This is a genomic window from Tabrizicola sp. T46, from assembly GCF_057219895.1.
This window is the reverse complement of record NZ_JBXVVV010000003.1, coordinates 1-56,733: the sequence shown is the minus strand read 5'-3', so window position 1 is coordinate 56,733 and position 56,733 is coordinate 1. Positions and strand designations below refer to the sequence as shown.

Genomic DNA, 56,733 nt, shown 5'->3' with positions numbered 1-56,733 from the left:
GAGGATGACGTTGCGGCCCTCAAACCCCGGGATCTGAAGATACAGGAGCGCGGGGACGTGGCTGACGCAGTACACACAGATCATGAGCGCCCACTGGGTCTCGGCGACGCGGACAAGGAAGTCCTTCGGACTGCCACGCAAGGCAGACAGGACGGGCAGGAGCAGGAACACATAGACCGGCACGAAAACGGAATACATGCCGTACCAGTCGATCAGGACGAACCAGTACTGCAGTGGCAGCACCAGGAAAAAGCAGGCGATGAGCGACCAGTGGTCGGCACGGCTGTGCGTCGTCAGGGTCAGGAATTCCCGAAGCGCTGCGAACGAGGCCATCGCGAAGAGCAGGACCACACCAGTCTTGCCGGCGATGAAGGCAATAGACAGCAGGACCACCATCACCCACCAGGCGGCGATCCGGGCATTCAGGTTTTCGATCACCGGATTCTCACCGGAAGGCGAAAGCCGAAGGCGCAGGACTTCACCGATGATCGAGGCAAGAACCAGGAGACCGCCAACGCCCGCGAGCAACCAGAGCAGATGGGGCGTGCTCATGCCTGAGCCTGCGAAGCAATGGACAGAAGGGCAAGAGATGCCCTGGCGAGAAAGTCATCCTTTGTCTCGCCGACCTCGACATGCAGTGGCGAACCGAAGGTCACGGTGCAGATCAGGGGGACAGGGATAACTTCGCCTTTTGGCATGACCTTGTTCAGGTTGGCAATCCAGACCGGCACGAGGTCAACTTCCGGTCGCGCCTTGGCCAGGTGGTAAAGGCCTGATTTGAAGGGGAGGAGCGGCTCGTCCGCGCTGTTCCTCTTTCCCTCCGGGAAGAGAATCAGCGACGCGCCCTGGTCCAGAGCAGCCACCATCTGCTCGACCGGATCTTCGGTCCGCTTCTCGGGACGGCGATCGATCAGGACGGCATTGAAGACCTCGCGTCCAATGAAGGCGCGAAGCGGCGAGGACAGCCAATAGTCGAGAGCCGCGACGGGTCGGGTCTGGCGACGAAGCAGAGGGGGAAGGACAGTCCAGATCAGGACGAAATCGCCGTTCGAACTGTGATTGGCGAAGTAGACGCGCTGGCGCGGGACCGGCTCAATCCCGTGCCAGATGGCACGGGGAGCCGTCATGAAGCGGGCGAAAACCGAGATCGCCTGCCCGGTGAACTGAGCTGCCAAGGACCGCAAGGCAGGGATCATGCCAGCGCGGTCAGTCAGCCTTCAGGATCTGGTCCATGCTCAGGGCCGGCTGGGCGCAACCGGCCTTGCCAACGACCCGAGCGGGGACGCCCGCAACTGTGGAGTTCGGCGGCACATCTTCAAGCACCACCGAGCCCGCCGCGATACGCGAGCAATGGCCGACATGGATGTTGCCCAGAACCTTGGCCCCTGCCCCGATCAGGACACCGTCGCCGATCTTCGGGTGCCGGTCACCGTCTTCCTTGCCGGTTCCGCCAAGAGTGACTGAATGCAGCATTGAGACATTGTCGCCGACAACGGCAGTTTCACCGATTACGATGGAATGGGCGTGATCGATCATGATCCCCTTGCCGATCCGGGCTGCAGGGTGAATGTCGACTCCGAAAACCTCGGAAACCCGCATCTGTACGAAGTAGGCAAGGTCAATCCGGCCGGCCCGCCAGAGCCAATGCCCTACGCGATAAGCCTGCACCGCCTGATAGCCCTTGAAGAAAAGAAGCGGCTGCATGAAGCGGTGGCAGGCAGGATCTCGCTCGAAGACTGCCATGAGGTCGGAACGGGCGGCCGCACCAAGCTCGGAGTCGGCATCAAAGGCTCGATCTGCGATTTCCCGAAGGATCTGTTCGCTCATTTCGCCGGAGGCCAGCTTGAGCGAGAACCGGTAGGCCAGCGCCTTCTCCATCGTAGCATGGTGCAGGAGGCCCGAATGAATAAGGCTGCCAAGCAGAGGCTCGTTGCGGATCGCTTCGACTGCTTCCTCACATACGCGACGCCACACGGGATCGATTGCGGAAACCTTTGGCTTTGCTTCGAACATGATGACGTCTCCAAGTGCTGGCGCCTGTTTAGCACAGTCGGAACCGCTTGCGACATGCAATTCTGCTGCACATCTCATCACTGATCGGAATGAAGAAGCACCGCGTTTGCCGCCAGGGCCAGACACGTCAAGAAATCCCGGTCGTCGGCAAGAGGTTCCGGAGGCGGAAAGAGCCGGCTGCACCGCGCCATTAGACTGCCGTCACCAAAGGTGGGATGAGCTCGGCCAGTCTCGCGGCGATGAAGGTCGGCGCTGTCCGTTTCAGCAAGGATCGAAGCAACCGAGGCAAGCCGTTTGCCTGGAGATTGCCGGGAGAGAACCCGCGCTAGAAGCACGATTTCTGCAACGGTTGCCACCCGCATTTCAGGCAAGAACCTCGATCGATCGATAGGGACCCGGTCCAAACTGGGACGAGACCTGTGCAACTTCGATCCGATAAGGTCCAGGCTGCAGGTCAAACTGGCGCATGGCCGAGGTGTATTGAAACTGCGGTTGGCTCACCGAATACTCCGCCCGCAAACTATCGCCTTGCAGAATCCGCACCAGGTAACGCTCGGTTTCTTCGCCAAGGGGTACTTCCAGCGTCTGCCATGTGTCACCGTCGACGCGAGTCCGGCGTATCCAGGAAACCGCCAGATCATCTCCCGAGGCCGCCCTGACCCGCAAATGCGCGACGGGATACGGCCTTAGTTCGGCACCATCAACTGATCCATTAGGATGAACGGATAGAACATCACCTCTTTGCCCGAGGCGCGGATCGCCTGAATGGCCTGGATCACCGAAGCGTCGGCTGGCGTTCCACCATAGATCGAAGCGCCGCCAACTTTGGGAACTTCCCGCACGGCACTTCAGCCCCTTCCCCCAGCTCGCCAGGGCATGCCCCGACCGTCGTATCGCTTCTGTTCGACTTTCGGCTCGATATCGCAGTGCGCGCAGCCGCGCGCGTGTCAGGGGCGGCAGCATCTGCTCCTTCCCCAGCATGATCCGCAGTTCGACAGGCGTCAGCCGCCAGAAGACCGCCGGCTCGAGGCCCAGCCCGTGCAGGCCCGCCTGCATCAGCCCGCGCCAGTCGAGCGCCGTCATGGCTCGCCCGTCAGCGCGAAGGCCCGCGCCAGAAGTTCGGCGGCGGCCCGTGCGGCCCCGGCCGGCCCGCCTCCAATTTCCACCTGCAAGAGGTCGGCCGCAGTGCCATGCGATCCGCCGCCCCGAAGGCCGGCCACCACCAGCGCCAGCACGTCGCGGCTAGTGAACTTCCGCGCCTCGAACCGCTCGACCAGGTCAATCAGCGACCCCGCCCCAAGCGCGTCCTCCAGCTCGGCCAGAGCACCTAGCGTCAGCTTCGCCACATGGCGCTGGCCGTCCAGCCAGATCTCCACCTCTCCCGCCCAGGGGTTCGCCATCAGAGCGCCGTGAAACTCAGGGCACCGGCCGAGGCCATCGCGATCTCGTAGGTCGCCTCGTCATTGTGGCTGCCCGCACATTCGATCGAGCTGATCTGAAACGGTCCGCCCCATGCCGCTCCATCGCCGCCAGCGCCGCCCGCGCCCAGCCCTCGGGCGAGGCACCGGTCACGCTTGCATCCTCCAGCACCACCGCGCGCCAGTCACGCGGATCGCCCCGCGTGTCCGCGCCGACCACCACGATCCCGCAGGCGTCGCTCTGCTTGCCCGAGGTCACCGGCGGATCGACCGCCACCACGATCCGGCTGAACTCGGGCAAGGTCCCGACACGCGCCCGCTCCAGCATCTCGGTCGTCCAGAGCGCGCCCTACTCGTCCTCGACCAGCACCCCGTCCAGCTCCTGCCGCCCCAGGCGCGAGCCGCCATAGCGTGCCCGGACCTCGGCCAGAAAGCTTTCGGCCAGATAGGCCCGGTTCGCCTCGGTCGGGGCATGAGTGATAACCGTGGACGGGTTCTTCAGGACCGCCTTCAGAGCACTCGTGTTGCGCGGGGTCGTCGTCACCACCTGCTGCGGGTTTTTCCCCAGCCGCAGGGCGAATTGAAGCTGGTCCCGGGCCTCTCCCGCCCGCTTCCACTTGCCCAGCTCATCCGCCCAGGCCGCATCGAACTGCGGGCCACGCATGGCCTCGCGTTCATGGGCCGAAAAGACCTCGGCCGTCGCCCCATTCGGCCACAGAAGCCGTTGCCGCGTCGCCTGCCACTCCGGCCGGCGGTCGGGGGGCGAACAGGCCAGGATGCCGCTGTCGCCGAAGATCATCTCCTCGCGCACCTGGTCCACCGTCTCGCCGACCAGCGCCACGCGCCGGGCCAGTCCCGGATCTTCCGGCCCCGAGCCCTCGACGCGCGACCGCACCCATTCCGCCCCGGCGCGTGTCTTGCCCGCACCGCGCCCGCCCATGATCACCCACGTCTTCCAGGCCCCGCGTGGCGGCAACTGGTGCGGCAAGGCCCAGAACTCGAAGACCCAGGGCAAGGCAAGCAGTGCGTTCTCGCCCAATGAACCCAGGAATTCATTGACCTCCTCCTCGTTCGCGGAGGCAAGCCAGACGGCGCCCGATTTCAGCTCGGGCTGCGTCAAAGTCGATCGCTCCACCGGGTCCGACCTGCCCGGCGCCATGTTTGCGGAGTTTGTCAATCTTGCTCCTTTCCTCCAGCACTTGCGAGGCGGTCGACCGCAGGTCGCGGATCACCGTCTGGGCCGATTTCACTTCGCCGAATGCACCCTCGCGGATCGCGCCGATGATGCGGCGAAGTTCCACCGCTGCTTCCCGGTACAGGGCTTCCGCCACTGCCAGGACATCCTCATCCGTCGGACCTGCGTTTACTTGTCCATCTGTCATCTGGCCCCGCCTGCTCCCATACCCCCCGGCACAAGCGAAATGAAAAAGCGGCCCCATGGGGTTGCCCCCGGGCCGCTTCCACACCTCTTTCATCATGTCACAATGTCCACATCGGACCGGACGCAAAGTCAAGCCGAAACGTGATTTGGATCAATGGCTTAGAGTACTCCGGCTTAACCTCCCGTTAAGCAGTTCACTCGCCCTGAACGCCGCCCTCGCCCTCGGCACCGCGCTCGGCCTCGATCGCACGCCAGCGGGCAACGTTCTCGTTATGCTCGTCCAGCGTCCGCGCAAAGGCATGGCCCCCGGTCCCGTCGGCCACGAAGAAGATGTAGTCCGTCACATCCGGGTTGACGGCCGCAAAGATCGCCTCGCGCCCCGGGTTCGCGATCGGCGTTGGGGGCATGCCGTCGATTACATAGGTATTCCAGGGGGTTTCGCGACGAAGCTCACTTTGCCGCAACCCCCGGCCCAGCACACCTTCGCCCCTGGTGATGCCGTAGATCACCGTCGGGTCGGTCTGGAGCCGCATGCCCTGCTGCAACCTGTTGATGAAGACGCTTGCCACCCGGCCCCGCTCCTCGGGGATCGAGGTTTCCTTCTCGATGATCGAGGCCATGATCAGCGCCTCTTCCGGCGTGTCATAGGGAAGGCCCTCCACCCGCGCCGCCCATGCCTCGGCCAGGATCGCCGACTGCCTTTCGGTCATCTCGGCGATCAGGGCCGACCTCTCACTGCCCCGCACCGGCTCGTAGCCTCCGGGGGCAAGCGTGCCTTCCGGCGGCACCGTTTCCAGCGACCCGGTCAGGAAATCGGCCAGCTTCAGCGATTCGACCACCTGCCAGCTCGTCACCCCCTCGGCCACCGTCACCCGGACGACCAGAGCGGGATCGTCGGAGACCTCCAGATACTCCGGCGGCAGGGTGGTGGCCCCGGCATCGAAGCGCACCACCTCGACGTATTCGTTCGTTGTCAGGTCCAGCTCGCTCAGCACGATGTCGGACTTCGTCACCCCGATCCGGAAGTTCAGGTCCCGCCCGCAGGTCGACCGTCCGCTCGAGGTGATCGCCTCCAGGACATCCGCCATGCTCGCCCCTGCAGGCACCATGTAGCTGCCGAATTTCAGGTTTTCGGCCATGTCCCCGTAGTCTGCGCCGATCCGGAAGATCCGGGCGTCGGTGATCGCGCCCCGTTCCTCAAGGTTCCGGCTCACGGCACTCAGGCTTGCGCCCCGTTCGATCTGCAGGCAGATCGGCTCGGTCAGGGGCCCGGGCTTCACGAACTCGTTCCGCCCCCAGCCGATCAGCCCGGCCAGCGCGACCAGGATCACGATGAACAGCGTCAGCGCGTTCGAGGCGACCCCGCGCCACATCCTCAGCGCACCTTGCCGACGATCAGGCTTGCATTGGTTCCGCCGAACCCGAAGCTGTTGGACAGGGCCACGTCGATCTTCCGGCGGACGGCCGTGTTGGGGGCAAGGTCCAGCTTCGGCGTGACCGCCGGGGTATCAAGGTTGATCGTCGCCGGGGCCACCTGGTCCCGCAGGGCAAGGATGCAGAAGATCGCCTCCACCGCCCCCGCGGCGCCCAGAAGGTGCCCGATCGACGACTTCGTCGACGACATCACCGCCCCGACCGCCGCATCCCCCATCAGCCGCTCCACGGCACCAAGTTCTATGGTGTCGGCCATGGTCGAGGTGCCGTGGGCGTTGATGTAGTCGATATCGGAAGGCTGCAGCCCGGCCCGCTTCAGCGCCGCCGACATGGAGCGATACCCCCCGTCGCCGTCCTCGGACGGGGCGGTGATGTGGTATGCGTCGCCGGAAAGGCCGTAGCCCAGCACCTCGGCATAGATCTTGGCGCCCCGGGCCTTGGCGTGCTCGTATTCCTCCAGCACCACCACCCCGGCCCCTTCGCCCATCACGAAACCGTCGCGGTCGGCGTCATAAGGGCGGCTGGCCTTCGTCGGGTCATCGGCCCGCTTCGTCGACAGGGCCTTGCAGGCGTTGAACCCCGCGATCCCGATTTCCGAGATCGGGCTTTCCGCGCCGCCCGCCACCATCACATCGGCATCCCCCCACTGGATCAGTCGGGCGGCGTCACCGATCGCGTGCGCCCCGGTCGAGCAGGCGGTCACCACGGCATGGTTCGGCCCCTTGAAGCCGAAGCGGATGGAGACGTGCCCCGAGATGAGGTTGATCAGCGCCCCCGGGATGAAGAACGGCGAGACCCGCTTCGGACCCTTTTCCTTGATCAGCACTGCCGTCTCGGCAATCGAGGTCAGCCCGCCGATCCCCGACCCGATCATCACCCCGGTCCGGAGTTTCTCGTCTTCCGACGGGTCCTCCCACCCGGCGTCCCGCACGGCCTGCACGGCGGCGGCCATCCCGTAGACGATGAAATCGTCGACCTTGCGCTGGTCCTTCGGTTCCATCCAGTCGTCGGGGTTGAAGGTGCCGTCCGACCCGTCGCCCCGCGGGATTTCGCAGGCGTACTGGGTGACCACGTTCACCGGATCGAAGCGGGTGATCGGGCCGGCGCCCGACTGGCCGGCCAGAAGGCGGCTCCAAGTCTCTTCAACCCCGCAAGCAAGGGGGGTGACCATGCCCAGACCGGTGACCACGACGCGACGCATGCTGCTCTCCCCAAGGACAAGGCTTTTGCCGGGTGATACACGCCCCCGTTTTGCCGCGCAACCGGTGGCTCGACCGATCAGCGGAGGACAGGAGTGACCACGGTGGTCAAAATCAATTTACATAATTAATACAGATACTTGTTCGTGGTCATTCAGGAATTCTTAACTTCTGTCCACTGGAGCATTCGGGACGTGGGACGAGGCGGCAAATGGAAAAGGGCACCCCGAAGGATGCCCCGCTGTCCTGCCTGACGGCAAAGATGCCTCAGGCGGCTTCCGAGATGAACTTCACCGCGTCGCCGAAGGTCTGGATCGTTTCGGCGGCGTCATCCGGGATCTCGATCCCGAACTCTTCCTCGAATGCCATGACCAGCTCGACCGTGTCGAGGGAGTCCGCGCCAAGGTCGTCGATGAACGAGGCCGATTCCGTAACCTTGTCCTCTTCGACGCCCAGGTGCTCGACGACGATCTTCTTCACGCGATCAGCGATGTCGCTCATGTCCGTTCCTCTGCTTGCGGCACGGGACGTCCCGGCCCTTTTGTTCTGCCCGTTCCCGGGCGGTTGCCAGCCGGGCATGACCCCGCCGAAATCCTGCGCGCCTATAGCAAGGGCCGGGCCGCATGGCAAACCCTTTCCCCGACCCGCAGTTCCCTGCCCTATATCATGGCCATTCCGCCGTTCACATGCAATGTCGCGCCGGTCACATATCCCGCTTCGACCGAGGCGAGATACAGCACCGAGGCGGCAATCTCGTCCGGCCGGCCCATACGCCCGGCGGGGACGGCCTTCAGGATGCCCTCGCGCTGCGCCTCGTTCAGCTTGTCGGTCATCGCCGTCTCGATGAAGCCGGGAGCCACGCAGTTCACCGTGATCCCCCGGCTGGCCACTTCCGCCGCGAGCGACTTCGACAGACCGACCATCCCCGCCTTCGAGGCGGCATAGTTCACCTGGCCTGCGTTCCCCGTGGTGCCGACGACGGACGAGATATTCACGATCCGCCCCCAGCGCGCCTTCATCATGCCCCGGATCGCGGCGCGGCAGAGGCGGAAGGTCGCCGTCAGGTTCACATCGATCACCGACTGCCAGTCTTCGTCCGACATCCGCATGACAAGGCCGTCGCGGGTGATCCCGGCATTGTTCACCAGGATGTCGACCGATCCCATCGCCTCGACCGCGCGTTTCACAAGGCCCTCGACCGCCTCGGGGTCGGAAAGGTTGCAAGGCAGCACATGGGCGCGGTCACCGAGTGCAGCCGCAAGCGCCTCCAAGGGTTCGGTGCGCGTGCCGGACAGGCCGACCGTCGCCCCTGCACCATGCAGAACCCGCGCGATATCCGCGCCGATCCCGCCCGAAGCCCCGGTTACCAGTGCCGTCTTTCCTGTCAGATCGAACATGACCTGCCCCTCCTTCATTCTTCGTCCACAAATATCCCACGGGGGGGGTGCGGGGGGTGTGAAACCCCCCGCTCCGACGGTTCAGCCTTTCAGCGCCGCGATATCCTCGGGCGTGCCGATCGCGCGGGTCGTCGCTTCGGCAGCGGTGCGCTTGATCATGCCGGACAGCGCCTTGCCGGCTCCGATCTCCCAGAATTCGGTCACGCCGGCCTTTTCCATCCAGAGGACGGATTCGCGCCAGCGGACTGACCCGGTCACTTGCGCGATCAGAAGGTCGAGGATCCGGTCGGGTTCCATGACCGCCTCGGCACGGACGTTCACCACGACCGGGACGCGCGGCTTCTGGATCGGCACGGCGGCCAGCGCCTCGGCCATCACATGGGCGGCGGGCTGCATCAGCGCGCAGTGGAAGGGGGCGGAGACCGGCAGAAGCAGAGCGCGCTTTGCCCCCCTGGCCTTGGCAATCTCGACAGCGCGTTCGACGGCGGCCTTGTGGCCGGAGACGACGACCTGCGCGGGATCATTGTCGTTTGCGGCCTGGCAGACCTCGCCCTGGGCAGCCTCGGCGGCGACGGCGGTGGCCGCTTCGAAATCGAGGCCAAGGAGGGCCGCCATGGCGCCGACGCCCACGGGCACGGCCTCTTGCATCGCCTGCCCGCGGATGCGGAGAAGGCGCGCGGTGTCCGAGAGGGTCAGCGACCCCGCCGCGCAGAGGGCGGAGTATTCGCCAAGGCTGTGGCCGGCGACAAAGCTTGCCTCGGCGATCCCGAAACCTTCCGCCTCAAGCGCCCTGAGGGCGGCGATCGAGGTTGCCATCAGCGCGGGCTGGGCGTTCTTTGTCAGCGTAAGTTCGGCGATGTCGCCTTCCCAGATGAGGGTGGAAAGCTTTTCGCCAAGTGCTGTATCAACCTCGTCGAAGACGGCCCTGGCGGCGGGATAGGCCTCGGCCAGCGCACGGCCCATGCCGATGGTCTGTGCCCCCTGCCCCGGAAAGACGAATGCGCGGCTCATGGTTTCCCCCTCGTTTCGTCTTGGCTTACCTTGACCGTCCCATCGGCGCAACGGGCAGGCGCAGGGTTGACCGCGCGCGGCCCGGCGTCCTAGCTGGGCCGTGATGTCGCCCATGCGCCGCAAGATCGTCTATGCCGTCAGTTTCGAAGGCCTGGGGACCCTGGTCGTGTCGACCTATCTCTGGCTGGTGTCTGATGCGAGCCCGGCGTCCTCCTTCGCGCTGTCGATCATCACGGCGACGATTGCCTTGTGCTGGAGCTACGCGTTCAACACCCTGTTCGAGGCCTGGGAGGCGAAGCAGGCGGTCAGGGGCCGGTCGCTGGCACGCCGCACGGCGCATGCGATCCTGTTCGAGGGCGGGCTGGTGCTGATCCTCTTGCCGGTGATGGCCTGGTGGTTGCAGGTGTCACTGTGGCAGGCGCTGGTCTACGAGGCCGGGCTTATCGGGGTGTTCATCGTCTACACTTACGTCTTTACCTGGGGCTTCGACCGGGTCTTCGGTTTGCCAGACTCTGCCCGCTGATCCGCCCGCTAAGGGGTTGCGCGCCGGGAAAACGCCTGTATAAGGCCCCATCTCTGCAGATCCATGAACCGGCGATGCCTCTCGTGGACGGGCCGCAGAGGTCTTGACGCCCGTCCTTTGAAGCCGCCCTGAAACGAAGGAAGCCCGCATGCCTCTTTACGAGCATGTCTTCATTGCGCGCCAGGACCTGTCCAACGCGCAGGCCGAAGGCCTTATCGAACATTTCTCCACGGTCCTCTCGGACAACGGCGGCAAGGTCGTTGAAAACGAATACTGGGGCGTGAAGACCATGGCCTACAAGATCAACAAGAACCGCAAGGGGCACTATGCCTTCCTGAAGTCGGACGCGCCCGCCGCGGCCGTGCAGGAAATGGAACGCCTTATGCGCCTGCATGAGGACGTGATGCGCGTGCTGACGATCCGCGTCGAAAAGCACGCCGAAGGCCCGTCGATCCAGATGCAGAAGCGTGACGACCGCGACCGCGATGGCGAGCGTTCGGACCGTGGCGATCGTGGTGGCGACCGTGGTGGTTTCGGCGGTGAACGCCGTGAACGCCCGTCGTTCGGCGACCGCCCCGACCGTGGCGAGCGCCCGTCGTTCGGCGCCCCGCGTCGTTGATCTGAGAAAGGACATATCATGGCGAACAAGCCCTTCTTCCGCCGCCGCAAGGTCTGCCCGTTCTCGGGCGACAATGCCCCGGTCATCGACTACAAGGACACGCGTCTGCTGCAGCGCTATATCTCCGAGCGCGGCAAGATCGTTCCGTCCCGCATCACCGCCGTCTCGGCCAAGAAGCAGCGCGAACTGGCAGCCGCCATCAAGCGCGCCCGCTTCCTGGCGCTTCTCCCCTATGCCGTGAAGTAAGGAGCACATGACATGCAAGTGATCCTTCTGGAACGCGTGGCCAAGCTTGGCCAGATGGGCGAAGTCGTCAAGGTCAAGGACGGCTATGCGCGCAACTACCTCCTGCCGCAGGGCAAGGCGCTCCGCGCCAGCGAAGCGAACATCAAGTCCTTCGAGACCAAGAAGGCCCAGCTTGAGGCCTCGAACCTCGAGACCCGGAAAGAGGCCGAAGCCGTCGGCGCCAAGCTGGACGGCCAGACCTTCGTCGTGATCCGCTCGGCGTCTGACGCCGGTGCGCTTTACGGTTCGGTCACCCCGCGCGATGCGGCCGAGGCTGCCACCGCGGCGGGCTTCACCGTGCATCGCGCGCAGGTCGCGCTGGACAAGCCGATCAAGGAACTGGGGATCCACACCGTCTCGGTCCAGCTGCACCCGGAAGTCGCGGTGAAGATCAAGCTGAACGTGGCCCGGTCGGCCGAAGAAGCCGAACTGCAGGCTTCGGGCAAGTCGATCCAGGACCTCGCCGCCGAAGCAGAAGCCCAGGCCGAGTTCGAGATCGCCGAACTGTTCGACGACGTGGGCGCTGCCGCGTCGGACGAATAAGCCTTTCCCGTCAGGGATTTGCGAGCCGCGCCCGGGCCAACCCGGGCGCGTTTTTTTTGCATCCATATGTACAACAATCTTGATCCTTGTTGTACATGGAGATATGTACAACAAACCTCTTGATTGTTGTACAAGACGATGATCCGTCACAGCCTGATCGCGAACTCGGCCTACTTTGAACTCTTGCGCAGCTTGCAGGACGAACAGGCATCGAGCATCCGTGGCACGCCGACCCGCGAAACCCGCAATGGTCGCGCATACTGGTACGATGTCCATCGGGTCGGCTCGACCGTCCGAAAGACCTACATCGGCGAGGATACCCCGGAACTGGCCGACCGCCTGAAGCAAACCCTTGCCCTTGCCAAGGACAGGCAAGCCCGGAGCCAACGGCGGACAGAACTGGTCCGAACCCTGCGCGCGGCCGGTATGCTGACCACGGAGGCGTCCATCGGTTCCCTCCTTTTGACAATGGAGCGGCTGGGTGTCTTCAGACTTGGCGGAACACTCGTCGGAACCCAGGCCTTCCGGCTTTACGAAGGAGAGCTGGGCATCCGGATCCCCGGTGACGAACTGGCGCAGACCGGAGATGTCGACATCGCCCAATTCGAACGCCTGTCCCTGGCCCTTGAGGATGAAGTGGAGGCGCCGCTGGCCGAAGGCTTCCAGGCGCTGGACTTCGTCCCGGTGCCGTCACTTGGCAGTCGTTCGATCTGGAAATGGCGGCAGACGCGATCCGATCTGATGGTCGAGTTCCTGACGCCGTCGTTCCGCCCCAAAGAGGATATTCGTGATTTGCCGGCACTTGGGGTCGCGGCCCAGTCACTGCACTTTCTCAACTTCCTGATCGCAGGACCGATCAAGGCAGCCGCGCTTTATCGTTCCGGCGTCCTTGTCCAGATACCCCGGCCCGAACGCTATGCCATTCACAAGCTGATCATTGCGGACCGCCGCCGCGCCGGCCCGGAGCAGATCAAGTCACGGAAAGACCGCGCCCAGGCCGCTCTCCTGATCGAAGCGCTGGCCGAGGACCGGCCTGACGAGCTTCGTGAGGCGCATGAAGATGCGCTGGCGCGTGGTCCCCAGTGGCGCGCGCAAATCGCAGCGACGCTGAAGCGGATGCCCGAGACGGCAGCCCGGCTTGCCGCGCTTTGACAAAAGCCTGTCGGGGTCAAGCCAGCGGAACGGCAGGACGCAGCTAGCCTGCACCCATGCAAAGCTCAGCCACCCGCCGCGGAATTCTTGCGCTTGTCGCGGGCATTGCGATCTTTTCGGTCCAGGACGTGATCCTGAAGCTGCTGTCGGGTGATTATCCCCTGCATCAGGCGATGCTTCTGCGCAGCCTGACGGCCCTGCCCTTCCATGTCGCCATCGTCTGGTGGTTCGACCGCACACTTTTCACCATCGTCACCCCCGGTTGGTGGAAGATGCTGGCGCGGGGCCTTCTGAATTTCACGGCCTACACCGCCTATTACCTGGGCCTCGCCTACCTGCCCCTTGCCGACACCATTGCGCTTTTCTTCACCAACCCGCTGTTCATCACCCTGGCCGCCGCCGTCCTGTTCGGCGAGCGGGTGGGCATCGTGCCTGCCGTCGCCGTGGCGATGGGCTTTGCCGGGGTGCTTCTGATCGTGAAGCCGGGGGCGGAGGGGTTCGAGCTTGCCGCCCTGCTGCCGATCATCGGGGCGCTTGGCTATGCCCTGTCGATGGTCATCGCGCGGCCTATGGCGAAGGTCGAGACGGCGGCGGCGATGTCGTTCTGGGGCAATGTCTGCTTTTTGCTGTGCGCCGTGGTCCTGTCCCTGATCTTCGGCTTCGGCCATTTCGCGGGGGCAACGCATCCTTCGGTCGCTTTCCTGACCCGGGGCTGGGTCATGCCATCCGGCTTTGACCTCATGCTGATGGCAAGCTGCGGCGTGATTTCGGCAATCGGCATCTCGCTTCTGACCTATGCCTATTCGGTGGCCCCGTCCTCGACCGTGGCCCCCTTCGAATACAGCTTCATGTTCTGGGGCCTGCTCTGGGGCTGGCTGTTCTGGGGCACCCTGCCGGACACGCTGGCCTGGGTCGGGATCGCGGTCATCATCGGCGCGGGCCTGCTGGTGATCCGCGCCCCGCACATGAAGAAGGCCGCACCCGAAGGCGCGGCCTGAGCTTTCCCTGTCGGACCTGACCGGTCTCTTACATCTCGTCCAGCGCTTCGACGGCCTTCTGAAGCTTCTCTTTCGAGATTTCTTTCTCGGTCACCTTCGCCAGCCCGACGATGTGGTCGACGACCTTGTCCTCGAAGATCGGCGCGCGAAGCTGCTGCTGCATCTGCTGGTTCTTCTGGACGAATTCGAAGAACTGGCGTTCCTGCCCCGGATACTGGCGGGCGGCGGCGAGGACAGCCTGCGTCATCTCGGCATCGGTCACGGTGACCTCGGCCTTGCGGCCGATCTCGGCCAGAAGAAGCCCGAGACGGACGCGGCGGACGGCCAGCGCCTTGTGCTCTTCGGTCGGCTCGATCGCGCCGTGGTTGTGGCCGTGATCGTCGGGGTGCTCTTCGTGGTAAAGCTGGTGGGCAATCTGGGCGGCCTCGGCATCCACGAGGTTCGCCGGCAGATCGAACTTGACCATCTCGTCCAGCTGGTCGAGCAGCGACCGCTTCATCACGGCGCGGGCGGCGCCCTTGTATTCGGCTTCCAGACGTTCGGCGATCTGCGCCTTCAGCGCGGCCAGGTCGTCGGCGCCGAATTTCTTGGCCATCTCGTCGTCGATCTCGGCGGCCTTCGGTTCCTTCACCGCCTTCACGGTGCAGGCAAAGACCGCTGCCTTGCCGGCAAGGTGCTTGGCACCGTAGTTTTCCGGGAAGGTCACGTTGACCGAAACCTCGTCACCGACCTTGGCCCCGATCAGCTGATCCTCGAAGCCCGGGATGAAGGATTTCGAGCCGAGCACCAGCGGGTAATCCTCGCCCGAGCCGCCTTCGAAAAGCTCACCGTCGACCGAGCCCTTGAAGTCGATCACGACCTGGTCGCCGTCCTTGGCCTTGGCGCCCTTCTTGCGGTCCTCGTAGGACTTGACCTGGCCGGCCAGGTTCTCCAGCGCCTCGGCGACGGCCTTGTCATCGGCCTTCACGATCATGCGTTCCAGCTTGATCTTGCCCGCGTCGACCTCGGGGATCGGCGGCAGGGCATCATAGGTCATCTCGACCACGACATCCTGACCTTCCTTCCAGGTCTCGCCGCCCTGCATCTTCACCTCTGGCTGCAGCGCCGGACGGTCGCCGGTCTTGTCGAAATGCTCCTTCATCGCGCCGTCGATGGCGTCCTGCATCGCGTCGCCCAGAAGCCGGGTGCCGAACTGCTTTTTCAGGATCGCCAGCGGCACCTTCCCTTTGCGGAAGCCCTTGATTTCGATGTCAGGCTGCGCCTCAAGCAGCTTTTCCTGGACCTTCGCGTCCAGTTCAGCCGCGGTCACTGTGATGGTGTAGCCGCGCTTGAGGCCTTCGTTCAGGGTCTGGGTGACCTGCATTGGGAGTATGTCCTTCCTCGATCAATCGGGCGCGTCTTGCGCAATAGGCAACTGGCGCAGGGCGGGTGGCCCGGCGACGTTTGGGCGCCTCATAGCAAAGGATCCTGGGGGAAAAAAGGGGTAATCCGCCCCCGGGGACAGCCACGTTTCCGTGCAGAGGCGCAACAGTTTCAGGCAGCAGGACCTGGGGAAGTTTGCCTTTCGTCAACATCCATGCAAGATGCTGCACCTGTCACGCAAGGGATCTGCAGCTGAATGCCCGTCTACACCGTCTGGATGCTGGAGGAGGCCAATATCTCGATCTCGCCCCCGCCACCCGGGGGGCGGCCAGGGCTGGATGGGGTGACGCAGGGCGACGGGACGCATCTTCTGAACCGCCAGATCACCCTGAACAACGGGAACTTCCTGCGGACCTTCATCGAGGACAACGATCTCGATTTCGAGGACAACGACACCACCCAAAGCTTGGCCGGGCAGCAGACTGTCGAGGGCGTGACCTATGCCTCGGGCACACGGGTCGAGGCGGAGTACCGGCTGATCCTGCGCGACCCGACGGATCTGTCGCGGCAGTGGACGGTCTATGGCTACAACGTCAACAACAGCAATCCCGCCTATGCGACGGTCGAGGGGCTGGCCTTCCGGCCGGCGTTGGATGGAAGCTTTCCGCCGATCGGAAGGCCCCTCAATGTGGTGCTTGCCTCCGAAGGGCCGACGGGTCCGGGTACCAACCCCTATATCAACTTTGCCGAACCGCCCTGTTTCACGCCGGGCACTCTGATCGACACGCCCGGGGGTCCGCGCGCGGTCGAGACGCTGGTGGCGGGTGATCTGGTGCTGACACGGGATCACGGGCCCCAACCCCTGCGCTGGATCGGCCGGATGCGGCTGACGCCTGCCGACCTTCGGGCAAGGCCACAGCACAGGCCGGTCAGGATTGCGGCGGACGCCCTTGGCGAAGGGGTGCCCCTGGTGCCGCTGACCCTGTCGCCGCAGCACCGGCTGCTGGTCAGCGGCTGGCGGGCCGAGCTTCTGTTCGGCGAGGTCGAGCTGCTGGTCCCGGCGCTTGCGCTGGTCGGCGACCGGGCCGAACAGTTGGCGGACCTACCCGACGGCGTGACCTACCTTCATCTCCTCTTCGACCGGCACGAGATCATCTTCGCCGAGGGCGCCGAGGTCGAAAGCCTCCTGCCCGAATGGCTGACCCGCACCGACCTGCCGCCCGCGCTGAAGGCGGAGCTTGCCGACCTGCTTCCCGAGATGACCAAGGCAGATGCTGCGCAGTCAGCCGGCGCGGCCCGGGGCTGCCTGACCGTGCGCGAGGGCCGCCTGCTTCTGTAGGGCTGGTGCGGGTGAAGGGACTTGAACCCCCATGCCTTGCGGCGCTGGAACCTAAATCCAGTGCGTCTACCAGTTTCGCCACACCCGCGGACCGATGGCCCATGGCCTTCTAGCAAAGCCGCTGCGCGGGCGCGAGGGGCAATCCACCCGCCATTTTCCCGCCACAACCGCAGCGCGATAAGGTCACAACTGCCCCGAAATGAACGCAGGCCATCCGAAGGACGGTCACAAACCGGTGAGAAGGTCCGGCAAACAAAGATAGCCGGGTCGTGCGATGGACGCCATGAGAAGGATTTCGGAACCCGAAGGGCTGGCAGCGATCCTGCCGGTCACAGGAATGGCTGCCGGCACCCGCGTCCGAACGCTGGAAGGGGTTCTGCCCGTTGAATACCTGCAACCCGGTGACCGGATCGTCACCCGCTCGGGCGCCCGGCGGCTGGTGGCGGTCTCGGTCCGCCAGTCCCGCGCGCTGGATGTCGTGCGGGTCAAGGCAGGCACGCTGGGTTTCGACCGTCCCGATGCCGATCTTGTGCTTGGTCCGAGCCAGCCGGTGATCGTGCGCGATTGGCGTGCCCGCATCCTTTACGGCGCCGAAGTTGCCGCTGTCGCCTGCGCCCGCCTTGCCGATGGTGAGTTCGTGCAGCGCGAGACGCGCGCTGTCCGGCTTTTCACCCTGCGCTTTGCCGAAGACGAGGTGATCTGGGCCGAAGGGATGGAGCTTGCCTGCCCGGCCGTCGCCGCAAAGCGCCCCGCAGCCGAGCGCGTCGGCGGGGACGCCGCAGCGGACCGCTAAGGCCCGCCTACCACTTCACATGCCGCGGCCAGTGAAAGACCTCGTCAGGGTCTGACAGGGGCTCTGCGGCCAAAGCCATTGTTCGGCGGCGCAGGACATTCGCCACCTCGCCGCGCGGCGTGGTCTCAAGGTCCTGGGAGACAATCGGAGCTCCCAGCGTGACAGGCAGGTGCCGCCCCATCCGCCGCCGGGTTTCGTGAAAGATCAACGACACCCGCAGCGGATAGGACAGGTGGCTTGCGATCTGGAAAAGACGCGAGTTCTGGCCCTGGAAATGCACCGGCAGCGTCGTCACGCCGGGGATCGTCGCCAGGCGGCCGGTAAAGGGGTGCCATTCCGCGTCGCAGGCCCGCCCGATGACCGGGGCATTGGCCGTCGCGATTCCCCCGGCGGGAAACATCACCACGACCTTTCCGGCGGCCAGAAGGTCCACCGCCCGGCGCCGGGTGGCGCTGGTCAGCCGTCGCGCCTCGGGCGTTCCCGAGAAGTCGACGGGCAGAAGATGCGGTGCGATCTCGGGGACCTGGCAGAGTAGGCTGTTCGTCAGGATCTGCACGTTCCCGCGCAGTTCCATCGCAAGCTGACCCATAGCCAGTCCGTCAAGGATGCCGAAAGGATGGTTGGCGACGATCAGAAGCCCGCCTTCGCGGGGGATCCGGGCAGGATCGAAGCCGCGCCGGTCCAGCGTGACGTCCAGAAGCCGCAAAGCCGCGGCAAAGACAGTCTCGTCCTGCCGCCGCCCGTTCCGCGCCCAGTCGAGGTAGAGGGCCTGCAACATGTCCCGCCCGCTGAGCCGCTCGACCGACCGGATCAGACTACGGCGGAAGCGGCTTTGCCGGGGGTGGGAATAGGTGAAGCGGACGGCCGCCGGGGCGTCGGACCCCGCGAAGTCAGCCGGAGCGTGGTCTGGATGGGTAAGCGAGCTTTCGGCCATCTGGGGTCCCTTGGGGCATGTATCGACCTCGATCCTGCAACCGTTTCATCACAAGAGAATGTCAGCCTACCTTCGCGCGCCCTGCCATGGCCCCCGGTTTCGCTTGGAACACCGGCCGGACTGGCGTAGCCTGCCCCAACCGACCAGCGGGAGGAGCCTTGGCCCGGTCCGACGATCACGTGGCGCGCGTGATCGGCACCCTGTCTTCGGGGACAGAGGCGGCCCGGTCCAGGCTTGCCGCCTCGTGGCAGCGGTCCTGGCTAAAGCACGGGCTGGACCCCGCCGCCGATGCCACCCGCCGCACGCCGGATGCCGACCGGCTGCGTGACCAGCGCGAGGCGCTGGAGCATGTGCTTGCCGTCGCCGCGCCCAAGCTGGACGACCTTTACGCGATGATCGGCCACTGCGGCTGCGGCATCCTGCTAACGGACGCGCAGGGCCTTGTCCTCGACGCCCGGGCCGGGGCTGCGGATGCCGACGCCTTCCACCTCTGGGGCCTTCAGCCGGGGGTGGACTGGTCGGAAGCCGCGCAGGGGACGAACGGAATCGGCACCTGCCTTGCCGAAAAGCGGGCGCTGACGATTCACCGCGACCAGCATTACCTCGCACGGAACATCGGGATGAGCTGTATCGACGCCCCGGTCTTCGGCCCCGATGGCGGGCTGATCGCGGCCTTGGATGTCAGTTCCGCCCGCGCCGACCAGACCGAAGGCTTCAACCGGCTGATCGAAGGCATGGTCGCCCGCGTGGCGCAGGCGATCGAATCCGACCTTTTCCGCCAGACCTTCCCCAAGGCCCGGATCGTGCTGGCTGAAGGGGCGGACCCTTCAAGTGCCGCCCTTCTTGCCGTCGATCAGGACGACGTTGTCATCGGCGCCACGCGTGAAGCGCGGCGGCGTCATGGGCTGGAACCCACCGGCCAGATCCGCCCACGTCCCGTGGTTGACCTTCTTGGCCGCGAGGGCGGGCCGGCGGGCCTTGAAGGGGCCGAGCGTGCGGCGGTGATTCGCGCCCTGACCCGTGCCGGGGGCAACGTCTCCGAGGCCGCGCGCGCCCTGGGCCTGGGCCGCGCCACGCTCTACCGCCGGATGAAGCGGCTCGGGATCGACGAAAGGGGCTGACCTGTCTCAGTCCTGAGACACCTCTGCCTCCTGCCCCGCCCGGCCCGGGCTGATCCCTGCCTGCTGATCCCCCATCCTTCCCCACAGGCCGCGCTGGAGGAGTGCGGCACTTTGGAGGAGTAACCCATGAACCAGATGACCCAGGTGGCAGGCAAGCAAGCCTCGCCCTTCAAGACCCGCTATGACAACTTCATCGGCGGCAAGTTCGTGGCCCCCATCGCGGGCCGCTACATGGACAACATCACCCCGATCACCGGGGCAAAGGTGTGTGAAGTCGCCCGCTCTGGCCCGGAGGACGTGGAACTGGCGCTCGACGCCGCCCATGCCGCGAAGGACGCCTGGGGCAAGACCAGTGCGGCCCACCGGTCGAACATCCTGCTGAAGATCGCCGACGTGATGGAGGCGAACCTGCACCTCCTGGCGGAAGCCGAGACCTGGGACAACGGCAAGCCGATCCGCGAGACGGTGAACGCCGACATTCCCCTGTCCATCGACCACTTCCGCTATTTCGCCGGCGTCCTGCGCAGCCAGGAAGGCACGATGAGCGAGATCGACCATGACACGGTCGCGTATCACTTCCACGAACCCCTGGGCGTCGTCGGCCAGATCATCCCCTGGAACTTCTCGATCCTGATGGCGGCGTGGAAGCTCGCCCCGGCGCTGGCGGCAGGCAACTGCATCGTGATGAAGCCCGCCGAACAGACCCCTGCGGCGATCCTGGTGCTGGCCGAGCTCATCGCCGACCTTCTGCCCCCCGGTGTCCTGAACATCGTCAACGGCCTTGGGGCCGAGGCGGGGAACGCGCTCGCGCGGTCGAACCGCATCGCCAAGATCGCCTTCACCGGGTCCACCGCCACGGGGCGGAAGATCATGGAGGCCGCGACGGTCAACCTGATCCCGGTCACGCTGGAACTGGGTGGCAAGTCGCCGAACATCTTCTTCAGTGACGTGATGGCGGCGGATGACGCCTTCCTCGACAAGGCGGTCGAAGGCTTCGTCCTTTTCGCCTTCAACCAGGGCGAGGTCTGCACCTGCCCCAGCCGCGCGCTGATCCAGGAAGACATCTACGAGAAGTTCATCGAACGCTGCATCGCCAGGGTGAAGGCGATCAGGCAGGGCGACCCGCGCGACCTGAACACTATGGTCGGTGCGCAGGCCAGCCAGCAGCAGCACGACAAGATCATGTCCTACCTCGCCATCGGCCGCGAAGAAGGGGCCGAGGTGCTGGTCGGCGGCGATGCGGCACGGTTCAACGGCGAACTGGCCGGCGGCTTCTACATCCAGCCGACGATCCTGAAGGGCCACAACAAGATGCGGGTCTTCCAGGAGGAAATCTTCGGCCCCGTGGTCAGCGTCACCACCTTCAAGGATGAGGCCGAAGCCCTGCAGATCGCCAATGACACGATGTACGGGCTGGGCGCCGGCGTCTGGACCCGCGACGGCTCCCGCGCCTACCGCTTCGGTCGCGCGATCGAGGCGGGCCGCGTCTGGGTGAACAACTACCACGCCTACCCCGCCCACGCGGCCTTCGGCGGCTACAAGCAGTCCGGCATCGGGCGCGAGACGCACAAGATGATGCTCGACCACTACCAGCAGACCAAGAATATGCTGGTCAGCTACAACCCGAACAAGCTCGGCTTCTTCTGATCCCGACCTGAAGGACATACCTGCGGGGGCAGCCATCGGCTGCCCCCGTTCCGTTACGGAAGGACGCCGGACTGTCATCCAGTTTTTACAAAGCTGATATCTAACCGTCACGCGACGGGCCTAGAGCCGCGATAGGCCAAGACGGCCGACCCACTGCTCGCACGAACTCAGGAGTGCTCCCATGAAATCCTTCCACATCACCGCCTCGGTGCTTGCCTTCGCGGCGGCCTCGGCGCTGCCCGCAATGGCCCGCGACCAGATCCAGGTCACCGGCTCGTCGACCGTCCTGCCCTATGCCACCATCGTCGCCGAAGCCTTCGGCGAGAACTTCGACTTCCCGACCCCGGTCGTGGAAGGCGGCGGCTCGGGTGCCGGCCGCAAAAAGATGTGCGAAGGCGTGGGCGAGAACACCGTCGACATCGCCAACTCCTCCAGCCGCATCTCGCAGTCGGACATCGACCTCTGCGCCCAGAACGGCGTGACCGAGATCATGGAAGTTCGCTTCGGCTATGACGGCATCGTCTTCGCCTCGGCCGTGGACGGCCCGGAATTCGCGCTGACCCCGGCTGACGTGTTCAACGCGCTGGCCGAGACCGTGCTGGTCGACGGCGCGCTGGTTCCGAACCCGCACACCCAGTGGGCCAACGTGAACCCCGCCCTGCCCGCCCAGGACATCCTCGTCTTCTCGCCCGGCACCAAGCACGGCACCCGCGAAGTCTACGACACCCGCGTGATCGTGAAGGGCTGCGAGGACACCGGTGCCATGGCCGCGCACATGGCCGCCGGCCTTGACGAAGATGCCGCCGAGGAAGCCTGCATGAAGCTGCGGACCGACGGCAAGAACGTCGACATCGACGGCGACTACACCGAGACGCTGGCGCGCCTGGAAGCCGACAAGAAAGCGGTCGGCGTGTTCGGCCTGTCGTTCTACCAGAACAACACCAACAAGCTGCGCGTCGCGACCGTGAACGGCGTTGTGCCCTCGGCCGAGACCATCGCTTCGGGCGAGTACCCGATCTCGCGCCCGCTCTACTTCTACGTCAAGAAGGCGCATATCGGCGTGATCCCGGGCCTGCAGGAATACATCGACTTCTTCGTCAGCGATGACATGGCCGGCCCCAACGGCCCGCTGGCTGCCTACGGCCTCGTCTCCGACCCGGAACTGGCCGCGACGCAGGCTGCCGTTGCCGCCGGTACACCGATGGGTCCGCTGGAATAAGTCGAAAAGACCGAGGCGCGGCCCCACCGGGTCGCGCCTCGCACTCTCTCTGCAGTCGCGGGGCCTCCCATGTCCGTCTTGATGCTTCTTGCCGTGATCGCCGTCCTGGCCGGCGCAGCCTTCTTCCTTGCACGGCAACGGGCCATGGCGACGGCGGGCGGCAACCCCAGACTTCTGCACTCCCTTCCCGGATACTACGGCTGGTATGGTGCGATCTGCGTCGGCCTGCCGGCGCTGGCCGTCCTGATCCTCTGGCTGATCGTGCAGCCGATGGTCATCGAGAACCGGGTCGCGGCGAACCTGCCCGGCACCGTCGTCTCCGACCCAAGCGCGCGGAAGCTTGCCCTGGCCGATATCCGTCGGGTCGCTGGCGGTCTTGATTCGCTTGTCGCCGCCGGCGCGCTCACCTCGGCCGAGGCGGACGATCCCGCGCTCGAGGCTGCCACCCTGCGCGACAAGATGGCCAGCGTACGCGTCGCCCTTGCCGGCGACGTCAGCCAGGAAACCCTGGACGCGGCACAAGCCTACCGTTCTGACGCGGCCTGGGGCGCGGCACTCAGGACGATCCTCGTCCTGGTGACGGCGGTCACCGGCGTCTTCTGGTCAGTCCGTCGCAGCGAAAAGGACTTCCGCGCCCGGATCGTGGTCGAAAAGGTGATCCTGGGCCTGCTGGTGCTCGCGTCCTCGATCGCTGTCCTGACCACGATCGGAATCATCTGGTCTCTGGTCTCTGAAACCTTCGACTTCTTCTCGAAATATCCCTTCCAGGATTTCTTCTTCAGCCTGACCTGGTCGCCGAACTTCCGTGGCGGGTCGGAACTCGGCATCATCCCGCTGATCTGGGGCACCCTCTACATCACCCTGATCTCGATGCTGGTTTCCGTCCCGATCGGGCTTTTCGCCGCGATCTACCTGGCGGAATACGCCTCGAAACGGGTGCGCAGCTGGGTCAAGCCGCTGATCGAGGTAATTGCCGGCATCCCCACGGTGGTCTTCGGCATCTTCGCCCTCGTGACCGTTGGCCCCTTCCTGCGCGACTGGTTCGCGGAACCGACGGGGCTGGGGAACTCCGGCTCTTCGGTGATGACGGCGGGCATCGTCATCGGCATCCTGAACATTCCCTTCATCTCGTCGCTCTCGGACGACATCATCAATGCGGTGCCGCAATCGATGCGGGACGGCAGCTACGGCCTTGGCGCGACGAAGTCGGAAACCGTCCGCCAGGTGATCCTGCCGGCCGCCCTTCCCGGCATCGTCGGCGCGATCCTGATGGCCGCCTCTCGAGCCATCGGCGAAACCATGATCGTGGTTATGGGGGCCGGTGCTGCCGCAAAGCTCAGCCTGAACCCCTTCGATGCGATGACGACGATGACCGTCAAGATCGTGGGGCAGTTGACGGGCGACACCGACTTTGCCGCCCCTGAAACGCTTGTCGCCTTTGCCCTGGCCAGCACGCTCTTCGTCATAACGCTGTCGTTGAACATCTTCGCGCTCTGGATCGTCCGCAAATACCGGGAACAGTACGAATGACCGACGCATCTGCAACGCCCGCCGTCGCGCCGCCCGCACGCGGAAAGACCCGCGGAGTGTCGCTTCTGGCTCCGTCGGCCGCAATGCGCCGGCGCAACGCGGCCGAGGCCCGCTTCAAGTTCTACGGCATCGCGGCGATCACCGTCTCACTCCTGATGCTGGCGATCATGCTCTTCACCATCATCCGGGACGGGACGTCGGCCTTCACCCAGGCCCAGCTGACGTTCCCGGTCACGCTCTCGGCCGAGGTGCTTGATCCCCAGGGCAACCGGAACCGGGACGAGATGACCAAGGTCACGACCGTCGGCTATGCCCGGGTGCTGAACGAGGGCCTCCTGGCGGAACTCGACCGCCTCGGTATCACTCAGGAGGGGATCACCGAAAAAGAGATTACCGACCTGATTTCGAAAAGCGCGCCGGGCCAGCTCCGCGCGCGGGTGCTGGCCGATCCGTCGCTTGTCGACACCACCATCACCGCCACGGTTCTGGCCGGCGGCAGGATCGACGGCTTCCTGAAGGGACGCGTGACGCTTGAAACCGCCGAGCGCGACGGCAACGTGACCCCGAACCAGCTGCGCCTCGCCGAAAAGCTCAGCGCTGCCGGGGTTCTCGACACCGACTGGAACTGGGGTTTCCTGTGGCGCTCGGATGCCTCCGACCAACGTCCGGAAGCGTCAGGGCTTGGGGTGGCGCTGCTCGGCTCGGCCTATATGATGGTCCTTGTCCTGATCATGTGCGTGCCGGTCGGCGTGGCAGCCTCGATCTATCTTGAGGAATTCGCGCCGAAGAACCGCTGGACCGACGCGATCGAGGTCAATATCTCGAACCTTGCCGCGGTGCCCTCCATCGTGTTCGGTATTCTCGGCCTCGCCGTCTTCATCAACTTCGCCCAGTTCCCGCAGTCTTCCTCACTCGTCGGTGCGCTGGTCCTCAGCCTGATGACGCTGCCGACGATCATCATCGCCACGCGCGCCTCGATCCGCGCGGTGCCGCCATCGATCCGCGATGCGGCTCTCGGAATCGGGGCGTCCAAGATGCAGACCGTTTTCCATCACGTTCTTCCGCTGGCGATGCCCGGCATCCTCACCGGCACGATCCTCGGTCTCGCTTCTGCCCTGGGGGAAACGGCACCGCTTCTCCTGATCGGCATGGTCGCCTTCGTCGACAACCACCCCAGCCCGCCGATCGCCGGTATCTTCGAACCTGCGACCGCCCTGCCGGTGCAGGTCTACTCCTGGGCCAGCCGCGCCGACCCGGCCTTCATCGAACGCTCGAACGGCGCGATCATCGTGCTTCTGGTGTTCCTCGTCATCATGAACGTGGCCGCGATTCTTCTCCGCCGCCGCTTCGAACGCCGCTGGTAGGATATGCCCCCGATGAACGACATGACCCGCACCGACCTGTCCACTGCGACCGCCGCCTCGAAGATCTCGGCCACCGGGGTTCAGGTCTACTACGGCACGAACCACGCGCTGAAGGATGTCTCGGTCGAAATTCTGGACCGCGCGGTCACGGCGTTCATCGGGCCGTCGGGCTGCGGCAAGTCCACCTTCCTGCGTTGTCTCAACCGGATGAACGACACCGTCGCCTCGGCAAGGGTCGAGGGGAAGATCCTTCTGGAAGGCGAGGACATCTACGACAAGCGGGTCGACCCGGTGCAGCTTCGTGCCAAGGTGGGCATGGTGTTCCAGAAGCCGAACCCTTTCCCGAAAAGCATTTACGACAACGTGGCCTACGGGCCGCGCATCCACGGCCTGACGCGCAACAAGGCCGAGCTTGACGCCATCGTCGAGGACAGCCTGCGCAAGGCCGCGCTCTGGAACGAGGTGAAGGACCGGCTCGATGCCTCGGGCACCGGGCTTTCGGGCGGCCAGCAGCAGCGGCTCTGCATCGCGCGGGCGATCGCCACCGGGCCGGAGGTCCTTCTGATGGACGAACCCTGCTCGGCGCTTGACCCGATCGCCACGGCCCAGGTCGAGGAGCTGATCGACGAGCTGCGCAGCCAGTTCAGCGTGGTGATCGTCACCCACTCCATGCAGCAGGCGGCCCGCGTCAGCCAGAAGACGGCGTTCTTCCACCTCGGAAACCTCGTCGAATACGGCGACACCACGCAGATCTTCACCAACCCCAAGGACTCGCGCACCGAGGCCTACATCACCGGCCGCATCGGCTGAGGAGAGACGAGATGACGACGTCCGACCAGCACATCGTCTCGTCCTTCGACCGTGACCTCGAGGCGCTGCAGGCCCACCTCACCCGTCTGTCCGGACTTGTGGAAACCGCCCTTCTTCAGGCCGTCAATGCGCTTGAGGCCCAGGACATCCCGGCCGCCGAAAAGGTCATCACCGGCGACAAGGCGATCGACGACTTGGAAGAATTCATCCAGACCGAAGCCGCCACCCTGATCGCCCGCCGCGCGCCCACTGCCGTCGACCTGCGCCTTGTCCTTGCGGTCATGCGCGTCGCCCACAGCCTGGAGCGCGTTGGCGACTATGCCAAGAACGTCGCCAAACGCACGCGTGTCCTCGGACCCGCCAGCGCCCCGATCGACGGCCACGCCGGCACGATCCGCCGCATGGCCAGCCTCGTCGCCCGGATGCTGGACGAGGCGCTGCAGGCCCTCGTCCGCCGCGATGCCGCACTGGCCGAGGCCGTCCGCAAGCGCGACCTCGAGATCGACCAGATCTACAACACGCTCTTCCGGTCGCTTTTCACCTACATGATGGAAAGTCCGGCCAACATCAGCCCCTCGATGCACCTCCACTTCATCGCAAAGAACGTGGAACGCTGCGGCGACCACGCCACGGCCATCGCCGAACAGGCGCTTTACCTTGCCACCGGCGCAGTCCCGAACGACCCCCGGCCCAAGGGGGAAACTCCTGGCCTTCAGGCCTGATTGAGCAAGGGCAGCATCAGCGCGAAAAGCTCCGCCTGGGACGAGATCGCGCAGCGACGGTAAAGCTGCTTGCGGAAGACCTTGACCGTCTGCGCCGAAAGTCCCAGCCGCAGGCCGATCGACACGCTGGAATGCCCGCGCAGGATCAGAAGCGCCACCTCGGCCTGCCGGGGCGTCAGCGCAATCCCCAGCCGCGCCTGCGCCTGTGCCGCCAGAAGCGCGGGCGTATCCTCGACCGGTCCCGCGCCTTCGCCAATGTCGCGCCAATGCTGCCGCGCCAGCGCCGCGACCACGGGTGCCATTCGCCGGCAGGTCTCGACCTCAGCCCCGGCGAATGGACGGCCCGAGCTCGCATCCCGCCCCAGGGACAGGTTCAGCGACACGCCGGACGCAGGCCAGACCACGAAGGCGATCTCGTCGATGAGGGTCGTCTGTTCATAGTACTCCATGAAGTACCGGCTGCGGTGGAAGGCATCGGGGGCCACATCGCGCAGCCGATAAGCCCCTTCGCCCGCCCGGTTGCGGTGCATCTCGAAGAACGGGTCCAGCCGGTAGGCCCCGGCAAGGTAGGCCTGGTCCAATCCGGCAAAGACCCGTGGATCCTCGAACCACCGGTAAAGCGCAACGGGCGGCCCGGCGTCGCGATAGGCCAGGACGATCAGGTTGTCAGGGTTCACCAGCGCCCGCAGGAAGGCCCAGAGCGCGGGCTCGAACCCTTCGGCTCCTACCTGACCGATCGCATCGGCCAGCGCGGCCTCGGCACCCTTTGCCATGGGCTGCATATGCCCTCCTACCTCATTCGGGGTATATACCCCCGAAACTCGCCGGATTACCCTGCAACTGCTTCCGAGGGGGGGTATCACCCCGGCAGCTGTGATCGCAAGATGAAAGGAGCGGGGCTTCCCCGACTGCACCACATGAGACTGGCCCTCTGGCAAGGCAACTCTCCCGCCGGTGACCTTGACCGCGCCCTGGCCGAGGCCGAAGCCGCCCTGAACGCGTCTGCGGCCGTGGGTGCTGCGGCCCTTGTCCTGCCCGAGGTCTGGCTTCCCGGCTACAACCAGCCCGACATTCACGCCCGGGCGCTGACCCTCGACAGCCCGCCACTGCGCCACCTTGCCGGTCTGGCCAAGGCCACGGGCACCGCGCTTGTCCTTGGATATGCCGAACGCGCGGGCGACATCGTCTACAACGCTGCCGCCTGCTTCGGCCCGGACGGCGCGCTTCTTGCGAACTACCGCAAGGTGCAGCTTTACGGCCCCCGCGAAGCCGCGATCTACCGTCCCGGGGACACCTGGGCGATCTTCCCGCTTTCCGGGGAAACTGTAGCGATCCTGATATGTTACGACGCGGAATTCGCACCTCACGTGAAGACACTGGCCGACCGTGGGGTCACAACTCTTCTCGTCCCGACCGCCAACATGCAGCCATTCACCCATGTCGCGCGCCACATCGTACCGGCGATGGCGGCGAACCATGGCGTGACCATCGCCTATGCCAACTACTGCGGGGCCGAGGAGGACCTGACTTACGTCGGCCTTTCGCTGATCGCCGGTCCGCATGGCGAGATCCTCGCTCAGTCCGGCGACATGCCGGCCCTTCTGATCGCCGACATCCCCCCGCGCGATCCTGGCCGGCTCTCTACCCAATCCGCCGACCTGCGGACACTCTAGATGCGCGACCCCCGCCACGACATCCTCTTCACGCCGATGCAGATCGGCCCGAAGACGGCGAAGAACCGCTTCTACCAGGTCCCGCATTGCAACGGCGGCGGTTACCGCGACCCCTCCGCAGTGGTCGAGATGCGGCGGACCAAGGCCGAAGGCGGCTGGGGCGTGATCTTCACCGAACAGACGGAAATCCACCCGACCTCCGAGATCACCCCGTTCATCGAGCAGCACCTCTGGGACGACCGCGACATCCCCGCCCTCGCCCGCATGGCCGAGGCGATGAAGTCGCACGGCGCGCTGGCGGGCATCCAGCTTGCCTATTCCGGGATCAATGGCCCGAACCTCTACAGCCGCGAGGTGCCACTGGCCGTCACCGGCGGCCCGATCCTGACCTTCACCTCCGATCCGGTCCAGGCCCGCACGATGGACAAGGAGGACATCGCGAACCTCCGCCGCTGGTTCCGGAACGCCTTCCGCCGCAGCCAGCAGGCGGGCTTCGACCTCATATGCCTCTACGGCGCGCATGGTTTCGGGATCCTCCAGCACTTCCTTTCCCGCGCCACCAACCAGCGCAGCGACGAATACGGTGGCGACCTGAGAAACCGGTCGAGGTTCCTGCGCGAGATCGTTGAAGATGCACGCGAAACCACGAAGGGAGAGCTGGCCGTCACCCTGCGGATGAGCCTCCATGAGGCCGGGGCCTACGGCTTTTCCAATGCGGAACTCCGCGACTTCATCGCCATGCATGCCGACCTGCCCGACCTCTGGGACCTTGCCCACGGCACCTGGGAGAACTGCTCCGGCACCTCCCGTTTCAAGGAGGAAGCCGCGCAGGAGGACCTTGTCCGGGGCATCAGGGACCTGACCCCGAAACCCGTTGTCGGGGTGGGGCGATTCACCTCGCCAGACGCGATGGTCCGGCAGATCAAGGTCGGACTCCTTGACTTCATCGGCGCCGCCCGCCCCTCCATCGCCGACCCCTTCCTGCCGCTCAAGGTTCAGGAAGGCCGCTACGAAGACATCCGCGAATGCATCGGCTGCAACATCTGCGTCTCGGGCGACATGACCCAAGGCATCAGCCGCTGCACGCAGAACACCGCCTTCATGGAGGAATGGCGCAAAGGCTGGCACCCCGACCGCGCCCGCCCGAAGGGTGCCTCGGAAAGCGTCCTCATCGTCGGGGCCGGGCCTACGGGGCTGGAAGCCGCCCTTCAGGCCGCGAAACGCGGCTACAGGGTCACCCTGGCCGAGGCGACCGGCACCCTCGGCGGCCGTGTCAGCAAAGAGCGCACCCTCCCCGGCCTTTCCGCCTGGGGCCGCGTCGCCGACTACCGGACAGGGCAGCTTGCCCCCCGGCCGAATGTCGAGATCTACCGTGACAGCCGCCTGTCACCCGAGGATATCCTCACCATGGGGGCCGACCATGTCGCCGTGGCAACCGGGGCAAGCTGGCGGCGCGACGCGGTGGCACGGCTCCACCTGCACCCGATCCCGACCGATCCGGCCATGCCAATCTACACCCCGGATGACCTCATGACCGGCAGCTGCCCCGAAAGCCAGACCGTCGCCCTCTACGACGACGACCATTTCTACATGGGCTCGGTCCTGGCCGAGCTTCTGGTCGCCAGGGGCAATCGCGTCCACTTCATCACCCCTGCGGTGAAGGTCGCAGAATGGACTGACAACACGCTGGAACAGGGCACGATCATGCGGCGGTTGCTGGAGATCGGCGTCGACATCCACCTCAGCAAGGCCCCGGAAGTGGTGGGCGCGGCGGGGATCACCCTCGGATGCACCTGGACCGGGCGGCAGACCGACCTGGCGGCCGAGGCGCTGGTCTACATCACCTCCCGCACCCCGAACGACCAGCTTTTCCACGCTGCGAAGGCGCTCGACTGGCAGGGTGCCGGGATCAGGTCGCTGCAGCTCATCGGCGATGCCGCCGCGCCCGGCCCCATCGCCTGGGCCACCTATGCGGGGCGGAATTGGGCCGAGGGGCTCGACATGCCAGACCGGGGCGATACGCTGCCCTTCCGCCGCGAGATCGCAGCCCTTGAGCCTGGCCTCTCTCTGCTTCCCTGACCGTAGGACGCCCCATGACCCACTTCCGCCACCGCAAGTTCAACACCCGCGACACCTACCCCGAACAGAAGCTGGACAACGACCTCGCCCAGGCCGTCGTCGCGCGGGGACGGATCGTCTTCCTGCGCGGCCAGTGCCCGCAGGACCTGGACACCGCGAAGGACATCGGCAGCCATGATCCGGTCGAACAGACCCACAAGGTCATGCAGAACATCCGCCAGCTTCTCGAGGAGGTCGGGGGCAACATGAGCCACCTCTGCAAGGTCGTCGTCTACCTGACCGACGTCCGCCATCGTGAAGCGGTCTACCGGACGATGGGCGAGTATATCAAAGGCGTGCATCCGGTTTCGACCGGGGTGGTCGTCACCGCCCTCGCCCGCCCGTCCTGGCTGGTCGAGATCGACGGGACCGCCGTCATCCCGGATGACGTGGCATGACCTTCTCGCTCGTCGCCCGCTGCGCCCGGACCGGGCAGTTCGGGATGGTGATCTCGTCCTCCTCGCCCGCCGTGGCGGCGCGGTGTTCGCATGTCCAGGCGGGGGTCGGGGCTGTGGCGAGCCAGAACGTGACTGACCCCGCACTTGGCCCCCTTGTCCTCGAACGGCTTGAGGCCGGGATGGGCGCAGCGGCGGCTCTGGCAGCCGTCACCGAGGGGCGGGCCCATATCGGCTACCGGCAGCTTCTGGTCGTCGACCGGCAGGGTGGGACGGCGATCCATTCGGGCAGCGAGGTGCTGGGCCTCTGGGGTGAGGCGCGGGGCGAGGACTGCGCTGCGGGGGGGAACCTGCTGGCCAACCCCGGCATTCCGGCGGCGATGGTCGCGGGGTTCGAGGGCGCGACGGGGCACCTGGGGGAGCGCCTGATGCGGGCGCTGGAAGCGGGCCTTGCGGCGGGGGGCGAGGCGGGGCCGGTTCATTCGGCGGGGCTGAAGGTCGCGGACCGGCTGGACTGGCCCCTCGTCGACCTGCGGATCGACTGGGCGGAGGACCCGGTGGGCATGCTCCGGGCGGCCTGGGAGGTCTATGCCCCCCAGATGGGGGCCTATGTCCAGCGCGCCGAGGACCCGACGAAAGCCCCGTCCTATGGGGTGCCCGGGGATGAGTGAGGCGTGGCTGACCACAGTGGTCAAAATGCGAAACTCTCATGATTACATCAGGTTGCGCGTGGACGTTCAGGGTTTCTTAACTTCTGCCGAGAGGGTCGCAGCATGACGGAAACCGTCCATACCCTGGTCATCGGCGGCGGGCAGGCGGGGATTGCGACCTCGGCCCATCTGCAGAAACAAGGCATCCCGCACCTCGTTCTTGAACGCGCCCGTATCGCCGAGCGCTGGCGGTCCTGGCGCTGGGACAGTCTGGTGGCGAACGGCCCGGCCTGGCATGACCGCTTCCCGGAGGCCGAGTTTGAGGGCATCGACCCCGAGGCTTTCGCCGGGAAGGAGGCCGTCGCCGACTACTTCGTCCGGTTCGCCAGCGACCGAAACCTTCCAGTCCGCACCGGCGTCGACGTCACCCGTCTGGAACGCACGGGAGACCATTTTCGCGCCACCACGTCGCAAGGCGTGATCGAGGCGCGGAATGTCGTCGTTGCCACGGGGCCGTTCCAGAAACCGGTAATCCCGACGGTCATCACCGATCCCGGGATCACGCAGCTGCATTCGAACAGCTACCGCAACCCCGGCGCCCTGCCCGCAGGTGGGGTGCTGGTCGTGGGGGCGGGTTCATCTGGCGCGCAGATCGCCGAGGAACTGGTCCGCGCGGGGCGGCGGGTCTTCCTGTCGGTCGGGCCGCACGACCGCCCGCCCCGCCGCTACCGGGGCCATGACTTCGTCTGGTGGCTGGGCAAGCTTGGCAAATGGGACATGAAGGCGCCCACGCCGGGGACGGAGCATGTGACCATTGCCGTCTCGGGCGCCTATGGCGGGCATACGATGGACTTCCGCCGGCTTGCCGGGCTGGGCGTCACGCTTCTGGGGCGGGCCGGAGACTATCGCAATGGCCTCCTCACCATCGCCCCGGACCTGCGCGCGAACATCGAGGCGGGCGACCGGAACTATCTGTCGGTCCTTCAGGAGGCGGACGCATATGCCGGAGCGAACGGGCTTGACCTGCCGGAGGAGCCGGAGGCGCATGTCCTGCAACCCCTGCCCCGGTCGGTGACCGATCCGGTCCTGACCCTGGACCTTGACCGCGAAGGGATCACCTCGGTGGTCTGGGCCACCGGCTTTCGCCTCGACTTCGGCTGGATCGACATGGACGTCTTCCAGCCGGACGGGCGGCCCCGTCATCAGGACGGCGTGGTGACCGAAGTCCCGGGCCTATACTTCGTCGGCCTGCCGTGGCTTTCGTGCCGGGGGTCGGCCTTCATCTGGGGCGCCTGGCGCGATGCCGAGCGGTTGGCGGGGCTGATTGCGACGGAGACCGGGCGCAGGTGACGCACCGCCGTCGCCCACGAATTTTCTGCGAAAATTCGCCTCGGCCCTGAGTTTCGCGGAAAACTCGTGCTGTCTGCCCTGGTCTACCTGTCCGCCAGCACCTTGGCCTTCAGCGCCTCGATCCCTTCGGGCGTCCAGCCCGGGGCGTCGGTCAGGGCGACCCAGCCGTCGAGATAGTGGTCGAAGCGGTAGTTGTGGCCATGGCCGAAGGGCGGGATGACCGCCGTCATGATGTCGATCGTCAATTGCAGGAAGGTGACCACCGGCAGCCAGGTGAAATCGGGCGAGACATCGGGGCCGCGGGGGCCAGACAGCCACTCCGGCCGCCGCCAGAGCGAGTTCGGGTCGAAGAAGGTGACCGCATCGCTGGCATATTGCAGGTAGATGATGCGGAAGCTGCCCCAGGGCGCGGTCGCGTTCGAAAGGTTGTTGGTCTGGCTGGTAAAGCGGATGGCGCTGCCGTCGCGGTACTGGGGCAGCCAGACGGGCGAGCCTTCGTTCCGGGCGTGGGTCACCTGGTTCCAGGTGCGGCTGGCAAAGGGCGGACCGGCCCAGAAGGCCCCGTCGAAGGGATCGGAGACGACCTGGAAGAGGTCGTGGCTGTAATCCGAGTTGAAGGAGCCGAGGCTGAGGCCGTGGAGGTAGAGCTTCGGGCGGCTTTCGCGCGGAAGGCTGCGCCAGTGGCCATAGACGGCGGCAAAGACCTCACGTGCGGTTTCAACGCCGTATTCGGGGTCGACCAGGAGGGCGATCCAGCTGGCCAGGTAGGAATACTGGACCGAGACCGTCGCCACATCGCCGCGCAGCACATATTCCAGGGCGGTCTGGCTTTCAGGATCGATCCATCCCGTGCCGGTCGGCGTGTTGATGACGAGGTTGGCCCGGTCGAAGGCCCCGATGCGCTGAAGTTCGGCCAAGGCCAGGGCTGCGCGCGCCGCGGGGTCGTCGGCCGAGTTCAGGCCGACATAGACGCGAAGGGGTTCCATCGCCGGCCCCCCGGTCATCTCGGCGATCAGCGCGCGGTCGGGGCCGCGGGCCACCATCTCGCGCCCCTCGCGGCCAAGGCCTTCCCAGGTCAGGAGCGACCCGGGAGCCCCGGTCTTCAGAGGGTCGGTCGGCTGCGGGGTAGTCTCCTCGAACGTGGCATCAAGCCGGGCGTAGGTTGAGTCAAGGAAGGTCAACGCGCCGCGCACGATCACGCCGTTCGCGAGGTTCCAGGCGAGGAAGGCCGTCAGGAGGATGCCGATCGTCGCAGCCTGCGGCCCGGGGAGGAAACGGCCGATCCAGCGGCTGAAGCTGCGGGAGGTCAGCCTGACGCCGCGTGCGATCCAGAGGACCAGAAGAAAGACCACTGCCGTCAGGGCCACGACCGTGTAGGGGTGCACCGTCTCGACCGGGGGCAGCCCCATCAGGGCGCGGAGGCCATCCTGCAATTCACCGGCCCGGTAAAGCGCCAGGACCGCAAGGGCGACGCAGAGAACCGAGACCACGGGCGCGACAAGGCGGTGCCGGAGGACCGGCAGTTCGAAGAAGCGCCAGAGTGCGGCCAGCCCCAGCCCGATGCCATAGCCCGCCGCCACGCTGAAGCCGCTGAGCGCGCCCTGGATCAGCGCGCCCCTTGGGACGAGGCTCGGGGCAAGCGAGGCGGCGAAGAAGATCGTGGCCACGATCATCGCGGCGGGGTGCGGTACGGGAAGCGACCGGCGCAGCAGTCCGGCAGGCGTGGCTGTCGTCATGGTCAGGCTCGGCTCCCCCTAATCGTGCAGATCGCGTCTGCGCCTTGCAGTGAAGCGAAGTCCGAAGGCGTGCCTCGCGTCAAGACTTTCAGCGCGGGGCGGGCGTCAGCGGACGGTGATGCGGCGGGCGAGTTCGCGTAAGGTAAGGTCATGTTCGAAAGCGCCGGTGTTCAGGAACGACAGGACCTGCGCGATGACAAGCGGGTTGTTCATCAGGAAGGTATGCGTGGCCGGCAGGACGATATGGTCGGCCATCCCCTCGACCTTGGTGCTTTCGACCGAGACCTTGCCGTCATCCGGCCCCTCGATCAGGCTGGAGAAGAAGGGGTTCGTGGTGACATTGCCCGCGATGACGCCAAGGTCGAAGTCGACCGGGCCGAACTGGCTCATGATGCCCTTGTCGCCGGTCCCAAGCTCACGCGCGGCGGGGCCCATGACCTTTTCGTACAAAGCGTAGTCGCCGAAGACGTCGACGATCTCTGACCCCTTGTTCGGAGGCGCGAGCATCACCACGCGACCAAGGTTCTCCGGGCGGTTCTTTGCCAGCCAGCCCCGGACGAGGATGCCCCCCATCGAATGGGTGATGAAGTTGATGCGATCCTCGCCGCAGGCTGCGACCGCATCGCCGACGAAGGAAAGCAGGTTGGCCACCGTCAGCTCACGCGAGGGGTAATCGAGGTTCACCACCCGGTAGCCCTGCGACCCGAGGACCTGCTCCATCAGCAGAAACGAGGTATCGCCCCGGCCAAGGCCGTGGATCAGGATGGCGCAGTCGGAGGCGGCGGCGGGACGCGGCAGAAGGAGGCCAAGGGCGAGAAGGGTTGCAGCCAGGCGTGGGAGATGGTGGCCGGTCATGTCCTGTCAGATCCCGTCAAGGTAGGTGTCGATGTCCAGCGTCTGGCGCACGCCGAGATCATCGCCATGCGCAGCAAGGAAGGCGTCGGCGGCCTTGCGGCCTTCGTCGCGCAGCATGGTGAAGAAACCCCATTCCGCAAGGAGTTTCGAGGAATAACCGAGGTCGAGCATGATGTCCGAGGCGATGCGGTGGAGCCGCATCTCGGCCAGCGCCCGCCCCTCGCCGGTGCCGGGATCGGCGACGCGGCGCATCATCGCGGCGGCGCGGAGTTCCTTGATCAGGACCGAGTTGAAGGCGATCTCGTTCAGGCGGTCCTGGATTTCACGTGCGGTGCGGGGCGGATCGGGGCGCATGATCGGGTTGATCTGCACGATGATCGTGTCGCGCGACGAACACTCCCGCACGAGGGGCACGATCGAGGGGTTCCCGGAAAAGCCGCCGTCCCAGTAGAACTCGCCGTCGATCTCGACCGCCTGGAACATCGACGGCAGACAGGCCGAGGCCAGCAGCACCTCGGGTGTCACGTCGGCATTGCGGAAAAGCTTGCCGCGCCCGGTGCGGACGTTGGTCGCGTTGACGAAAAGCTTGATCTCGGCCCGCGCGATCCGGTCAAAGTCGATGCAGTCGGCCAGGATCGACCGCAGGGGGTTCGCGCCCCAGGGGTTGGTGTCATAGGGCGACAGCATCCGCGCGGCCATCTCCAGCGCGTTGAAGGCGGGGGAGTAGTCCAACGTCCAGAGGTTCGTCATCCGCTCGACCGGTCCGCGCTGCATGGGGCTGAGGCGCCCGGCATCGGCCACGGCGCGCCAGTACCGTTCCAGCGCGGCCTTGGCCCCGGCAGGTCCGCCCTCGGTATACCCGTCGACCAGCACCGCCGCGTTCATCGCACCGGCCGAGGTGCCTGACACGCCGGTGAACTCGATCCAGGGTTCGTCCAGGAGACGGTCGATGACCCCCCAGGTAAAGGCGCCATGCGCGCCACCGCCCTGAAGGCCAAGATCGATCGGAACGGGCTTGCGCTTCATCTCTTCGCCTCTCTTTCTGCCCTGGCTTGCAGCCTGTGCAGGGTCTCTGTTGCCGCACCGGTGCCTCGCCGAACACCTAGCGGTCCAGCGCGCCAGCGACCACAAGTTTAGCGCGGCATCAGAAGATTTCGTGACGGAAAGACGACCTGATGCACGGGGGCGTGCAGTTTCGGCCTCGCCTGGGGTCGGTCTGCCATGAGAACGCGCAAGGCGCCGCTGTCAGACGCAAAATCGAGCAGACTGTCACTCCGCTGCGACAAAAGCTTTGACAGAGCGCGGACTTCGGCGAAGGTGGAAACACAGACGGCACGTCCGGTGAACGGACGGCATAATCAACCAACAGATGGATGACGACATGATGCGAGCTTACCCCCTGGCCTTGGCGGCCATGGTTTTCAGCGCCGGTGCGGCGCTTTCCGAGGTGGAAAGCACCGACCCGATCAAGCTGACCCTGCATGACTGGACCGGGCAGCTTATCACCACCAACCTGATGGCCGCGGTGCTGGAAGAAGCCGGCTACAACGTCGAACTGGTCCAGGCCGACTATCTTGCGCAGTTCCCGGGCCTCGAATCCGGCGACCTGCATGTGGCGATGGAGCTTTGGGCCACCACGGCGGCCGATGCGATGAACGCCTCGCTGGCCACCGGCAACACCGTCAGCTTCGGCGAGATCGGAATGCAGGCCAAGGAAGAGTGGTGGTATCCGATCTACATGAAGGAGAAGTGCCCCGGCCTTCCCGACTGGCAGGCGCTGAACGACTGTGCCGAGCTGTTTGCAACGCCCGAGACCGCACCGAAAGGCCGCTATCTTGGCGGGCCGGTCACCTGGGGCGGGTTTGACGAGGAACGGGTTGCAGCTCTGGGGCTGAACTACGAGGTGATCCACGCCGGCACCGACGCCGCCATGTTCGCCGAACTGGAATCGGCCTATCAGCGCCAGGACCCGATCCTGCTGTGGATTTACGCGCCGCACTGGGCCCCGATCAAGTTCGAGGGGGAATGGGTCGAATTCCCGCCCTATACGCCCGAGTGCTACACCGACCCCTCCGTCGGCGTGAACCCGGACCTTGCCTATGACTGCGGCAAGCCGACGGGCGGCATCTTCAAGGCCGGTTGGGCGGGGCTTGAAGGCAAGTGGCCCGGTGCCGCGAAGGCGATCAAGGCCTTCACCCTGACCAACGAGGAAATGGGGGCCATGGTCGGCAAGGTCGACGTCGACGGGATGTCGATCGAGGATGTGGTCGATGAATGGATGACCGCGAACGAAGAGCGTTGGGCCGCCTGGATCGAGTGACCCTGACCCGGCGGGACGGCCCAGCGCTGTCCCGCCGCCGTCGCAACCGGATGCCGGACCCCAGCCCGCGGACAGAATGAATGAACGAACGCCCCGTCAAGCTTGCCTGCCGGCATGTCTGGAAAATCTACGGCCCCCACCCTGAACGGCTACTGACCCAAGGCACACCGCCTTCGCTGGACGAGATCCGCCAGTCGGGCCATGTGGGCGCGGTGCGCGACGCGAGCCTTGAGGTCGGTGAAGGCGAGATCTTCGTCATCATGGGGTTGTCGGGTTCGGGCAAGAGCACTTTGGTGCGCTGCCTGTCGCGGCTGGTCGAACCCACCGGGGGCGAGATCCTTTACGATGGCGAGGACCTGCTGAAGGCCTCGCCCGCCCGGATGATCGAGATCCGGCGGCATCGGATGGGCATGGTGTTCCAGCACTTCGCCCTTCTGCCGCACCTGACTGTTCTTCAGAACGTGGCCTTCCCGCTGGAGGTGCAGGGGATCGACCAGGCGACCCGCGAGGCCCGGGCGCGTGAGGTGGTCCAGCTGGTCGGCCTGAAGGGGCGCGAGCAGAACTATCCCCGCCAGCTTTCGGGCGGGCAGCAGCAGAGGGTCGGGATCGCCCGCAGCCTTGCCGTCGAGCCGGACCTGTGGTTTCTCGACGAGCCCTTCTCGGCGCTCGATCCCCTGATCCGGCGAGAGATGCAGGAGGAATTCCTGCGTATCCAGCGCCAGCTGAAGAAGACGATCATCTTCATCACCCATGACTTCGACGAGGCGATCCGCCTCGCCGACCGGATTGCCATCATGAAGGACGGGGCGGTCGTGCAGATCGCGACGCCCGAGGAACTGGTCCTTGCCCCCGCCAACGACTATGTCGCCGCCTTCACCGCCCATGTGGCCCGCGCCAAGGTGGTGACCCTTGGCCGGATCGCCGCGCCGGGCCAGCCAGACGGCGTGGCCGGGACCCTCCCTGCGGGTGCGAGGATCGAGGAGGTGGCCGAACGGGTCGTCACCGCAAACGCGCCCTTCGCGGTCGAACGGGACGGTCAGGTGATTGGCCATGTCACCCCGGCGGCGGTGATCTCGGTCCTGATCGGGAAAGGGACATGACGCTCTGGCGCGGCATCTGGCTGGCCCTTGGGCTGGTCGCCTTGGCGCTGGCGGGGCTGGCGACACTGCCCGCGTCCGTGGTCTGGCCGCCCGAGACGATGCACCTGCCCTTCGCGGCCGCGCTGACGGCGGCGATGAAATGGCTGACCGAAACTGCTGCAATCGGCCCGGTCACGGTCAAGGACCTGACCCGGGGGTTCGCCTGGCTGATCGAGCTGCCCTATGAGGCGGTGAAGGTTCTGCTGGTCGACGGCATCACCGAAGGCAAGGGCCGCCGCGCGACGACGATAATCCCGCCACTGTCGTGGATTGCGGTCACGGCAGCGGCAGTGGCGCTGGGGCATTATGCGAAGAATATCTGGCTTGGGCTTCTGGCCGGGGCGCTGATGGTCTACCTTGCGGTCTTCGGGCAATGGGACAGCGCGATGATCACGCTGGCATCGATCGCCATCGCGGTGCCGCTGGGCGTGCTCGGGGGGGTGGCGCAAGGCATCGCCGCCTGGCGCTGGCCCTGGGTGGAGCGGGCGATCTCGCCGATCCTCGACCTGATGCAGACGATCCCGACCTTTGCCTTCCTGGTGCCGATCCTGGTGCTTTTCGGATTCGGCCCGGTGGCAGCGCTCTTGGCGACGATCATCTATGCGATGCCACCGATGGTGCGGGTGACCATCGTCGCGCTGCGCGCCGTCCCGTCCGAGATCGTGGACTTCGCCAACATGGCGGGCTGCACGCCCTTGCAGCGGATGCGGAAGGTGATGCTTCCCGTGGCGCTGCCTGACCTGATGGTGGGCGTCAACCAGGTCATCATGCTGAGCCTGAACATGGTGATCATCGCCTCGATGATCGGCGCGGGGGGGCTTGGCGCGGATGTGCTGGAAAGCTTGCGCCGGCTGAACATCGGCGGCGGGATCGAGGCGGGGCTTGCGATCACCGCGCTGGCCATCGTGCTGGACCGGCTGAGCCAGGCGATGTCGGAACGGGTGGCGACGGTGGAGGTCCGCACCGGCAACTGGTGGAAGCGGCATCCGCGCACCACGCTGGCCCTTGTCGTCGCACTGGTGACCGGGGCGCTTGGCTACCTGATCCCGGCGCTGCAGGACTGGCCGAAAGCCTGGCAGCTGACCACCAAGCCCTTCTGGTCGGACCTGATCGAATACATCAACGTCAACTATTTCGACCAGCTCGAGGCGGTCCGCGTCTGGTTCCTGGAAGCCCTCCTACTGCCGGTGAAGCGGTTCTTCCTGGCCCTGCCCTGGCCTTTCCTTATCGGCGTGCTGGCGCTGGCCGGCTGGCGGCTGGGCGGGATGCGGCTGGCGGTCCTTGTGCTGGCGCTGGGACTTTTCATCGCCGCGACGGGGCTGTGGGAGCAGGCGATGATCACCATCTACCTCTGCGGCCTTTCAGTCGTCTTCGCGATGCTGATCGGCCTGCCGCTCGGGATCCTCGCCGCCTCGAACGCCACGGCGGGCAAGATCATCGGCACCGTCGTCGACACGCTGCAGACGCTGCCCTCCTTCGTTTATCTCATCCCCGTGGTGATGCTGTTCCGCGTGGGCGACTTCAGCGCGATGATAGCGGTCATCCTTTTTGCGCTGGTCCCGGCGGTGAAATACACCGCCCACGGCATCCGGTCGGTCCCGTCGGAACTGGTCGAGGCCGGGGTCGTCTGCGGCTGCACCAAGGGCCAGATCCTGCGCAAGATCCGCCTGCCGCTGGCGGTGCCGATGATCCTTTTGGGCCTGAACCAGACGATCCTTCTGGCGCTGTCGATGCTGGTCATCACCGCCCTCGTCGGCACCCGCGACCTTGGGCAAGAGGTCTATGCCGCCCTTGCCACCGCTGATGTCGGCCGCGGCCTCGTCGCGGGTTTTGCCGTCGCCGCCATCGCCATCATCGCCGACCGCCTGATCGGAGCCGCCGCGAGGACGTCACGCGCCCGCCTTGAGGGCCTGTAGCCGGCTGCCCCGCCGGACCGCAAAGCCATGGCTTCTGTTGACGCCAGCCCGGTGCATCCACTAGGCCATTCGCGGAACGGGACCGTCGGTTACGGCCTTCACGCTTTGGTGATCTGGTGCGGAAGACCGCAGGCACTAGTGTAACGGAACGACGTCGGTTGCGAATAGGCAGTCAGGAATGCGTTGTAGATGGATGACTGGAGCAGCTTGCTGGCCGACGCGAATGCCGGCGACAGCAGGGCCTATGCAACTTTTCTCCGGGTGATCACGCCGGTCCTGCGGGGCGTGGTCCGGGCGAAGGGCGGTGGTCTGGGCGAGGCGGTCTGCGAGGACGTGCTGCAGGAGGTGCTGCTTGCGGTACACCTCAAGCGGCACACCTGGCAGGCGGGCACCCCAGTCCGGCCTTGGCTCTATGCCATCGCGCGCTACAAGGTCGTAGATGCCTTCCGGGCGCGCGGCGGCAGGGTGGAAATGCCGATCGAGGATTTCGATGAAATCCTAGCTGCCGAGGCCGGCCCCGATCCGACCGAAGCGGCCGACATGGCGAAGATGATCGGGCTGCTGGACGACCGGTCGGGCCGGCTTGTCCGGATGATCGGGATCGAAGGGGCAAGCACGGCCGAGGCCGGGCAAGCCCTGAACATGACGGAAGGCGCGGTCCGGGTGGCCCTGCATCGCGCCTTCAAGACACTGGCCTCCCTGCGGGAAAGGCACCTGAAATGAAGACAGACGACCTCATCGCGGCACTTGCCGCCGACAGCCGGACCGAGGCGCCCCCGCGGGTGGTCCTGGCGCCCTTGCTTGCGCTTGCGCTGGCCCTGGCCGTCTTCACGGTCTGGGTCTCGCTTGGGTTCCGCGAGGATCTTCTGGCCTCGCTGGGCGATCCGGTGTCGGTGATGCGCTTTGTCCTGACCGGGGCGCTGGGGGTCCTTGGTGTGCGATTGGCGCTGGTGCTGGCCCGGCCCGAAGGCAGCCATTTGGCGCGGCTCTGGCCCCTCGCCGTGCCGGTGGCGGCGGCCGTCGGAATGCTGATCTGGGCCTATGCCACGACGCTTGCCGATGGTCGCCAGATGGAGCTGGTCGGCAAGACGATGGCGACCTGCCTGGTGATGATCCCGCTTCTTTCGGTGCTGCCGGTCGCGGCGATCCTCTTTGCCCTGCGCCGGGGCGCGACCACTTCGCCCGCGCTGGCCGGTCTGGCGGCGGGTCTGGGCGGCAGCGGGCTTGCCGCGATGGCCTATGCCATGCATTGCACCGAGGACAGCCCGCTGTTCTATGTCACCTGGTACGGTCTGGCGATGGGCGGGGTCACCGTCGCCGCCACGCTGATCGGCGCGCGGATCTTGCGCTGGTAGCTCGGTGCCGCGTCAGGGCAACGCTTCGAACCCGTCGCCCGCCATCTGCCCCCCGAGCTTTAAGCCACGCGTCTCGGCCCGTTTCCGTTCTTTGGTCGGAACGCGGCCCCGGCACGTTCAGCCCTTTTCTCTTTTTTCAATGACCTGAGGCAAGTGGCGGAGGGGATGGGCCCGGTGTCCAACCTTCTCCGCTCCTGCAAACGTCACAAAGTCGCCGCCATGAAGCCTCGGACCCAAGCCCGGTCGACGAGGTCGGTCCCAACTTGGCTTTGTAGAGCAAACCTATACCAACCAGAGACGTTGGCGTGAGTTCGGGCTGCGAAAAAACAGTGTTCGGCAGCACTCCTTAGTTGCGTTCAGGGGAGACAGACTTGGCCGGGACCCCCAACCAAGTCACGCAAGGGGCTACACTCAGATAGATCTCAATAATCTCCTAGCTCGCATAGGACGAGGCGAAAACAAGCATGCTTCCGCGGGGGAGAAAGACAGCCTTCTCTTCAGATCCATCTGACTGCGCTAGATGCAAAGCCCGCACGCCACCTTCAATGTCATGCACCGACACTTTACATCTGATTCCTACAAGAAGATTAAACCTGTCTGCGATTCCAACGCAAAAACGAACAAAATCTTGAGCTTATTGGGTCAAGACGAAGTCTATTCTTAACCACTCAAGGAGATACTGTCCATCCATGCATTGAACAGGCTTCCCAATGACCCAGTTGATCCTTCCAGGTCTGTCCAAGCAAACAGTCTACATTGGGCGTGAGATTTCGACCAACCTCTTTGGGTCAAACTTTCTCTTCGATCGTGATGGATCTCAGGATGGACTGAGTGTCTCAAACACTTACAGAGACTTTGTAAGGGAAGTTGGCATTTCAAACATGCGTTACCCAGGCGGTGGTATCACAGAACTTCACTTTGATCTAGCAAATCCAAACTCACAAAACCAGAACTACATGGGAATCGCCACCGGACGCGAACCCACTGTCGGTATCTCGCAATTTCTAAGCTTCGCTGCAGAAGCAAATGCCTCTGCGACAATTGTCATTCCAACTTATCGCTTCCTGAGCAGAACAACCGACACCTACGGCCATCGCACGATCGATATAGGTGAGGAGGCAAACCTCAGATCTTTCCTCTCGCTTGCTTTAAGTGAGGCCAACAAGGCCGGCACAAAGATTACGGCATTCGAGGTTGGAAATGAATGGTATATTGAAAACACCCACGTCTTCGGCTTTACGATGTCGCCTGTCGAGTATGGTCGCGTTGCGAGTTACCTGTCCAAAATAATTCAGCAGGAGATCGACAAGTATTACATTACACACAATCTCAATCTTGCCGACGAACCCGCAATCGCGGTGCAGGTTGGGCCCGGAGGAAATGCAGAACTGTACACTCCATCCGGGCATGTTCCGCCGTCGAACTACTCGGGCCCCTTCATCAGTGCGACGGAGTTAATCTTTCGACAAATCAATGATTTATATGCACGCACGGCGATTGATGGCCTAATCTCCCATCGTTACCTGACCGGATCTGATGAATTAGTCTCTGGATGGGCATACAAACCATTCGATATTTTCTCCTCTCTTGCATCCTCGACCAGTGACTTCAAAAGGAGCTTGGACCGGTACGTCACTGAGTGGAACGTTGCTGCAAGAAACTCAAGCGAGTGGGGACTCAAGCAGTTTGATTCCATGGTTGAACTCCTTGATGAAATGGTGCGAGCAGATGTCGGCCATGCGCACGTTTGGGCAGTTCAACAGCGGAATCAGACTAGACTCATCGAGAACACCGGGCTCGGGAATGAAATCTACGGAGGCTTAGCAATCGGCGGACTCGCCTTTGACATGATGGCTGCACAATTGCCAGGCCTTCGGGTCATTGCGACACCGACGACAATTGGCGGCCTAGTTCAGCACTCATTTGGGTCCGAGGAGAGGAATGTTCATTTCCTTACCAACAGAAATGACGCACACCGAGCATCGTCGATTTCCGGAGACTCAGTAGGATCAGATGCACATCATGTCACCATCTATCAGGTAGAGCTCGACGAGAGCGGGGCGCCCGACGTAGCTGTATCGACAGTCAATGTTCGAAGTAATCCTTCGCCTCTTGGCATTGTGTTCTCTCCACATGAAACCGCCATGGTAGTTGTAGCGCGCGGCGAGCATGGCACTCGAATTGACGGCTACTCTCGTTCTGACAAGATCGAAGGCAGCAGGTTCTCTGATACCATTTTCGGTGGAGCAGGATCGGACACATTGTTCGGTCTGGAGGGGGGCGATCAAGTCCATGGTGGGGTTGGTGACGATTGGTTGTTAGGGGGGGAAGCAGATGACAGTCTTTATGGTGGCGATGGCTCGGATGTTCTGGACGGAGGAGTGGGCAATGACACGCTTGACGGTGGGGAAGGCAGCGACACACTGATCGGCGGCGACGGCAATGACAGGCTGATTGGCGGGTTCGGCGCCGATAGACTGGAAGGCGGGGCGGGGTTTGACTCGGCCAGCTATGCCGAAGCCTCCCAAGCTGTGGTGATTAACCTTGGTGACCAGAGACAGAACGCCGGTGCGGCGGCGGGCGATGTGCTCTTGGGTGTTGAGGAAATTGTAAGCACGGCCCATGCCGACGTCTTGATCATGGATGCCTCTGCGAACGTCCTGCGTGGCGAAGGCGGTGCGGACTGGCTTTCCGGAGAGGCGGGCAATGACACGCTTGACGGTGGTGAAGGCAACGACACGCTGATCGGCGGCGACGGCAATGACAGGCTGATTGGCGGGTTCGGCGCCGATAGACTGGAAGGCGGGGCGGGGTTTGACTCGGCCAGCTATGCCGAAGCCTCCCAAGCTGTGGTGATTAACCTTGGTGACCAGAGACAGAACGCCGGTGCGGCGGCGGGCGATGTGCTCTTGGGTGTTGAGGAAATTGTAAGCACGGCCCATGCCGACGTCTTGATCATGGATGCCTCTGCGAACGTCCTGCGTGGCGAAGGCGGTGCGGACTGGCTTTCTGGAAGAGCGGGGAATGATTGGCTGTTTGGCGGCGTCGGGGATGACACTTTGTTGGGCGGGGCGGGCTCTGACTGGGTCGAGGGGGGCCATGGGTTTGATGTTGCTTCCTATTCCGATGCGGCGGCTGCGGTGCTGGTGGACATGGTCATTCCTGGGGCGAACCAGGGCGATGCGTGGGGAGACACTCTGCGGGGGATTGAGGGGCTGGAGGGGTCCAACTTTGCCGACAGGCTTCTAGGCGACGGATTCAGCAATCGGCTTACTGGCCGGTCCGGCAATGATCAGCTGGAAGGGCGTGCGGGCAATGACACGCTTAACGGCGGCGATGGGGACGACACGCTGATCGGCGGGCTTGGCAACGATGTGCTTGAGGGTGGCGCGGGGTCTGACTGGGCAAGCTGGGCCGACATGAGCTCGGGCATCGTTGCGGACCTGGCCGATTGGAGACGCAGCGCAGGCTGGGCGGCACAGGACCGCGTAGCAGGGATCGAGAACCTGATCGGAACGGCCCATGGTGACAGGCTACTCGGCGATGCACAGGCCAACCGGCTTCTCGGCTGGTTTGGCAACGATTGGCTCGAAGGGAACGGCGGCGCGGATGTTCTGGAAGGAGGGGCGGGCAATGACACGCTTGTCGGCGGTGAAGGCGACGACACGCTGATCGGTGGCGCCGGCAGGGATGTGCTGGTGGGTGGTGCGGGGTCTGACTGGGCAAGCTGGGCCGACATGAGTTCGGGTACTGTGGCGGACCTGGCCAATTGGAGGCGCAGCTCAGGCTGGGCGGCACAGGACCGCGTAACAGGGATCGAGAACCTGATCGGAACAGCCCATGGCGACAGACTATTGGGTGATGCACAGGCAAACCGGCTGCTCGGCTTGCTTGGCAACGATTGGCTAGAAGGGCGCAGGGGCACGGATGTTCTGGACGGAGGGGCGGGCAATGACACGCTTGACGGTGGTGAAGGCAACGACACGCTGATCGGCGGCGACGGCAATGACAAGCTGTTTGGCGGCGTCGGGGATGACACTCTGTTGGGCGGGGCGGGCTCTGACTGGGTCGAGGGGGGGCATGGGTTTGATGTTGCTTCCTATTCCGATGCGGCGGCTGCGGTGCTGGTGGACATGGTCATTCCTGGGGCGAACCAGGGCGATGCGTGGGGAGATACTCTGCGGGGGATTGAGGGGCTGGAGGGTTCCAACTTTGCCGACAGGCTTCTAGGCGACGGATTCAGCAATCGGCTTACTGGCCGGTCCGGCAATGATCAGCTGGAAGGGCGTGCGGGCAATGACACACTTAACGGCGGCGATGGGGACGACACGCTGATCGGCGGGCTTGGCAACGATTGGCTCGAAGGGAACGGCGGCGCGGATGTTCTGGAAGGAGAGGCGGGCAATGACACGCTTGTCGGCGGTGAAGGCGACGACACGCTGATCGGTGGCGACGGCAGTGACTTCTTCCTGTTCTCTGGAGGCAACGACGTGATACTAGATTTCACCAATGGCCAAGACAAGATCTGGCTCCCGGACGATCTATGGGACGGTGCTCCGCCAGCGATAGCTACCGTTCTTGCAGAAGTTCGGCAGACTGAAGGCGGCATTACCCTTGAAATTGCCAACGGCACAACCCTAGAAGTATACGGAATCTTCGACAGAAGTGTCTTGGCGGACGACATCTTGTTCATTTGATAAATCCGATCAAGCGAGTTGAAGACATTCATAGATCGGCCAGCGCGCTTCGCTTTAGCACCGGACTTGGGAACAGTTAGTTTGTGTCTGGGTACTGGTAGTCAGATCTCATTGCGCTTATCACGAAATGACTTATCTCCAACGAAGATATAGTGGACGCTTTGTGGATAGCGGTATACTCACTGGACAAGAAGATTTCAAGAGATGCTCCTGATCACAAAGCTTTTGGCACCCAGCGATTTGCTTCCAATTAGAAATGCTCGATTGGCATCGCGAGATTGGAAAACTTGAGGAGGCTAAGTCTTATTGAGATTTCCATTTGACGAAATCCTTCGTAGCCGATTGCTATGCCAAGCTCCTACCGTCGTGTTCTTGAGTTCAAAGGCTTCAACCGTGTGACCTGCTAGTTTCATTCGACACTGCAGCTCTTCTGGTCAGCTGACGAGTCTCTCTGTGTGACGGAATACTCACATATTGGCTCACTCACTGAACTGATTTGCTCTGAGCCAAGCCAAACTGAGACCGCTCGAGAAGCACACTTGACATGCGGAACGATTGATTAACCAGATCGTAACCTAGGGATGTTTATCTGCGCGCACAGTTTCCATAGGAGCCGCTCATGAGTCTTCCCCCCTTCGTCGACTGGGTCATCCCTACACTGGATGATGTCTCTGTCTTCTTGACCAAGAACGGCATGCAAGAAGCCGCTGACGCAGTAACTGACGCTGCGTCTGCTGTCCGAGGAAACGTCACCACTTCGATTTCAAACGATGAGCAACTGTTGAGTACCACTCCGATTCGAGAAGGAACGATGACTCGGTTTTGCGTCTACTCGCGTCAGCGATAAAGCCTGCTTACCTTCAGAAATTCCGCGAGTTCTCTTCATCCGGAAACAAAGCTGCATTCTTGAAACCCTTTACAATGCGCAGATGGCAGAAGGACGATCCACTTTCAGTCCCAAAGGTAGTGGAAGCGCTATCTAACCATGGAATGACTACCTCAACCAGGTTTGCAGATTGGCAATGGAGACGATGCTGTTGAACGTGATCAAATGCTGATTCATTGGCCGAAAATACGAACCAAAGGTCCATGATCGATGTTGCCCAGCCTTATATGAAAGGCGTTCGGTTCCCAAGGCGACAGGAAACGCCTTAACTCTGGAGTCTCTGCGTTATGCTCAGCTTGGAACCACGAGATCTAGCAGTGAACAGACTTTTCTCTAGTTGGGGGTCAAGACAAGGTCATTTTGGGAAACCTGCCCGCAGCTATCGCACGACACGTTCCCGCACTATTGCTGATCGCGCTATTCAGCATGTTCGTGAACCTGCTAATGCTGACCGGTCCTCTCTTCATGCTGCAGGTCTACGATCGAGTTCTCGCCAGCCGTTCGGAGCCTACGCTCGTTGCGCTCTTCCTCTTGGTCATCGGTCTCTTCGTCGCAATGGCGGTCCTGGGCGATCCGCTCTTGGTACTAGATGAAGCAGAGCTGGCTTCTCAGGCGAAGATCATGGCCGATCAGCTTGTCGAGTTGCGCGCGCGTGCTGCACGCTTGGGTGCCGAACGAGATGGAATGGCCAATACTGAGCATGCTGCCGACCTTAAGGAAATGGCAGAATTCGATCCCGTTGTTGCTTCAATCATCGACGGCCAGGATGACCTCTTCCTCGCACGATTGATGACGTTTGGTGATGCAACCCGTTCACTTGAGATGCAGATAAAGAACGAGATCGAGGGCCAAAGAGCCCAGATCGAAGCGCTGGACGAGCAGCTCGAGCTTGTGGAGACTGATCTGCTAAACTCCCAGGCTTTGCTCGAAGAGGGTCTGTTACAGAGCACTCGTGTCACATCGCTAAAGCGGGAAAGGGCCAACCTGGCAGGTCAGCATCGCGAACTTGAAGCTGCCATTGCGCGGAACCTTGGGCGCATCTCTCAGATTGAAATTGAGACCCTCGGGCTTTCTACCAAGCAACGAGAGCAGGCATTGTCGGAACTTAGAGACGTAGAGCCACGTATCGCTATGCTGACCGAGGAACTTGGCGCGCTGCAATTGAAGCTCGGGCGGTTGACACTCACGGCACCGACGGAAGGCATTGTGCACAATATGCGAGTTCACAGCCTCGGAGCAGTGATTAGATCAGCTGAACGTATACTATTTATAATCCCTCAGAATGAAGAGCTGACGGTTACTGCAAAGATTGACGTCTACCACATCGATCAGGTATCTACTGGAAGCCTGGTAACCCTGCGCTTTTCGGCATTCAACGCAAGAACGACGCCGGAGATTAGAGCCGAGATCTCTCGTGTTTCTGCGGACGTTACCACTGACGAGCGATCAGGCCAGCAGTACTATACTGCCGAGCTTAACGTGAGCTATAGGGAAATTGCTCGCCTCGGCAACCAAGCCCTCTTGCCGGGAATGCCGGTTGAAGTATTCATCCAGACCGGCGAACGTTCGCCTCTTAGCTACTTCACAAAGCCATTCACAGACTATTTCGAACATGCGTTCCGGGAGTGACGAGCCTTTGGCGCAAACTGATTGAGCAAAGCCAAGTCGGCAATCGGACTAATGCGTTCCACTGCAACGCCATTAAGCGGCCACCTCTCCCACTCAGGAGACATCTTCATGTCCCAAATGGTGCTCAGACCGGCCGCTCACTTTTGTGGCGAGCAACACAGTAATCCTATCTTGACGTATGGGATTTGCGCGCGGCTGCATTCTTGAGTAGTGTGCAATCTGATGGTATCCTACCATATCTTGTCGAATTGTGGCCACCAAGTCGCACATCTATACGTACGATCATTCGCGCCGAAGCGTGATGGTCGCCTGAAGCTTTGCTGCCTTGAACACAACTGATCCAGTTTACTCTTTGATTTAACCTTTTGTTTAACATCTTGAGACAGAACGTGTGCATCCAATAGCGACCAAGGTGTAAAATGCATCCCAATGAACTGAAGAATCAAGCTCTTGTCGCAGCGTCATTGGCACGGTTAGAAGGCTTTACATCAACGGCCTCTGCACTCTTGGAACTTGCTGAAGCTTGTGCAAACGAAACACAAAAATTGCAACGTCGTGCTATGGAGGTTTCCGGACAGGACTGCCGCTCGGGTAACGTTCGATCAGAGAACCTCACTTTGGCGAATTAAAGGAGCTTTTGCCATGTTCTGCTTCTATCCGACCTAGTGTAAGGACCCATTAATCGGCTTAACGCCTCCAGCCAGCGTTATTCAATGTCCCGAACCGGCGGGGGTGGTCATAAGCAATCTATTCTGGCTGACGGACGAGCAGGTGGAGCGGCTGAGACCGTTTCTTTCCGAATAGCCATGGCAAGCCGCGCGTCGATGATCGGCGGGTTCTGTGAGGCATAATGTTAATCAAGCGCCATGGTTTGTGGTGGTGCGATGCGCCCAGGGAGTATGGCACTCCGAAGACGCTCTACACCAAAGGAAGCGGATCGGTGGACATGGGGGTGTTTGCCTAGATGATGTAGGGCTTGGCCTTCGACGGCTCCGAGCAAATGACCATGATGATCGACGCGAACTATCTGAAGGCGCACCGCACGGCTTCGAGCTTGCGGGTAAAGGAGGAATGCCCGATGACCAGCGCGGGCACTTGATCCGGCGCACGTAAGCCCTGCACTTCCGGCCTTAGTGTGCTCGGCATGCCTTTCAGGCAAGACAAGCGCCGATACAAGGACGCAACAGGATCGAGATCATGGCCGGGCCGCTCAAGGATTGGGGGCGGATTCCTACCCCGCTGCGACAGGTGCCCGAAGGTCTCTATCTCCACCGTCGCCCTCGCTGCCACCGTCATGTTCTGGAATGATCCAGAACGAGTCCTGAACCTAGTTTCGTGGCAATTGCGTTTCTTCATTTTCTGACACTCTCGTTCGTGGAGACCAGCAGACGAGACGGACAGAAGTTTAACTGGATTCTTACTTTTAGCTGTTCAGTTCCACATTGGCACACCTTGCCCAATAAACCAATCAACTTACCGCCGAAACCCGACACATCCACGGTGCGCTTCACGCGCAACACCTTGACCTTCGTGAGAATGTAAAGCAGCCCATCGATGATCAGCAAATGCAACGCCCGAACTAATCCTGCGACGAAGCTAAATCCATCAACGTGGCGAACCCAGTTCGGCGGCCTATTCTGGGAGCATCATCAAATGCAGTTTCAGCAAGGGTTGGCGCATCCGCGTCTCCTAGTTCGCACGGGTGGAAGTCAACTGTGCGGGACGAGCTCTAGTTCACGTTGACCTACCGAGACGCACAGCCAGGACAAGCATTTCTCCGATGTCCTTTGCGAGGATGTCTGCGGGGGCGAAGCGGAGGTCATCGTTCAACCATCCGGCCTCTGACCAAAGAAACGCCACTATTGCAAACGCGAGATCTGTCTGTGCGTAAAACGCCAAGGCTAGCCCCTCTTTGGAGTTGGAACAAGGGAAGATTGCAAGGTCAGGTCGGTGCCTCAAGTCGAAAGACCTTGATGTAGCCGGAAGATTTCTCATCTCCGCCGTCAGGCCTAGGTAATTCGGCTTGAGTACCGTCTCGCTGAACTGGTTCTTTACCCCATTGGGGAATAGCGCCGACCAGTATACCGCCTCTCGGCTCACTTCGTGCAGGAGGTCATCAACGGTTTCAGCTTCAAACTGCACCGTGAAGGCAACGGCCGCCGTCGCTTTGGAATGCTCAGACATCAATGCCTCCGGGTTATCCCACACGGCGATCCAACCTGAATACCGTCCGTCATCCATGACATGCATCAAGGTCGCTGCACGAAAAGGGGAACAGCAGGAAGCGTTACCATGGCGCTGAAAGGACTTCCTGACCCCCGTGCCAACTCCGAGCGCGGCGAGCAAAGCCAATGCACCGCTTCCAACTGGTGCCCTACCCATATTGGTAACAGGCGATCGGCAGCGCAGGGAAGTGAGGATCAAGGAATGCTTCAGCGATGGAGGCGCCGCACGTTTCCCACTCCCCAAGCACCCCCCGCCGCGTCCTGATCTCGCGCGCCGTCAGCTCCGCCGCTATCGCGCGGAGGGACTTGTGCCGTTCTGCGCGGATATCTGCAAGCACTGGCGCCAGGTCTGCGGCAAAGGCTGCCGAGTCTGCCGACACCGTCGCTCTGAGCGCCGCACCGCCCTTGCCAGCCCGCCGCAGGATCGCGGCCCCATACGGGTTCCCCAGCTTTACCCCGCGGGCCTTGGCTACCTCCAACGCCTCCTTGGTTCGTTGGGAGATCACCTCCCGCTCCGCTTGGGCCACCAGCGCCATGATGCCCACGGTCAGGTCGTTGGCTTCTGGCATTTCCACGGCCACGAACCGCACACCGCTGTCTCGTAGCGCAAGGAGGAACGCCGCGTTCCGGCTGAGCCGATCCAGCTTTGCGATCACCAGTGTCGTACCCGTGACCTTCGCTAGGCGCAGGGCCTTCAGGAGTTCCGGCCGGTCGGCCTTGCGCCCGCTTTCCACCTCGGTGAACCGGGTCAGGACCTCAGCCCCGCGCGAGATGGCGAAGTCCTCGATCACCTTGCGCTGCGCATCAAGCCCGAGCACGCTCGCGCCTTGGCGCGCCGTCGAGACCCGCTCGTAGGCCACCAGCCGCTGTCATGTCGCCATACCGGATCGTACAGCAGGCCTGAACTCGCATCATGCGGCCCAAGGTCTGGATGCCGTCCCTTCGGGGACGGCAAGTCTCGTAAGGGGTTTCCCTCGATCCCATGCAAGCGAACGGTGCCCCTTGAAATCAACGCAATGTGTCGAAAAACTGCGGAAATTGAATGACTTGCTGCGAGAATCCAGATAGGTCGAAAGGCTGCCAAGCGGATTGCAGCAGACCAATTGACGCACCCTTCCCACTAATGCGCCAGTTTCCCGCACTTTGGGTTCGATTGTTTCGAGAGGAAATGCTAATTTCAACCTTGAGTATATCGGAGAGGCGAGCCTTGTGCGCCCCTCTTTGCTCGGCCGAGCCAGCCGCATTCCAACATATAGCTGAGCATAGGTCTTGGTTGACGAAGGCTAGGGGAGCGCCATGGCGGTGGGCCCACCTTAAGCAGTTTACTCAAGGTTGATTGTTACCGCAGATCTCCAGATTAATCTTCCGTTAAGATTTCTTGTCTATTTTTTGTTACAGCATGAATAGATTAGAGGTTGAAAATGAAGCGGCACGAACTAAGGGTCCGAGCCCTCGCAGCTGCAATTGCGGCCAGGCACGCTGGCTTTCTTGAGACTTCCGAAGCGCTGATCCGGATGGTCGGACTCTGCGAGAGCGGTCTGGCTCAGGGAAAGGGTGATCAAATCTTGTCCGACACTACAGCATTGTGGATTGCGGAAAAACCAAAGCGGCAGAGCAATCATTAGGGTTTCATTAACCGTTCTTCGCTCTTCATGGTCCTGTGGATAAGTGGGGAGCGTCATGACTGAAGTCGTCGATTCGATCCTAGGTTTGCTTAGTGAAACCGCGAACCTCGCGCGGGAAACATCGGACGGGCCACTGGCGAATGCTACTGCAGAAGTTCTGCGGGCCATGCAGTTGGACTCGATAATCGGTCAACGAGAAAGCTGGGTATACCAGACTATCATGCAGAACCTGGTAGAAACCGGTGCGCTTGGTCCAGGGGTGACCGACCTGGCCTCGCTGCGAACGCACCGTCCCAACTAGTGGACATCTTGGCCAGTTCTTCTCTGGCTATGGTTTTTGGGTCAATACCGGATCGCAGTGCTGTTCGCCTGAGGTTGCTTCAAACTGCCAGGGGTCTGGATGCAGTCCCTTTACCCGTGCGTCCGGGCCTAGGTCAGTCCGCCTGCACCAAGGTCAGCTGACAGGCTCCGGTCTGCACCGACGGTTTACTTCGGCGTCGCCCGTTGCCTGTTTGGTTGCAGGAAGCAAGCAGACCGGACCTTCTGACCAGAAAACCAATAGCCGGCAGGCCCGTGGGCACGCCGGCCTTTTCTGCGAAGGGCCCCACCCAGGTCGGATTGACCTGACCCCGCGCTGGAGCAGGCGCGACCAACCCTATCCATGGCCCGATGACCTGAGCCCACGCCAGCCCGCTGACCAGACCGAGCCTCCCCGTTCGATATGCGGACCACATGGGCGCTAGCGCTGACCGAACTCGACCCACGCTATAGCCTCTGAGATTTCGCGACCAGTCAGTAGGCCGGCCGCTCGGCTCGGGTGCTGGATCTGGCGCTGGGGCAGCGAGCCCTCGACCGGCGTAGCTACAGTCGCGTAGAGGCGTGGAACAAGTGGGCGCTGTGAAGAGGTGTGGCGCTCAGGCGCGTTGCGGTCAACCGAGTAGGCCAACCGGGACCGTCCACACCAACCAAGGGGGGGGTAGGAGCTACCTTGATCAGTTCGAGCCCCGGCCGACCCCTCTCCGGAAAATTCTGGTTCTCCGGGATAGGATTTCTGTCGAAACGTAAATGGCTCAACATTTCGGGATGAGGCTGGTATGCAACATAGTATCCAGCGATGTGTTCATGTAGACACACTTCTTTGGCGGCTTGCGGCGAGGCTGGGCCGGGAAATCGCCGGCATAGTTAAAAAATCGACCTGTTTGGCCCGGCTGATGTCGCGGAAAAATCGCGCGGCTCTGCCGGCAGGGCCTGCAAACTTGGCCTGCCTGGCTGACAAATCGTTTGTCGGCTTCAGCCTGCAGGCAGCGTCAGACCCCGTCCCCAAGCCTGCCGGGCCCCGTGCCTGCTTCTGGACGATCATTTCGGCCGCCGCGCGAATGTCGGACGCTTCGGCAAATAGGCCGTCGCTCGGCGTCGTCAGGCCGAACAAAGCCGCTGGGCCAGAAAGGTCTCCTTAAACAAGCGCTGCCCGCACCCGTTCCCCGCTGGCCCTTCGTGTTCGGCCGGCGACGCAAACGGCCCAAAGCGGACGTTCAGCTTACCCGAGGCAAATGGTGCCTATGGGGCACGGAAACCAGCCCGTTCAAGACTTCGATGAAGCATCAAGCAAAGGAAAGCGGGACAGCGGCCGGACCTGCTACACCCGTGAATTGATCACACACGGTACGCTACTGCACATGCTCGCGGGAGAAGGCGCGCTCACCCGGTGCGCGCAAATGCACCCAGTGCCGCCGCGTCGAGGATTCTGATCCGCCCATAAGATACATCGAGCCACGCTTTGGCCTCGAACCGTTTGAGCACGCGATTGACGACTTTTCGGCCTGCATTGGCCATGTCGCCCAACTGCGCCTGAGTGACCAAGGCTGTTTCGGTCGGCAATCCGTCCTGCCCGGGTCCCGCGATCTGAAGTAGCGTCGTCGCGATCCGCCGGTCCACGTTGCGGATCAACAGCGTCTCGATAACACGGAGAGCGATGTCCATCCCGTACTCGCTGATCGAGAGGAGTGCGCGCTGATGGGCGGGCGAGCGTTGCATGATCTCTTTCGCCGAAGCGAGTGGCACATGGAACAGCAGTGTCGGTTCGACCAGCGAGAAGGAGAGGCTGCGCTTTTGCGGCCGTACCATAGGCCCGTACCCGAACCAGGTCCCACGACGGACGATCTGCACCAGGATCGCATCGCCGATCGCGGAGGGCAGATGGATGCCCACGCCGCCGCTGACGATGCCGTAGATGCCCCCTTCGTCATCTCCCGCATGAAAGATGAACTCGCCTGCCGGAAAGTGGACCAGGCGCGCAACCTTCAAGACGGCGCGCCGCAGCTCTTCCGGCTGGTCCGCAAGCCAGCCTGCTGTCAGAATGGACCTCTCTGCTTCTGTGCGATCGATCACCGGGGGCCCCTCTGCTTGGTTTGGTGACGTCGTCTGTCCCGACGATGGCATGAATTGTCGGTGTGATTGTCCCGATCAGGACAATGCGCCACGCATGGATGAGTTATTCCCGAGCGTAAAAGAACCATCGTGCTTCGTAATGCAAGGCGAAGACCGGCCCAAACGAGTTTCGCAGGGAGCCACCGGAATGACCACATACGATCTAACCCGTCGCACGGCACTCGGTCTTTTGGGCAGTGTCTCTGCCGTCGCCCTGTCTGGCGGAGCGGTCCTTGCCGAAGGTCTTAGCCTGCAGGATGTCGGGCGGCAGGCAGAAGCCTTGCCGACCGTTACCGTCTACACCGCGCGCCGCGTCATCACGATGGAGGGGAACGACCCCGGGATTGACGCCGTCGCGGTCGTCGGTGACCGCGTGCTAGCTGCCGGAAGCCGTGCGGACATCGAAGCGCGGATCGGGGATCAGCCCTTTGTCGTCGACGACCGTTTTGCCGACAAGGTCATCATCGCAGGCCTGATCGACCAGCATGTGCATCCCGTGCTTGGTGCCCTGACGATCACCACCGAAGTCATCGCCATCGAGGACTGGGACCTGCCGACAGGCTTCTCCAAGGCAGCCCTGACGCCTGAGGACTACATTGCCCGGCTGACTGAGGCCGAAGCAGCGATGGGCGAGAATGAAACGCCGCTTCTGACCTGGGGCTACCACCACTATTTCCATGGCCTGATCCGTCGCCCCGACCTTGATGCGATCAGCACAACGCGCCCGATCATCATCTGGCACCGCTCGGCACATGAGTTTATACTCAACACGCCTGCGCTTGATCTGCTCGGGATCACGGCCGAATTTGTCGACTCTCTGACCGGCACCCCACGCGAACAGTCCGACCATGCGCTGGGGCACTTCTACGAGCAGGGCGCTTTCGCGGTCATGCCGCTTCTTGCGCCGGTGATTGCAACGCAGG

51 protein-coding genes, 1 tRNA gene and 4 pseudogenes (1 of these 56 only partly in view) are annotated in these 56,733 nt (G+C 63.5%); 31 read left to right on the top strand and 25 right to left on the bottom strand.

Annotated elements, in window-relative coordinates; genetic code table 11:
- The 14 genes and pseudogenes from AC2D9V_RS13175 to fabD all read right to left on the bottom strand — a co-directional run.
- Nucleotides 1-552 carry the 5' portion of a phosphatidate cytidylyltransferase gene (locus AC2D9V_RS13175; RefSeq protein WP_484714550.1) on the bottom strand. 393 nt of this gene lie to the left of the window's left edge, so the window shows 552 of its 945 coding nt (coding positions 1-552); the start codon lies at nt 550-552; the stop codon falls past the left edge of the window.
- Nucleotides 549-1,196 carry a lysophospholipid acyltransferase family protein gene (locus AC2D9V_RS13170; protein ID WP_484714549.1) on the bottom strand — a complete coding sequence of 216 codons (648 nt, stop codon included), beginning with the start codon at nt 1,194-1,196 and terminating at the stop codon, nt 549-551. Before AC2D9V_RS13170 ends, AC2D9V_RS13175 begins: the two co-directional genes overlap by 4 nt.
- Nucleotides 1,197-1,206: 10 nt before the next feature.
- A complete protein-coding gene (cysE, locus tag AC2D9V_RS13165) occupies nt 1,207-2,013 on the bottom strand; it encodes a serine O-acetyltransferase (RefSeq protein ID WP_484714548.1) in 807 nt (268 codons plus the stop codon).
- Between the two features lie 77 nt (nt 2,014-2,090).
- A complete protein-coding gene (locus tag AC2D9V_RS13160; RefSeq protein ID WP_484714547.1) occupies nt 2,091-2,375 on the bottom strand; it encodes a DUF7742 family protein in 285 nt (94 codons plus the stop codon).
- 1 nt (nt 2,376) lies between these two features.
- Nucleotides 2,377-3,096, bottom strand: coding sequence for a phage tail assembly chaperone (locus AC2D9V_RS13155; RefSeq protein ID WP_484714546.1), 720 nt, complete (start codon nt 3,094-3,096; stop codon nt 2,377-2,379).
- Nucleotides 3,093-3,413, bottom strand: coding sequence for a gene transfer agent family protein (locus AC2D9V_RS13150; RefSeq protein ID WP_484714545.1), 321 nt, complete (start codon nt 3,411-3,413; stop codon nt 3,093-3,095). The genes AC2D9V_RS13155 and AC2D9V_RS13150 overlap by 4 nt, the downstream gene beginning before the upstream one ends.
- A pseudogene (locus AC2D9V_RS13145) lies at nt 3,413-3,520 on the bottom strand (phage tail tube protein); the annotation flags it as partial. The gene AC2D9V_RS13150 and the pseudogene AC2D9V_RS13145, both read right to left, overlap by 1 nt.
- A pseudogene (locus AC2D9V_RS13140) lies at nt 3,514-4,590 on the bottom strand (DNA-packaging protein); the annotation flags it as partial. The pseudogenes AC2D9V_RS13145 and AC2D9V_RS13140, both read right to left, overlap by 7 nt.
- Complete coding sequence (locus AC2D9V_RS13135; RefSeq protein ID WP_484714544.1) at nt 4,484-4,813, bottom strand: permease; 330 nt, start codon at nt 4,811-4,813, stop codon at nt 4,484-4,486. The pseudogene AC2D9V_RS13140 and the gene AC2D9V_RS13135, both read right to left, overlap by 107 nt.
- A 193-nt stretch (nt 4,814-5,006) precedes the next feature.
- Entirely contained in the window at nt 5,007-6,185 is a 1,179-nt protein-coding gene (gene mltG, locus AC2D9V_RS13130; RefSeq protein WP_484714543.1) for an endolytic transglycosylase MltG, read from the bottom strand.
- 2 nt (nt 6,186-6,187) lie between these two features.
- Nucleotides 6,188-7,447, bottom strand: coding sequence for a beta-ketoacyl-ACP synthase II (fabF, locus tag AC2D9V_RS13125; RefSeq protein ID WP_484714542.1), 1,260 nt, complete (start codon nt 7,445-7,447; stop codon nt 6,188-6,190).
- A 265-nt stretch (nt 7,448-7,712) separates the two neighbouring features.
- Nucleotides 7,713-7,946, bottom strand: coding sequence for an acyl carrier protein (locus AC2D9V_RS13120; protein WP_103256210.1), 234 nt, complete (start codon nt 7,944-7,946; stop codon nt 7,713-7,715).
- 158 nt (nt 7,947-8,104) lie between these two features.
- A complete protein-coding gene (gene fabG / locus AC2D9V_RS13115; RefSeq protein WP_484714541.1) occupies nt 8,105-8,842 on the bottom strand; it encodes a 3-oxoacyl-[acyl-carrier-protein] reductase in 738 nt (245 codons plus the stop codon).
- An 81-nt stretch (nt 8,843-8,923) separates the two neighbouring features.
- The gene (gene fabD, locus AC2D9V_RS13110) at nt 8,924-9,853 is read right to left on the bottom strand and encodes an ACP S-malonyltransferase (RefSeq protein WP_484714540.1); all 930 of its coding nucleotides are present in this window, start codon (nt 9,851-9,853) and stop codon (nt 8,924-8,926) included.
- A gap of 103 nt (nt 9,854-9,956) precedes the next feature.
- On the opposite strand from fabD, the gene AC2D9V_RS13105 reads away from it, so the two are divergent.
- The 6 genes from AC2D9V_RS13105 to AC2D9V_RS13080 all read left to right on the top strand — a co-directional run bounded on the left by AC2D9V_RS13105 (nt 9,957) and on the right by AC2D9V_RS13080 (nt 13,973).
- The gene (locus AC2D9V_RS13105; RefSeq protein WP_484714539.1) at nt 9,957-10,376 is read left to right on the top strand and encodes a PACE efflux transporter; all 420 of its coding nucleotides are present in this window, start codon (nt 9,957-9,959) and stop codon (nt 10,374-10,376) included.
- A 148-nt stretch (nt 10,377-10,524) separates the two neighbouring features.
- Nucleotides 10,525-10,995: a 30S ribosomal protein S6 gene (rpsF, locus tag AC2D9V_RS13100; RefSeq protein WP_484714538.1), complete on the top strand. Its 471-nt coding sequence runs from the start codon at nt 10,525-10,527 to the stop codon at nt 10,993-10,995.
- A gap of 18 nt (nt 10,996-11,013) precedes the next feature.
- On the top strand, nt 11,014-11,241 hold the full coding sequence (rpsR, locus tag AC2D9V_RS13095) for a 30S ribosomal protein S18 (RefSeq protein ID WP_015920766.1): 228 nt from the start codon (nt 11,014-11,016) through the stop codon (nt 11,239-11,241).
- Nucleotides 11,242-11,253: 12 nt separating this feature from the next.
- Entirely contained in the window at nt 11,254-11,823 is a 570-nt protein-coding gene (rplI, locus tag AC2D9V_RS13090; RefSeq protein ID WP_484714537.1) for a 50S ribosomal protein L9, read from the top strand.
- Between the two features lie 138 nt (nt 11,824-11,961).
- Complete coding sequence (locus tag AC2D9V_RS13085; RefSeq protein WP_484714536.1) at nt 11,962-12,975, top strand: nucleotidyltransferase family protein; 1,014 nt, start codon at nt 11,962-11,964, stop codon at nt 12,973-12,975.
- 56 nt (nt 12,976-13,031) lie between these two features.
- Entirely contained in the window at nt 13,032-13,973 is a 942-nt protein-coding gene (locus AC2D9V_RS13080; protein ID WP_484714535.1) for a DMT family transporter, read from the top strand.
- A 28-nt stretch (nt 13,974-14,001) separates the two neighbouring features.
- Here AC2D9V_RS13080 and tig read toward each other — a convergent pair whose 3' ends face one another.
- Nucleotides 14,002-15,336 (bottom strand): trigger factor, encoded by a 1,335-nt coding sequence (gene tig / locus AC2D9V_RS13075; protein WP_484714534.1) that lies wholly within the window; start codon nt 15,334-15,336, stop codon nt 14,002-14,004.
- 255 nt (nt 15,337-15,591) lie between these two features.
- Between tig and AC2D9V_RS13070 the strand changes: the two genes are divergently transcribed.
- Nucleotides 15,592-16,674, top strand: coding sequence for a Hint domain-containing protein (locus tag AC2D9V_RS13070; RefSeq protein ID WP_484714533.1), 1,083 nt, complete (start codon nt 15,592-15,594; stop codon nt 16,672-16,674).
- Nucleotides 16,675-16,677: 3 nt separating this feature from the next.
- On the opposite strand, the gene AC2D9V_RS13065 is transcribed toward AC2D9V_RS13070, so the two are convergent.
- Nucleotides 16,678-16,762, bottom strand: a tRNA-Leu gene (locus AC2D9V_RS13065).
- Nucleotides 16,763-16,957: 195 nt separating this feature from the next.
- Here AC2D9V_RS13065 and AC2D9V_RS13060 point away from each other — a divergent pair.
- Nucleotides 16,958-17,467 carry a Hint domain-containing protein gene (locus tag AC2D9V_RS13060; RefSeq protein ID WP_484714532.1) on the top strand — a complete coding sequence of 170 codons (510 nt, stop codon included), beginning with the start codon at nt 16,958-16,960 and terminating at the stop codon, nt 17,465-17,467.
- Between the two features lie 7 nt (nt 17,468-17,474).
- On the opposite strand, the gene AC2D9V_RS13055 is transcribed toward AC2D9V_RS13060, so the two are convergent.
- A complete protein-coding gene (locus AC2D9V_RS13055; RefSeq protein WP_484714531.1) occupies nt 17,475-18,401 on the bottom strand; it encodes a lysophospholipid acyltransferase family protein in 927 nt (308 codons plus the stop codon).
- Between the two features lie 158 nt (nt 18,402-18,559).
- Here AC2D9V_RS13055 and AC2D9V_RS13050 point away from each other — a divergent pair, with 158 nt between their 5' ends.
- From AC2D9V_RS13050 to phoU, 7 genes are all read left to right on the top strand, one after another.
- Nucleotides 18,560-19,522: a GAF domain-containing protein gene (locus AC2D9V_RS13050; RefSeq protein WP_484714530.1), complete on the top strand. Its 963-nt coding sequence runs from the start codon at nt 18,560-18,562 to the stop codon at nt 19,520-19,522.
- Between the two features lie 126 nt (nt 19,523-19,648).
- Nucleotides 19,649-21,169 carry an aldehyde dehydrogenase gene (gene adh / locus AC2D9V_RS13045; RefSeq protein WP_484714529.1) on the top strand — a complete coding sequence of 507 codons (1,521 nt, stop codon included), beginning with the start codon at nt 19,649-19,651 and terminating at the stop codon, nt 21,167-21,169.
- Nucleotides 21,170-21,350: 181 nt separating this feature from the next.
- Nucleotides 21,351-22,388: a PstS family phosphate ABC transporter substrate-binding protein gene (locus tag AC2D9V_RS13040; RefSeq protein ID WP_484714528.1), complete on the top strand. Its 1,038-nt coding sequence runs from the start codon at nt 21,351-21,353 to the stop codon at nt 22,386-22,388.
- Between the two features lie 69 nt (nt 22,389-22,457).
- Nucleotides 22,458-23,918, top strand: coding sequence for a phosphate ABC transporter permease subunit PstC (gene pstC / locus AC2D9V_RS13035; RefSeq protein ID WP_484714527.1), 1,461 nt, complete (start codon nt 22,458-22,460; stop codon nt 23,916-23,918).
- Nucleotides 23,915-25,282: a phosphate ABC transporter permease PstA gene (gene pstA, locus AC2D9V_RS13030; RefSeq protein ID WP_484714526.1), complete on the top strand. Its 1,368-nt coding sequence runs from the start codon at nt 23,915-23,917 to the stop codon at nt 25,280-25,282. Before pstC ends, pstA begins: the two co-directional genes overlap by 4 nt.
- Before the next feature lie 12 nt (nt 25,283-25,294).
- On the top strand, nt 25,295-26,092 hold the full coding sequence (gene pstB, locus AC2D9V_RS13025; protein ID WP_484714525.1) for a phosphate ABC transporter ATP-binding protein PstB: 798 nt from the start codon (nt 25,295-25,297) through the stop codon (nt 26,090-26,092).
- An 11-nt stretch (nt 26,093-26,103) separates the two neighbouring features.
- A complete protein-coding gene (gene phoU / locus AC2D9V_RS13020) occupies nt 26,104-26,814 on the top strand; it encodes a phosphate signaling complex protein PhoU (RefSeq protein WP_484714524.1) in 711 nt (236 codons plus the stop codon).
- Here phoU and AC2D9V_RS13015 read toward each other — a convergent pair.
- Nucleotides 26,805-27,596 (bottom strand): helix-turn-helix transcriptional regulator, encoded by a 792-nt coding sequence (locus tag AC2D9V_RS13015; RefSeq protein ID WP_484714523.1) that lies wholly within the window; start codon nt 27,594-27,596, stop codon nt 26,805-26,807. The two genes, phoU and AC2D9V_RS13015, sit on opposite strands and share 10 nt — an antisense overlap.
- Nucleotides 27,597-27,731: 135 nt before the next feature.
- Between AC2D9V_RS13015 and AC2D9V_RS13010 the strand changes: the two genes are divergently transcribed.
- From AC2D9V_RS13010 to AC2D9V_RS12990, 5 genes are all read left to right on the top strand, one after another.
- On the top strand, nt 27,732-28,487 hold the full coding sequence (locus tag AC2D9V_RS13010; protein WP_484714522.1) for a nitrilase-related carbon-nitrogen hydrolase: 756 nt from the start codon (nt 27,732-27,734) through the stop codon (nt 28,485-28,487).
- Nucleotides 28,488-30,566 carry an oxidoreductase gene (locus AC2D9V_RS13005; RefSeq protein WP_484714521.1) on the top strand — a complete coding sequence of 693 codons (2,079 nt, stop codon included), beginning with the start codon at nt 28,488-28,490 and terminating at the stop codon, nt 30,564-30,566.
- A 14-nt stretch (nt 30,567-30,580) separates the two neighbouring features.
- A complete protein-coding gene (locus AC2D9V_RS13000; protein ID WP_484714520.1) occupies nt 30,581-31,003 on the top strand; it encodes a RidA family protein in 423 nt (140 codons plus the stop codon).
- Nucleotides 31,000-31,671, top strand: coding sequence for a DUF1028 domain-containing protein (locus tag AC2D9V_RS12995; protein WP_484714519.1), 672 nt, complete (start codon nt 31,000-31,002; stop codon nt 31,669-31,671). Before AC2D9V_RS13000 ends, AC2D9V_RS12995 begins: the two co-directional genes overlap by 4 nt.
- A 102-nt stretch (nt 31,672-31,773) precedes the next feature.
- Nucleotides 31,774-33,000 carry a flavin-containing monooxygenase gene (locus tag AC2D9V_RS12990; RefSeq protein WP_484714518.1) on the top strand — a complete coding sequence of 409 codons (1,227 nt, stop codon included), beginning with the start codon at nt 31,774-31,776 and terminating at the stop codon, nt 32,998-33,000.
- 83 nt (nt 33,001-33,083) lie between these two features.
- On the opposite strand, the gene AC2D9V_RS12985 is transcribed toward AC2D9V_RS12990, so the two are convergent.
- From AC2D9V_RS12985 to AC2D9V_RS12975, 3 genes are all read right to left on the bottom strand, one after another.
- Nucleotides 33,084-34,736, bottom strand: a complete 1,653-nt coding sequence (locus tag AC2D9V_RS12985; RefSeq protein ID WP_484714517.1) for an alpha/beta hydrolase — start codon at nt 34,734-34,736, stop codon at nt 33,084-33,086.
- A 105-nt stretch (nt 34,737-34,841) separates the two neighbouring features.
- Nucleotides 34,842-35,591, bottom strand: coding sequence for an alpha/beta fold hydrolase (locus AC2D9V_RS12980; RefSeq protein ID WP_484714516.1), 750 nt, complete (start codon nt 35,589-35,591; stop codon nt 34,842-34,844).
- 6 nt (nt 35,592-35,597) lie between these two features.
- Complete coding sequence (locus tag AC2D9V_RS12975; RefSeq protein ID WP_484714515.1) at nt 35,598-36,617, bottom strand: patatin-like phospholipase family protein; 1,020 nt, start codon at nt 36,615-36,617, stop codon at nt 35,598-35,600.
- 355 nt (nt 36,618-36,972) lie between these two features.
- Here AC2D9V_RS12975 and AC2D9V_RS12970 point away from each other — a divergent pair, with 355 nt between their 5' ends.
- The 9 genes and pseudogenes from AC2D9V_RS12970 to AC2D9V_RS12930 form a co-directional block, all read left to right on the top strand.
- On the top strand, nt 36,973-37,911 hold the full coding sequence (locus AC2D9V_RS12970; protein WP_484714514.1) for an ABC transporter substrate-binding protein: 939 nt from the start codon (nt 36,973-36,975) through the stop codon (nt 37,909-37,911).
- Between the two features lie 80 nt (nt 37,912-37,991).
- Nucleotides 37,992-39,011, top strand: a complete 1,020-nt coding sequence (locus AC2D9V_RS12965) for a quaternary amine ABC transporter ATP-binding protein (RefSeq protein ID WP_484714513.1) — start codon at nt 37,992-37,994, stop codon at nt 39,009-39,011.
- Nucleotides 39,008-40,966, top strand: coding sequence for an ABC transporter permease (locus AC2D9V_RS12960; RefSeq protein ID WP_484714512.1), 1,959 nt, complete (start codon nt 39,008-39,010; stop codon nt 40,964-40,966). Before AC2D9V_RS12965 ends, AC2D9V_RS12960 begins: the two co-directional genes overlap by 4 nt.
- Before the next feature lie 189 nt (nt 40,967-41,155).
- Nucleotides 41,156-41,689, top strand: a complete 534-nt coding sequence (locus AC2D9V_RS12955) for a sigma factor (RefSeq protein WP_484714511.1) — start codon at nt 41,156-41,158, stop codon at nt 41,687-41,689.
- Nucleotides 41,686-42,321, top strand: a complete 636-nt coding sequence (locus AC2D9V_RS12950) for an NrsF family protein (RefSeq protein ID WP_484714510.1) — start codon at nt 41,686-41,688, stop codon at nt 42,319-42,321. Before AC2D9V_RS12955 ends, AC2D9V_RS12950 begins: the two co-directional genes overlap by 4 nt.
- A 710-nt stretch (nt 42,322-43,031) precedes the next feature.
- Entirely contained in the window at nt 43,032-47,018 is a 3,987-nt protein-coding gene (locus tag AC2D9V_RS12945; protein ID WP_484714509.1) for a calcium-binding protein, read from the top strand.
- 1,291 nt (nt 47,019-48,309) lie between these two features.
- The gene (locus AC2D9V_RS12940) at nt 48,310-49,533 is read left to right on the top strand and encodes an HlyD family type I secretion periplasmic adaptor subunit (protein WP_484714508.1); all 1,224 of its coding nucleotides are present in this window, start codon (nt 48,310-48,312) and stop codon (nt 49,531-49,533) included.
- 738 nt (nt 49,534-50,271) lie between these two features.
- Nucleotides 50,272-50,590, top strand: a pseudogene (locus AC2D9V_RS12935) (transposase); the annotation flags it as partial.
- Between the two features lie 99 nt (nt 50,591-50,689).
- A pseudogene (locus tag AC2D9V_RS12930) lies at nt 50,690-50,896 on the top strand (hypothetical protein); the annotation flags it as partial.
- On the opposite strand, the gene AC2D9V_RS12925 reads toward AC2D9V_RS12930, so the two are convergent.
- The 3 genes from AC2D9V_RS12925 to AC2D9V_RS12915 all read right to left on the bottom strand — a co-directional run bounded on the left by AC2D9V_RS12925 (nt 50,886) and on the right by AC2D9V_RS12915 (nt 52,618).
- The gene (locus tag AC2D9V_RS12925; protein WP_484714507.1) at nt 50,886-51,098 is read right to left on the bottom strand and encodes a hypothetical protein; all 213 of its coding nucleotides are present in this window, start codon (nt 51,096-51,098) and stop codon (nt 50,886-50,888) included. The pseudogene AC2D9V_RS12930 and the gene AC2D9V_RS12925 overlap by 11 nt on opposite strands.
- Nucleotides 51,099-51,267: 169 nt before the next feature.
- Nucleotides 51,268-51,717, bottom strand: a complete 450-nt coding sequence (locus AC2D9V_RS12920; RefSeq protein WP_484714506.1) for a hypothetical protein — start codon at nt 51,715-51,717, stop codon at nt 51,268-51,270.
- A gap of 190 nt (nt 51,718-51,907) precedes the next feature.
- Nucleotides 51,908-52,618 carry a recombinase family protein gene (locus AC2D9V_RS12915; protein ID WP_484714505.1) on the bottom strand — a complete coding sequence of 237 codons (711 nt, stop codon included), beginning with the start codon at nt 52,616-52,618 and terminating at the stop codon, nt 51,908-51,910.
- Between the two features lie 820 nt (nt 52,619-53,438).
- Between AC2D9V_RS12915 and AC2D9V_RS12910 the strand changes: the two genes are divergently transcribed.
- A complete protein-coding gene (locus tag AC2D9V_RS12910; protein ID WP_484714504.1) occupies nt 53,439-53,684 on the top strand; it encodes a hypothetical protein in 246 nt (81 codons plus the stop codon).
- A gap of 1,397 nt (nt 53,685-55,081) precedes the next feature.
- Here AC2D9V_RS12910 and AC2D9V_RS12905 read toward each other — a convergent pair.
- Complete coding sequence (locus AC2D9V_RS12905; protein ID WP_484714503.1) at nt 55,082-55,771, bottom strand: Crp/Fnr family transcriptional regulator; 690 nt, start codon at nt 55,769-55,771, stop codon at nt 55,082-55,084.
- Between the two features lie 187 nt (nt 55,772-55,958).
- On the opposite strand from AC2D9V_RS12905, the gene AC2D9V_RS12900 reads away from it, so the two are divergent.
- On the top strand, nt 55,959-56,733 hold a 775-nt coding region (locus AC2D9V_RS12900; protein ID WP_484714502.1), incomplete at its 3' end, for an amidohydrolase family protein.

Bases quoted from the DNA above. Each gene is read 5' to 3' on its own strand.
- AC2D9V_RS13170 (WP_484714549.1), bottom strand. From the start codon at position 1,196: ATGATCCCTGCCTTGCGGTCCTTGGCAGCTCAGTTCACCGGGCAGGCG.
- cysE (WP_484714548.1), bottom strand. From the start codon at position 2,013: ATGTTCGAAGCAAAGCCAAAGGTTTCCGCAATCGATCCCGTGTGGCGT.
- AC2D9V_RS13160 (WP_484714547.1), bottom strand. From the start codon at position 2,375: ATGCGGGTGGCAACCGTTGCAGAAATCGTGCTTCTAGCGCGGGTTCTC.
- AC2D9V_RS13155 (WP_484714546.1), bottom strand. From the start codon at position 3,096: ATGACGGCGCTCGACTGGCGCGGGCTGATGCAGGCGGGCCTGCACGGG.
- AC2D9V_RS13150 (WP_484714545.1), bottom strand. From the start codon at position 3,413: ATGGCGAACCCCTGGGCGGGAGAGGTGGAGATCTGGCTGGACGGCCAG.
- AC2D9V_RS13135 (WP_484714544.1), bottom strand. From the start codon at position 4,813: ATGACAGATGGACAAGTAAACGCAGGTCCGACGGATGAGGATGTCCTG.
- mltG (WP_484714543.1), bottom strand. From the start codon at position 6,185: ATGTGGCGCGGGGTCGCCTCGAACGCGCTGACGCTGTTCATCGTGATC.
- fabF (WP_484714542.1), bottom strand. From the start codon at position 7,447: ATGCGTCGCGTCGTGGTCACCGGTCTGGGCATGGTCACCCCCCTTGCT.
- AC2D9V_RS13120 (WP_103256210.1), bottom strand. From the start codon at position 7,946: ATGAGCGACATCGCTGATCGCGTGAAGAAGATCGTCGTCGAGCACCTG.
- fabG (WP_484714541.1), bottom strand. From the start codon at position 8,842: ATGTTCGATCTGACAGGAAAGACGGCACTGGTAACCGGGGCTTCGGGC.
- fabD (WP_484714540.1), bottom strand. From the start codon at position 9,853: ATGAGCCGCGCATTCGTCTTTCCGGGGCAGGGGGCACAGACCATCGGC.
- AC2D9V_RS13105 (WP_484714539.1), top strand. From the start codon at position 9,957: ATGTCGCCCATGCGCCGCAAGATCGTCTATGCCGTCAGTTTCGAAGGC.
- rpsF (WP_484714538.1), top strand. From the start codon at position 10,525: ATGCCTCTTTACGAGCATGTCTTCATTGCGCGCCAGGACCTGTCCAAC.
- rpsR (WP_015920766.1), top strand. From the start codon at position 11,014: ATGGCGAACAAGCCCTTCTTCCGCCGCCGCAAGGTCTGCCCGTTCTCG.
- rplI (WP_484714537.1), top strand. From the start codon at position 11,254: ATGCAAGTGATCCTTCTGGAACGCGTGGCCAAGCTTGGCCAGATGGGC.
- AC2D9V_RS13085 (WP_484714536.1), top strand. From the start codon at position 11,962: ATGATCCGTCACAGCCTGATCGCGAACTCGGCCTACTTTGAACTCTTG.
- AC2D9V_RS13080 (WP_484714535.1), top strand. From the start codon at position 13,032: ATGCAAAGCTCAGCCACCCGCCGCGGAATTCTTGCGCTTGTCGCGGGC.
- tig (WP_484714534.1), bottom strand. From the start codon at position 15,336: ATGCAGGTCACCCAGACCCTGAACGAAGGCCTCAAGCGCGGCTACACC.
- AC2D9V_RS13070 (WP_484714533.1), top strand. From the start codon at position 15,592: ATGCCCGTCTACACCGTCTGGATGCTGGAGGAGGCCAATATCTCGATC.
- AC2D9V_RS13060 (WP_484714532.1), top strand. From the start codon at position 16,958: ATGAGAAGGATTTCGGAACCCGAAGGGCTGGCAGCGATCCTGCCGGTC.
- AC2D9V_RS13055 (WP_484714531.1), bottom strand. From the start codon at position 18,401: ATGGCCGAAAGCTCGCTTACCCATCCAGACCACGCTCCGGCTGACTTC.
- adh (WP_484714529.1), top strand. From the start codon at position 19,649: ATGAACCAGATGACCCAGGTGGCAGGCAAGCAAGCCTCGCCCTTCAAG.
- AC2D9V_RS13040 (WP_484714528.1), top strand. From the start codon at position 21,351: ATGAAATCCTTCCACATCACCGCCTCGGTGCTTGCCTTCGCGGCGGCC.
- pstC (WP_484714527.1), top strand. From the start codon at position 22,458: ATGTCCGTCTTGATGCTTCTTGCCGTGATCGCCGTCCTGGCCGGCGCA.
- pstA (WP_484714526.1), top strand. From the start codon at position 23,915: ATGACCGACGCATCTGCAACGCCCGCCGTCGCGCCGCCCGCACGCGGA.
- pstB (WP_484714525.1), top strand. From the start codon at position 25,295: ATGAACGACATGACCCGCACCGACCTGTCCACTGCGACCGCCGCCTCG.
- phoU (WP_484714524.1), top strand. From the start codon at position 26,104: ATGACGACGTCCGACCAGCACATCGTCTCGTCCTTCGACCGTGACCTC.
- AC2D9V_RS13015 (WP_484714523.1), bottom strand. From the start codon at position 27,596: ATGCAGCCCATGGCAAAGGGTGCCGAGGCCGCGCTGGCCGATGCGATC.
- AC2D9V_RS13010 (WP_484714522.1), top strand. From the start codon at position 27,732: ATGAGACTGGCCCTCTGGCAAGGCAACTCTCCCGCCGGTGACCTTGAC.
- AC2D9V_RS13005 (WP_484714521.1), top strand. From the start codon at position 28,488: ATGCGCGACCCCCGCCACGACATCCTCTTCACGCCGATGCAGATCGGC.
- AC2D9V_RS13000 (WP_484714520.1), top strand. From the start codon at position 30,581: ATGACCCACTTCCGCCACCGCAAGTTCAACACCCGCGACACCTACCCC.
- AC2D9V_RS12995 (WP_484714519.1), top strand. From the start codon at position 31,000: ATGACCTTCTCGCTCGTCGCCCGCTGCGCCCGGACCGGGCAGTTCGGG.
- AC2D9V_RS12990 (WP_484714518.1), top strand. From the start codon at position 31,774: ATGACGGAAACCGTCCATACCCTGGTCATCGGCGGCGGGCAGGCGGGG.
- AC2D9V_RS12985 (WP_484714517.1), bottom strand. From the start codon at position 34,736: ATGACGACAGCCACGCCTGCCGGACTGCTGCGCCGGTCGCTTCCCGTA.
- AC2D9V_RS12980 (WP_484714516.1), bottom strand. From the start codon at position 35,591: ATGACCGGCCACCATCTCCCACGCCTGGCTGCAACCCTTCTCGCCCTT.
- AC2D9V_RS12975 (WP_484714515.1), bottom strand. From the start codon at position 36,617: ATGAAGCGCAAGCCCGTTCCGATCGATCTTGGCCTTCAGGGCGGTGGC.
- AC2D9V_RS12970 (WP_484714514.1), top strand. From the start codon at position 36,973: ATGATGCGAGCTTACCCCCTGGCCTTGGCGGCCATGGTTTTCAGCGCC.
- AC2D9V_RS12965 (WP_484714513.1), top strand. From the start codon at position 37,992: ATGAACGAACGCCCCGTCAAGCTTGCCTGCCGGCATGTCTGGAAAATC.
- AC2D9V_RS12960 (WP_484714512.1), top strand. From the start codon at position 39,008: ATGACGCTCTGGCGCGGCATCTGGCTGGCCCTTGGGCTGGTCGCCTTG.
- AC2D9V_RS12955 (WP_484714511.1), top strand. From the start codon at position 41,156: ATGGATGACTGGAGCAGCTTGCTGGCCGACGCGAATGCCGGCGACAGC.
- AC2D9V_RS12950 (WP_484714510.1), top strand. From the start codon at position 41,686: ATGAAGACAGACGACCTCATCGCGGCACTTGCCGCCGACAGCCGGACC.
- AC2D9V_RS12945 (WP_484714509.1), top strand. From the start codon at position 43,032: ATGACCCAGTTGATCCTTCCAGGTCTGTCCAAGCAAACAGTCTACATT.
- AC2D9V_RS12920 (WP_484714506.1), bottom strand. From the start codon at position 51,717: ATGTCTGAGCATTCCAAAGCGACGGCGGCCGTTGCCTTCACGGTGCAG.
- AC2D9V_RS12910 (WP_484714504.1), top strand. From the start codon at position 53,439: ATGACTGAAGTCGTCGATTCGATCCTAGGTTTGCTTAGTGAAACCGCG.